The following is a 57,671-nucleotide window of genomic DNA, read 5'->3' as shown; positions in this document are numbered from 1 at the left end:
TGGGCCTGGCTGCGGTGCAGATACAGGGTGACCGAGAAGATGGTCAGCTGGGTGCACACCAGCAGCACCAGGGCCAGCTCCCACCAGGTGAACTGGGTCAGGCCGCCGGTCAGGAAGTCGATCAGGGACGGATGCATGGGTTCCCCCTCCAGGGAGTCCAAAGCGCAGGCAACACGCCCACCGCTGGCGTCCATAATGCAGGCTGCCCCCGCAAACTTCACCCGTCGCCCGCGTATGGCGTTCAGCCCCGCCGGCGCAGCGCCCGCCTTATGTCAGCATCGTCAGATTCAACGCCCTTGTCCGAGCCCTTGATCGAACTGGACCGCGCCACCGTGGTGCGCGGCGGCACGCCCGTGCTGGAGGCGTTGGACCTGCGCATCCAGCTCGGCCAGCACGTCGCGCTGCTGGGCCCCAACGGCTGCGGCAAGTCGACCTTCATCAAGCTGATCAACCGCGAGCTGTATCCGCTGGCGCGCGAGGGCGAGGCGCCGGTACGCGTGTTCGGCCAGAGCCGCTGGAACGTGGCCCAGCTGCGCACGCGCCTGGGCGTGGTCACTTCCGATGCCACCGCGCTGCTGCAGGAGATGCCGCAGCTGGGCGTGGACGATGCGGTGGTGACCGGGTTCTTCTCCAGCTTCGTGCTGCCGATCGACCAGGAGGTCACCGCGCAGATGCGCGCCCGGGCGGCCGAGGCGCTGGAGCGGGTCGGCGCCCAGGCGCTGTCCGGCCGGCCGGTGGCCGAGCTGTCCACCGGCCAGATGCGCCGGGTGCTGATCGCCCGGGCGCTGGTCCATCGGCCGCAGGCGCTGCTGCTGGATGAGCCCACCGCCGGCCTGGACGTGGTGGCCCAGCAGCAGTTCTGCGCGCTGATGGGCGAGCTGGCCCGGCAGGGCGTGACCCTGGTGCTGGTGACCCACCACCTGGAGGAGATCGTGCCGGAGATCGACCGCGTGGTGCTGATGCGCGAAGGCCGGATCCTGGCCGACGGCCCGCGCGCCGAGGTGCTGACCGCGGAGCGGCTGTCGCAGGCCTACGGCGCGCCGGTACGCGTGCAGCGCGACGGCGCCGTGTACCGGGCCATCGCCGGCTGAGCGGCAGGCTTGCCGCGGGCGGGTTGCAGACCCATCTTGCCTAGTCCGCCCCGCCCCTCGCGCGCCCCGCCATGCCCGAACTGCCCGAAGTCGAAACCACGCGCCGCGGCCTGGCCCCGCACCTGGAGGGCGCGGTGGTGCGCGCGGTGCTGCAGCGGCGCGACGACCTGCGCTGGCCGATCCCGCCACAGGTCCGCGCCCACCTGCCGGGCGCGCGCATCGACGCGGTGCGCCGCCGCGCCAAGTACCTGCTGCTGGACACCCAGGCCGGCAGCGCGCTGCTGCACTTAGGCATGAGCGGCAGCCTGCGCGTGCTGCCGGCGGCCACGCCGGTGAAGGCGCACGACCATGTCGACCTGGCCCTGGACGGGGGCCGGGTGCTGCGCTTCAACGACCCGCGCCGCTTCGGCAGCCTGCTGTGGCAGGAGCCGGGCAGCGTGCATCCGCTGCTGCAGGGTCTGGGGCCCGAGCCGCTGTCGGAGGACTTCGACGGCGCCTACCTGTTCGCGCGCAGCCGCGGCCGCAGCGCCTCGGTGAAGACCTTCCTGATGGACCAGCGCATCGTGGTCGGGGTGGGCAACATCTACGCGGCCGAGAGCCTGTTCAGCGCCGGCGTCCACCCCCTGCGCGCGGCCGGCAAGGTCTCGCGCGAGCGCTACGAGGCCCTGGCCGCGGCGATCAAGGCCATCCTGGCCTATGCCATCACCCGCGGCGGCACCACGCTGCGCGACTTCATCAGCCCCGACGGCGCGCCGGGCTACTTCGAGCAGGAGCTGTGGGTCTACGGGCGCCAGGGCCAGCCCTGCAAGCGCTGCGGCACCGCGCTGAAGGTCGAACAGATCGGCCAGCGCACCACGGTGTGGTGTCCGCGCTGCCAGCGGTAGCGGAAAAGTAACGAAAATTCTGTGCTGGTGATTCCGGTTCCACCAGCTATAGTCGGACCTCGTGGGGATCGACTCAGGATGTCGACGCATGGAAGTCGGTACCGATATCACCTTGCTGCTGGACTCGGCGCGCGGCGGCGACCGCGCCGCGCTGGACCGCGTGCTGGCCACGCTCTACCAGGAGCTGCACGGCATGGCGCGGCGCCAGCTGGCCGGCCAGCAGGGCCACACCCTGGACGCGACCGCGCTGGTGCACGAGTCCTATCTGAAGCTGCTCGGCGCCCAGGGCGCGGCGCATTTCGACGACCGCGCGCACTTCTTCGCCTACGCCGCTTCGGCGATGCGCTCGGTGGTGGTGGACTACGCCCGTAGCCGGCTGGCGCGCAAGCGCGGCGGCGACCTCAAGCGCGTGGCCGAGATCCCGGAGGACGTGGAGAGCAACCTGCTGCGCCTGGACGAGACCACCCTGGCGCTCAACACCGCGCTGGACCGGCTGGCCGATGCCGACCCGCGCCTGGCCAAGGTGGTGGAGATGCGCTACTTCGGCGGTCTGTCCGAGCTGGAGATCGCCGAGCTGATGCAGCGCTCGGAACGCAGCGTGCGCCGCGACTGGCAGAAGGCGCGGCTGTTCCTGCTGGCGGCGATGCAGGACGAGTAGCGCGCGAGCCCAAGACCCATGGATCCCGCGCGCTGGCAGCGCCTGTCGCCCCTGCTGGACCTGCTGCTGGACATGAGTCCGGCCCAGCGCGAGCAGGAGCTGTCCCGTCACCGGCAGCAGGACCCGGCGCTGGCCGACGAGCTGGCCGCGCTGCTGGCGCTGGAAGAGGACGCCGACGACAACTTCCCGCCGCCACTGCACGAACCGCAGCCCACCCCTGCGCCCGGGCACGCGCATCGGCCCCTACGTGCTCGAGCACGTGCTGGGCGAAGGCGGCATGGGCATGGTCTGGCGCGCCAAGCGTGCCGAGGGCGGCTACCAGCGGCGGGTGGCGCTGAAGCTGCTGCGCCCGGGCTTCGCCGACCACCGCCTGCGCCTGCGCTTCTCGCGCGAACGCGACATCCTGGCGCGGCTGGAACATCCGCACATCGGCCGCCTGCTGGACGCCGGCGTCGGCGACCAGGGCCAGCCCTACCTGGCGCTGGAATACGTCGAAGGCCTGCCCATCACCGACTACTGCCGCCAGCACGGGCTGGCGCTGGAGGCGCGGCTGGCGCTGTTCCGCCAGGTCTGCCAGGCGGTGAGCCACGCGCACGCCAACCTGATCGTGCACCGCGACCTGAAGCCCTCCAACATCATGGTCACCGTCCACGGCCAGACCCGGCTGCTGGACTTCGGCATCGCCAAGCTGCTCGACACGCCCGATGGCGCGGTGGCCAGGACCGAGCTGCGCGCCTTCACCCTGCACTACGCCGCGCCCGAGCAGGTCCGCGGCGAACCGGTCACCACCCGCACCGACGTCTACGCGCTGGGCGTGGTGCTGTACGAGATGCTGACCGGCCACAAGCCCTATCGGCTGCGCGGCGAGAACCCGCTGCAGTGGGAGCAGGCCATCATCGCGGTGGACCCGCAGCGCCCCTCGCAGATGGTGCTGAGCGCTAGCGAGACTGGCGAGGTGGGCCTGGACGCGCACCGCCAGGCGCGGCGCCTGCGCGGCGACCTGGACCGCATCGTGCTCAAGGCGCTGGCCAAGCGCCCGGAGGATCGCTATCCGTCGGTCGAGGCCCTGTCGGCCGACCTGGGCCGGCATATGGAAGGCCTGCCGGTGCAGGCGCAGCGGCAGAGCCTGGCCTATCGCCTGGGCAAGTACGCCACCCGCCAGCGCTGGTGGCTGCTGGCCGCCTCGCTGACGATCTTCGTGCTGGTCGGCGCGGCGGCGGTCAGCCTGCGCCAGGCGCGCGAGGCCATGCGCGAGGCGCAGCGCGCGCAGGCGATGCAGAACTTCGTGATCGGCCTGTTCGACAACACCGGCGCGGCCCCGCGCGGCGATGCGCTGGACACGCGCAAGCTGCTGGAGGACGGCGTGGCGCGCGGCGAGCGCGAGCTGGCCGGCCAGCCGCTGGCGCATGCCGAGCTGCTGGCCGTGGTCGGCCGCCTGCGCCTGGGCCTGGGCGACTACGAACAGGCCCTCGCCCTGCTCAGGCGCGGCCAGGCGCTGCTGGACGCCACCCCGGACCCGCCCGCGCAGCTGCGCCTGCAGCTGGCGACCCAGCGCGGCCGCGCCCTGGCCCAGCTGGACCGCGGCGCCGAGTGCGTGGCGGTGCTGGGCCCGCTGGAACCGCTGGCCCAGTCGCGCCGGGGCACCGAACAGAGCGTCGCCAACGAGTTCCTGTCCCAGTACGCGCGCTGCCTGCGCCAGATCGGCAGGCGCGATGAGGCCCGGACGCTGTTCGAGCAGGTGCTGGCGCGCCAGCAGTTGGCCGGGCTGCCGACCAACCAGGCCCAGAGCCTGCTCGACCTGGCGCAGACGGCGACCGACCGCGGCGACGAGCCGGCGGCCTTCGAGCTGTACCGCCAGGCGCTGGCCCAGCTGCACGGCCAAAGCGACACGGCGCTGGAGATCGACGTGCTGCGCGGCTTCGGCGCGGCCCAGCGCCTGCGCGGCGAGACCGACGCGGCGCAGGCCAGCTTCAACCGCGCGCTGACCCTGGCCGAGGCGTTCTACAGCCCGCAGCACCCGACCGTGGGCAACCTGCGCGCCTATCTGATGGCGCTGGACGTGGATCGCGGACGCTACGCCCAGGCCGAGCGCCAGGCGCGCACCCTGCTGGCCAACGTGCAGCGGCGGCTGGGCCCACAGCATCGCAACACCGGCCTGGCCTGGAACAGCCTGGGCATCATCGCCATGGAGCGCGGCGACAGCGCCCAGGCGCTGACCAACATCGAACAGGCGGTGGCCATCTGGCGCGCGCCAGGCAACGAAGGGCTGCTGCACGGCGGGCTGTTCAACATCGGCCTGGCGCAGCTGGCCGCCGGCCACCCCGCGCAGGCGCTGGGCGCGTTCCAGGCCTGCCGGCAGCTGCGCGTCGAGCGCTATGGCGCGCAGTCCGAGATCGTCGGCGAGGCCGACCGCATGATCGGCCAGGCGCTGGCCGATGCCGGCACGCCGGACCAGGCCGCGCCGTGGTTCGACAGCGCCGTGCGGCTGACCGCGGCCAAGACCGCGATGCCGCTGCGCCAGCGCAGCGCCGTGCTGGCCCAGGCCCGCAACCGGGCGCGGCTGGGCCAGACCGCGCCGGCGCAGGCGGCGCTGGCGGCCATGACCCAGCTGCCCATCGACACCAGCGAGACCCAGCGCCTGGTCTGGCGCGCCCGCGCCTACCTGGCCGAATCGCGCTGCGACGGCGCCGCGCCGTCCTCGGCCGTCGAGCTGAAGGCCCTGCAGGACGAACTGCACGACGCCCAGCCCGAAGGCGGCACGCTGGTCCGCGAGATCGACGACATCGCCCGGGCCTGCAACGCGCGCCTGCTGGCAGGCAACCGCTAGGGCCTGTCCCGGCGGCTTACTCGGGCAGCGGCAGCGGCGCCTGCAGCGGCTGCATGGACGACTCGCCGCGGGTGATCCGCTTGTATTCGGCGCGGCTGACCGAGACGTAGGACTCGTTGCCGCCGATCTCCACCTGCGGCCCGTCCTGGACCACGCGCCCCTGATCGTCCACGCGCACGGTCATGGTGGCCTTGGCGCCGGTGTGGCAGATGGTCTTGATCTCGCTGAGCTCGTCGGCCCAGGCCAGCAGCGCCTGGCTGCCTTCGAACAGCTCGCCGCGGAAATCGGTGCGCAGGCCGTAGCACAGCACCGGGATGCGGCGCTGGTCGACCACCTCGCTCAGCTGCCACACCTGCGCGCGGCTGAGGAACTGCGCCTCGTCCACCAGCACGCAGTGCAGCGCGCCGTGCGCGGCGATGTCGGCATCGACCACGGCCAGCAGGTCGTCCTCGGCCGTGAACGCTCTGCCCTCCGCGCGCAGGCCGATGCGCGAGGCCACCACGCCCGTGCCGGCGCGATCGTCCAGCCGCGGCGTCAGGATCAGCACCCGCATCCCGCGCTCGCGGTAGTTGTGCGCCGACTGCAGCAGCGTGGTGGTCTTGCCGGCGTTCATTGCCGAGTAATAGAAGTAGAGCTTGGCCATGAGGCGAGGAACGAGGAGGAAGGGCCGAGGAACGCGCGACAGCGGTCGCGCCTCAAGGGATGAGAGAATACCCGCAGCGGGAACGCTCCTGCCCTTCCTCGTTTCTCGTAGCTCTTTGGACCCATGGATTTCCTCAACCCCCCGCAGCGCGCCGCGGTGCTGCACGTCCATGGCCCGCTGCTGGTGCTGGCCGGCGCGGGCAGCGGCAAGACGCGCGTGATCATCGAGAAGATCGCGCACCTGATCGCATCAAAGCGCATGCCGGCCAAGCGCATCGCGGCGATCACCTTCACCAACAAGTCGGCCAAGGAAATGCGCGAGCGCCTGGCCAAGCGGGTCAAGGGCGACGCGGCCGAAGGCCTGACCATCTGTACCTTCCACGCGTTGGGGCTGAAGTTCCTGCAGATCGAGCACGCCGCGGCCGGGCTGAAGCGCAACTTCTCCATCTTCGACGCCGACGATTCGGCCGCGCAGATCAAGGACCTGATGCCGGGCGCCAAGCCGGACGCGATCGAGCTGATGAAGTCGCTGGTCTCGCGCGCCAAGAACATGGGCCTCTCGCCCGAGGCGGCCGCAGAGCTGGCCAAGAGCCCGCGCGAGGTCGAGGCCGCCGCCCTGTACGCGCGCTACCAGGCGCGGCTGGCGAGCTTCAACGCGGTGGATTTCGACGACCTGATCCGGCTGCCGGTGCAGATCCTGGAAGGCAACGCCGAGATCACCGCCGGCTGGCGCGAGCGCATCGGCTACCTGCTGGTGGACGAGTGCCAGGACACCAACGACGCGCAGTACCGTCTGCTCAAGGCCATCGCCGGGCCGCGCGGGGACTTCACCTGCGTGGGCGACGACGACCAGAGCATCTACGCCTGGCGCGGCGCCAACCCGGAAAACCTGCTGCAGATGGGCCGCGACTATCCGCAGCTGGAGATCATCAAGCTGGAGCAGAACTACCGCTGCTCCAACCGTGTGCTACGCGCGGCCAATGCGCTGATCGCGCACAACCCGCACGAGCACCTCAAGCAGCTGTGGTCCGACCAGGCCGATGGCGAGCGCATCCGCGTGTGGGAATGCCGCGACAACGACCACGAGGCGGAGAAGGTCGCCGCGGAGATCGCCTTTCTGCAGGCGGCCAAGCAGGTGCCGTGGAATGAGTTCTGCATCCTGTTCCGCGGCAACTTCCAGTCGCGGGTGATCGAGAAGGCGCTGCAGCTGCTGCGCATCCCCTACCACCTCACCGGCGGCACCGCGTTCCTGGACCGGCAGGAGGTGAAGGACGCGCTGAGCTGGCTGCGGCTGGTGGCCAATCCCGACGACGATGCGGCCTTCCTGCGCGCGGTGCAGAACCCCAAGCGCGAGGTCGGCGCAACCTCGCTGGCGCGCCTGGCCGAGATGGCCCAGCAGCGCCACCTGCCGATGGCGCGCGTGGCCGAGATCACCGGCGCGCTGCAGGCGCTGCCACCGCGCGCGGCCAACGGCCTGGCCAGCTTCAACGACGCGCTGCGCAGCCTGCGCGAGCAGGCGCCGCGCACCTCGGCGGCCGATCTGGTGCGGCTGCTGGCCGAGCGCTCGGGCCTGCTGGCCGACCTGCGCGTGCAGTCCAAGGACGAGGCTTCGTTCCAGCGGCGGAAGGCCAATCTGGATGAACTGGCGGACTGGTTCGGCGGCGGCCCGCGCGGCGCCAGCGCAGGCGACCTGGCCGCGCAGCTGGCGCTGCTGTCGCGCAACGACAAGGACGACGGCGGCAACCAGGTGCGGATGATGACCCTGCACGCTGCCAAGGGGCTGGAGTTCCGCTACGTGTTCATCGTCGGCTGCGAGGACGGCGTGCTGCCGCACGAGACCGCGCTGGAGGAAGGCTCGCTGGAGGAGGAGCGCCGGCTGATGTACGTGGGCATCACCCGCGCCAAGGAAGGCCTGTACCTGAGCCACAGCCGCACCACGCGCAAGTTCCGCGAGCTGATGCGCCTGCAGCCCAGCCGCTTCCTCGACGAATTGCCCGCGGCCGAACTGCAGCGCGACGGCGCCGATCCGGTGGCCGACGCGGCGCACAAGCAGGAGCGCGCCAAGGCAGGGCTGGCTGCGATCCAGGCGTTGTTTGATGATTAGTGGGTTGGGGTTGGGAGTGGCTTGAGGTGTTGAGAAGCGCTAAGACTCGGCGCTGACAGCACAAACCATTTCGCTGCTGCGAAGGTGGAACCCCGGTGTCTTCAACGTCCCCGTGGACTCCCGCTCTCGCGGGAACGCCGACGCAGTCGTTGCTGATGCTCAATCGGGAAAGCCCCTAACCCCTCCCCAACCCTCCCCTGCGCTACGCGCAAGGGAGGGGGCGCATCGCTGGGGGCTTCTTCCAATTGAGAAAGGCCCGGCTCCGCCTTAGTCGTTGGCCGCGACTTCGAGCTCCGCTGCGCTGCGCGCAATGGAAGAACGCTGAGCTGTGAGTGCCCAGCAGCTACAGCGAGAACACGACGATGGCCAGCCGCAGCGTCTGGCCGCGAAGCCTGCTACTAACCTCCGTCCTGTCTGGCCTGCCGGCGCTTTGCCCCCTCCCTTTCGCCGAAGGCGAAGGGGAGGGCCGGGGTGGGGTGCTTTTGCTTTTCGCTTCCCAGGCTTTCGAACGACGACACCGGCGCTGTCGGCGGCTTCAAGGCTCGGCCTGCACGGGCGTCGGCGTCGGCGCGGCAGACGACACCGCGGCCGCACCCGGCACAGCGGCAGGTGCAGACCTGGCGCGCGCGGCTTCGGCCGAGCCCGGCCTGCACTTCGGCCAGCACCTGCTGGATCAACGCGGCCGTAGCCGCAGCCGCCGCAGCGTTGATAGCTGCCCTGGACGGTTTGGGGGGTGCCATCGGCGCGGCAGTTGCGCCACCCGCACGGTCTTCCATCGGCGAGACGGCCGAGGCAATCGGTGCGGCGACAGGCAGCGGGGGCGCAGGCTTCGGCAATGCACCGGCATTGACTGCGGGCGTTGCGGCCACCGGCGCCTTCACTGCGGATGGCACGGATGGCGCGGATGCTGACGGTGATGCTGTTGATGGTGATGCAGAGGTGCGCGCCGCCGGGGGTTGTGCGAGCGCCGTCGGGACTACGCTCGGGACGGGTGTCGTTGGGCGTGCCGATGCTGGGACTGACGCTTGCGCAGCGGCGTGGCGCGGCGTGGTTTGTGAAATGGCGGTCGGCGCCATGCCCGCGACAGGCGAAGCGGCTGAAACTGGTAGCGACCACGCGGGTGCGGAGAACGAGGCGGCCGGCGGCCGGCCTGGAGGCCAGTGCGAGCAACGGCGCCTGGGGTTGGCCGGAGATCGGTCTTGTCGGCGGTACGCGGACCGGCGCGGGGGCACTCGCCGCACCGGCAGCGGCTGGCACGGACTTGGGCGCAGGCCCGGATGGCGCAGCGGTGGCGATCGCGGTGGTGGGTGGCTTGGTAGCCGCAGGTCTGGGTGTCGAAGTCGAGGTCGAAGCAGGCGTCGACGGGCGCGGCGCTATGAGCTGTGGCGGTGCCGCGCGCAGTCCCTGCACGGTCGCGACCGCAGAAGCCGGAGCCGCCACAGCGGCCGGCGTCACCACAGGGACAGTCGGCGCGGTGAGCGCCGGTGCGGGAGGCCTCGCTGGGGCGGGCCTGGCGGACGCAGCGGCCGGGGTGGGCACGACAGGCGCGGCTTCGGCCGACGCCATCCCAGTCGCAGGCGCGGCCTTGGCCGATGCGGTTCCAGCCCCAGGCGTCGCTTTGGCCAATGCCGCGCCAGCCACCGGCGCCGCTGGGATGGGCGCTGCTCCAATCGCAGGCGTCGCCTGGAAGGAGGCTGCTCCAGTCGCGGGCCTCGCCTGGACGGCAGCTGCTCCGCCCGCAGGCGCCGCTTCGGCGCGTACGGCTCCCGCCACCGGCGCCGCTTCGGTTCGCTCGGTCCCAGCCCCAGCCGCCGCAGCCACCGCCGGCGCCGGGGCCCGCAACCACGGCGAGGACGGCAACACGCAGGCCAGCGTGCGGCCGTACAGCTCGGCCTCGACCCGGCCCTGGTGGACGAACAGGTTGGCACCGCTGCGCTCGTACTTGAGGCCGGCGTTGGTCGGCCGCAGGAACACCACCGCCTGCTGCTTGCCGAAGCCCAGCACGGCGAAGGGCGGGTCGAAGCGGCTGTAGAACGCCGCCGTCAGCGGCGTGCCGGTGCCTTCGCAGACGAACGCCACGCGCGTGCCGGCCACGGTCTGCGGGTCCTGCAGCGCCAGTTCGACCAGCCGCGTGCGCAGCGCCTCGTCCACGCACGCGCTCGGGTCGGCCGCCTTCAGGCAGGTGTCGCGGTCGGCCTGCCACTGCGTCTGCCGCTTGGACAGGTTGCCGCGGTCCACGCCGCTGCGCAGGCGGGTGGCCAGATAGGCCTCGTGCACGCGCCGGTCCAGCAGGGCCAGGTCGGGCTGGGCGCAGATCAGCCGCTGCAGCGCGCTCAGCGGCGCGTCCAGCGGCAGGGCCGGCTCGCCCTCGATCGCCGGCCTGGGGCACTGGAACGAGGCCCGCACCGTCACCGGCGGGGCCGGCGTGTCCGGCAGCGCCTCCTCGGCCGCGGCATCGCCCGCCGCGGCGGCCGGCCGAGGGCGGTCGCAGCCGGCCAGCGCCAGCAGCAGCACGACGCCGGCGGTCAGAGGGGTGCGCATTGGATCGATTCCGAGGGCAGCGCGCGGGGCGCGTCCTGGAATGTCACGCCGAAGGCGGCGCGCTCAGGACAGCTGGGGCACCGCAGGCCCGGCCGGCTGCAGCTGCGCCAGGCGCGCCTCGAGGTCGGCCACGCGCGCCTCCAGCTCGGCGATGCGGTGCTCCAGCGCGCTGGGCGCGCCCTCGCCGGCCGCGCCGCTGGCGACGCGCGCGCTGATCGCCGCCACGTCCACCGGGCCTGCCAGCAGGTGCATCCAGCGGTCTTCGCGCTGGCCGGGGCCGCGCGGGATCTGCACCACCAGCGCCGGCTCGCGATGGGCCAGGCGCTCGAGGTGATGGCGCACATCCTCGGCATCGGCGAACGAGCCCAGGCGCTCGGCGCGGGCCAGCAGTTCGCCCGCGGTCTGCGGGCCGCGCAGCAGCAGCAGGCCGAGCAGCGCGACCTGCTGGTTGGGCAGGCTGAAGGCCTTGCCGGTGAGGTGTTCGTAGCGTTCGGCGCGCGAGGAGAACTGCTGGCGCGCCAGGCCGAGCGCCTCCAGCGCGCGCAGCGCGTGCTGCACGGCGCCGGCCTGCAGGTTCATGACCGGATCGCGCGCGGTCTTCTGGTTGGCGGCCGAGACCGCGGCATTGACCGTCAGCGGGTAGACATCCGGCGTGGTGGCTTCCTTCTCGATCAGGCAGCCCAGCAGGCGGGCCTGGGCGGTGTCGAGCTCGGGCAGGTCGGCGGCATCGGTCACAAGGCACCTGGGAACGGTTCAAGGGGCCGGCAAGGATAGCCGCCGCGCGCGGCCGGCGCCGAAGTGAGGCTGTCACCGCCAGCCGGTAAACTTGCCGGTCTCCTTCGCGTCGATCCCTCCCACGTGACCGCAACCCGACCGCTGCTCCTGAGCCTCTGCACCGTGCTGGCCCTGGCCGCCTGCAAGCGCACCGACCCGGCCGCCGCGCCGGCCGCCTCCACGCCGGCCCCGGCCACCGCCGCGGCGACCCAGCCCGTGCCGACCACGCCCACCGCGCCGGCCGACGACAACCTCAACGCGGTGCTGTGGGTGCAGCGTTCGGTCGAATACCAGGCCTTGTCGATCCAGACCTACCGCGCCGCCGCCGATCATCTGGACGCGGCGCTGAAGGAGAAGCACTGGGATGCGCTGGTGCCGGAGGAGCGCGGCAACGCCGCCACCGGCCTGAAGCCGGCGGTGATCCTGGACGTGGACGAGACCGTGCTGGACAACTCGCCCTACCAGGCGCGCCTGATCCGCGACAACGCCGAGTACGACGAGGTCAGCTGGGACCGCTGGGTGGCCGAGAAGAAGGCCAAGGCCGTGCCGGGCGTGGTCGACTTCGCCAAGGCCGCCAACGCCAAGGGCGTGACGCTGCTGTACGTCTCCAACCGCGCCGTGCACCTCAAGGACGCCACCATCGCCAACCTCAAGGCGGTCGGCCTGCCGGTGGCCGACGACAGCGTGTTCCTGGGCCTGGGCACCAACGTGCCGGGCTGCGAGCAGAACGGCACCGAGAAGAACTGCCGGCGCAAGCTGGCCGGGCAGCAGTACCGGGTGCTGATGCAGTTCGGCGACCAGCTGGGCGACTTCGTGCAGGTGGTGGCCAACACGCAGGCCGACCGCGAGAAGCTGCTGATGCAGTACCGCGACTGGTTCGGCGAGCGCTGGTGGATGCTGGCCGGCCCGACCTACGGCTCGTGGGAGCCGGCGCTGTTCAACAACGACTGGCAGCAGCCGCGCGAGGCGCGCCGGGCCGCCAAGCGCGCGCAGCTGGACGTGGCGCCATGAGCGCGCTGCAGCTGGCGCCGCGCGAGCGCCTGATCGTCGCCCTGGACGAACCCACCGGCGCCCAGGCGCTGGAGTGGATCGATCGCCTGGGCGATGCGGTGGGCTTCTACAAGATCGGCATGGAACTGCTGGCCTCGGGCGACTACTTCAGCGTGCTCGACGCGCTGGCCAGGCGCGACAAGAAGATCTTCGTCGACCTGAAGTTCTTCGACATCCCGGCCACGGTGGCCGGGGTGATCGCCGGGCTGTCGCGCTGGCCGGTGACCTTCGCCACGATCCACGGCTGGCACGCGCCGATGATGCAGGCCGCCGCGCAGGCGCGCCGCGGCGAGCTGCGCCTGCTGGCGGTGACGGTACTGACCTCGATGGACCGCGGCGACCTGGCCGCGATGGGCATCGACGCCGATCCGCAGGCCGTGGTGGTGCAGCGCGCGCTAGCCGCGCAGGCGGCCGGCATCGATGGAGTGATCTGCTCGGGTCTTGAGGCCGCGCCGGTGCGCGCGGCGGCCGGCGCCGGCTTCGACATCGTCTGCCCGGGCATCCGCCCGGCCGGCAGCGCGGTGGGCGACCAGAAGCGCGTGCTGGACGTGGCGCAGGCCTTCGCCGCCGGCGCCGATGCCATCGTGGTGGGCCGGCCGATCCGCCAGGCCAGCGATCCGCGCGCGGCGGCCGAGGCGATCCAGCAGCAGATCCTCGCTGCGCAGCAGACCGCGTAAGCGTCGCCCGGTGCGGGCGCGCCGCAGCGGCGCCCTGCACCGCGATCACGCCACCTGGAATCGCGCCGCCGCAGCGGCGCGCGGCCTTCAGACCACCTGGACCTGGTTGAGATTGTTCCGGGGGTCGAGCCAGAACGACTCGTTGGCGAAGCGCGCGAAGATCTCGCGCGGCAGCACCGGCGTGCGCTCGATCGCCTGGATCTTCGGCTTGACCGCATGCAGTCCGGGCATGCCGACGCGGGCGTCGAATTCGTCGGCGCTGTAGTGCACGTGGTCGAAGTCGTGCTCGAACCACGGCTCGCCCAGGAACGCATACACCGCGCGCATCGCCGTGCCCGGGTCGCGCGCCAGCGTGTCGTAATTGAGCAGCATCAGGCGCTGGGCGGCATGCGGCCCGTAGAAGGCCTCCTTGGTGGCCTGGAAGGCGAAGCCGACCATGCCGCGCGGGTCGGTCAGCGCCTCCGCGCGCGAGTACACCGTGGTGTTGGTGTCGTAGCGGAAGACCTTGCTGACGCTCAGCGGCTGGGCGCGCACCAGGCGCTCCATGCTGTCCAGCACCCAGGCCAGCGGCCGCACGCAGGCGATGACCCGCGCGCCGGGGAACAGCGTGGCCAGCAGCCCCATGCGGCTGCACCACAGCCGGCTGGTGTCGAACACCACCTGCGGCGCCGCGTTGACGCTGTAGAAGTTCTCGACCAGGCCGCGCAGCAGCGCGGCGCGCTGCGCATCGCTGACGTCGAAGGCGAAGTCGTTGCGGCTGCTGGCCTCGGCCATCACCAGGCCCATGATGTCGGCCAGCGGGCTGGTCATGCCGGCGCTGAAGCGCGGGTTCTGGTTGAGGATGGCGGCCAGCAGCGTGCTGCCCGAACGCGGCAGGCCGGAGATGAAGTGGAAGGCGCGGGGCGATGCGGGCTGGTCGGACATGGCGGCGGTCACTGGCGGGAGCGTGGGTCGGAGCCGGGCGCGTCCGGCGGCGGCGCGGTCGAGGCGCGCAGGCGCATCTGGTAGCCCACCTCGACCATGCTGGCGCCTTCGCGGCCCTGGATGTGCAGCAGCAGCTGGTCGGTGGCGCACTGGCCCATCTCGCGCACCGGCTGGTGGATGGTGGTCAGCGGCGGCCAGATCTGGGTGGCGATGTTGGTGTCGTCGAAGCCGCAGATCGACAGCTCGCGCGGCACCGACACGCCGGCCTCGGCGGCGGCCCAGATGGCGCCGGTGGCCATGTCGTCGTCGGCGGCGAAGATCGCGCTGGGCCGGTCGGCCAGCGCCAGCAGGCGACGCGCGGCGGCCACGCCGGATTCGAAGGAGAAGCGGCCCTGCACCATGTAGTCCGCGCGCTCCTCCAGGCCAGCGCGCTGCATGCCATCGCGGAAGCCGGCCAGGCGCCAGACCCCGGCGCCGTGGCGCGGGTCGCCGATGATGTGGGCGATGCGCCGGTGGCCCAGCGCCACCAGGTGATCGACCATCTCCGCGGCCGCCTCGCGCTCGCGCAGCATGACGCCGATGCAGCCCTGCGGGTCGCCCGGCGCGATCGAGGCGAACGGCAGCCCGGTGGCGCGCAGATGCGCCAGCAGCTGCGGATGGTCGGTCAGCGGCGGAGTGAGGATCAGGCCGTCGGGCCGATGGCGCGAGAGCAGGTGCTGCACGCGCTCGACCAGCTCCGGCGCGGGGTAGGCCAGCGGCTGCACCATCATGCTGTAGTCCTGCGCCTGGCAGGCCTGCAGCACGCCGGCCTGCACTTCCATGATGTAGCTGGGCGAGAGGTTGTCGTACAGCAGCATCACCGTGAAGGAGCGGTTGGTGGCCAGGCTGCGCGCCGAGGCGAGCGGGTGATAGCCGAGCTCGGCGATCGCCGCCAGCACGCGCGCGCGCACCACCTCGCGCACGTTGGGCTCGTCGTTGAGCACGCGCGAGACGGTCTTCTTCGACGTGCCCGAGGCGCGGGCGACGTCGTTGATGGTGACCCGTGCCGCCGGTCCGCCCATGTTCAATGCGTGGCGGCCCGTGCGGCCTGGGGCAGGCGGGCGAGCGGGCTGTTCCAGCCTTCGATCTCGACGACCGCCGCGGCCGCGGCGCGCGGATGGCGCGCGTGCAGGACGAGCGATTCGCCCGGCCACAGGGTGACGTCGTTGTCGTCCCACAGCACCGGCACGAGCGGCTGGCCGGCGGCGTCGCGCAGGGTGAGGTGCTGGAACACCGCCGGACCGGCCGCCCCGGCGGGCAGCGACAGCGTCACGGTGGTGAGCTCCTGATCGCCCTCGCGCCGGCTTGCCGCCTCGACCTGGCAGGACACCTGGGGCAGCGTCGACAGGCCGCGCAGGTCGGCGTCCTGGCTGGACGGGGTGGCGTACCAGTTGGAATGCTCCCAGTCGAGCACATCGGCGCGGGTGGACAGCCAGTACACGTTGCGCCCGAGCGCGGCGCCATCGGCGGCGGCCAGGTCCAGTTCGACGAAGTAGGTCGTGGACAGGCCAGTAGGCGGCGGCAGCGTGGCGATGCGGCGCGTGCGGTTGCCCGCGAGCGCGATGTCGTCCACCTGGCGCTGGTAACGCACCGCGCCGGACAGATCGCGCACCCGGAGCGTGGCGCGCAGGCCCTCGACCTGGCGCAGCGTGTGGTTCACCAACACCACCTCGCGCGAGTCGTAGGCGTACTGGATGTGCAAGGGCTCGTTGGCCTTCTTGGCGCCGAAGTAGGCGCCGGCGGGATGCAGATCATAGTCGTACAGATGCCAGTGCAAGGACGGCCAGGCGTTGTTGAGCATCCAGTAGATGACGCCGGTGGCCGGGTGGTCGGCGTCCATCCTCGCATTGAACGCCTCGAACTGCGCGCGGGTGTTGTCGTAGTTGTCCAGCTGCGCCTTGGCCACGTAGTCGGCCAGCCCGCTCGGCGCGCCGTAGCGACGCGCCAGCGCCTGGTCGAACAGCGTCAGCACCGCGAACGGCGACCAGGCGGCCGAGGCGTGGTACTGGCGCTGCAGGGGCAGCTTCCACAGCGCCTCCTGCTCCTGTTCCGACAGCATGCGCTGCAGGTCCTCCATGCGCGGGATGTCCGCGCCTGCGCTGACCTCCGAATCGAAGCCGAACGCCCCACCCAGCTTGTCGGCGTACCAGTACGCCGGCGGCACCCAGTCGTAGGGCCCGGCCATCTTCATGCCGGACGGGCCGAGGCCCTCGGCGGGCTTGTCGGCGGCGGCCGAGATCACCGGCAGCGACCAGTGCGCCGCATGCAGTGCATCCAGGTAGAGCCTGGCCAGCGCCGGCGGCGGGGCGTTGTCGCTGCCGATCAGGAAGCCGATCACCGACGGATGGTTGCGCAGCAGCCGCGCCTCGGTGGCCATCGAGGCCTGCGCCACGTCGAAGTCGTGCGCCTCCCAGGGCACGCCGCCGGTCTGCGCGGCGGATTCCCACATGTCGCAGCATTCCCAGCCGGCCAGGATCAGCAGGCCGTCGCGGTCGGCCAGTTCGTAGAAGCGCTGGTCCTCCAGCTTGCCCTCGGTGCGCAGCGTGTTGAGGCCCAGGTTGCGCACGTAGGCGAACTCGGTCTCCAGCCGCGCCGGGTCGTCGCGCAGGAACATGTCCGGCGCCCAGCCTGCGCCGCGGATCAGCAGCGGCTGGCCGTTGATCGTGAAGCGCCGGTATCCCTCGGCGGTCAGGTCGGACACCACGCTGCGGATGCCGAAGGCGGCCGCCGCCCGATCCGAATCCTTCCCACCCACCGCCGCGCGCAGTGCCAGCGCGTACAGCGGCTGCTCGCCCATGCCGGCCGGCCACCACAGGCGCGGATGCGCCAGCACCAGGCTTGGCGTGTCCTCGGGCGCGAAGGTGACCTCCTGCACCTGGCCGGGCGCCAGCGTGACGGTGCGCGTCAGAGGCACGTCGGCCACGCGCCCGCTGACAACGACTTCATGAGCGACCGTATCCAGGTTGCGCGCCTCCACCCGCACGGTCAGCGCGGCGCGGGCGTGGTCGTCGGACAGGGCGGTCTCGACCTGCGGGTCGCCCAGCGCCACCGGCCCGCTCTGCACGATGTCCACGCCGCGCCACGGCCCCATGTTGTTGTCCGGCGGCGTGGGGTTCCAGTCCACCCAGCCGATGCTCAGGCTCTGGCGCGGATCGGCCGGATGCACGCGCAGGGCGATCACGTTGCGCCCGGCGCGCACCCACGGCGTGACATCGAATTCGTTGACCGGATAGGCGCCGGCGATGGCGCTGCGATCGGCGACCAGATGGCCGTTGACCCACAGGTCGGCCGCGGCGATCACGCCGTTGGTGCGCACCCGCGTGCGCTGCCCGGGCATACGTGCTCCCAGGACGAATTCGCTGCGATACCACCACGGCGTCACCACCAGACTGCCCGAGCCGTCCGGCACCTGCACCGCGGTCAGGTTGTCGCTATGGAAGACATCGGGATAGAGGCCGTTCTCCAGCAACGCGGCCATCACCGTGGCGCGTGCGCTGGCCGCGTACCAGCCCTGCGTGGAGAAATCGGCGGCCGAGATCTCCTCGCCGCGCTGCTGCGCCTTGGTGCTGTCCTGGATCTGCCAGTGGGCGATGCGGGTGACGGTCCCGGCGTCCGCTCCAACGGTCGTGGGGGAATACGGCGTGATCGCGCCGGCCGTCGAGGCCGCGGCGAGCATCCACCACAGCAGGTGCCTGCAGGTCTGTCGCATGGCTCAGTGCTCCTCCAGATAGCGTTCTTCGATGCGCAGCGGCGCGAACGGCCAAGACGCCGTCTTCCTGGCCCAGATCAGGAAGGCGACGATGCCGGCCAGGATCCACGCGCTGGACAGCAGCAGCGACAGCGTCGAGGCCGACACGTAGACGAAGATCCAGCCCGCCGCCGCGACCACGCACGGCAGCGGATACAGCCACTGCCGGTAAGGACGCTTCAGCCCCAGCTGGCGCCGGCGCAGGATCACCAGCGCGGCGATCTGCGCCAGCGACTGCACCAGGATGGTCGCGGTCAGCAGCATGTTGATCACCTCGCTGAGGTCGAAGAAGGTGCCGACCGCGGTCACCGCGCCCATCACCAGCAAGGCCACGTGCGGGAACCCATGGCGGGCATGCAGGCGCCCGAACACCGCCAGGAACACCTTGTCCTGCGCCGCCTGGAACGGCACGCGCGAACCGCCGAGCAGCCCGGTGAACACCGAGGCGAAGGCCGTCACCACGATCAGCACCGTCATCACCGCGGCCGCCAGATGGCCCCAGCTGCGCTCCACCACCAGCGAGGCCACCGAGGTGGACCGCGCGATCTCCTGCCAGGGCGCGGCGCCGAGCACGCTGATGTTGAGCACCAGATAGATCAGCATCATCGCCACCACCGAGATGATGATCGAGCCAGGCATGGTGCGGCCCGGATCGCGCAGCTCATCGCCCAGATAGGCCGTGGTGTTGTAGCCCAGGTAGTCGTAGATGCCGATCACCAGCCCCGCGCCCAGCCCCAGGAAGAAGCGCCGGCCGAAGGCATCGGGCGGAAAGCCGAACGCATGGGCCGGATCGAACTCGGAGAACCCCGCCGCCGCCACGCCGGCCACCGCGACCAGCATGATCACCCACAGCCCGATGGTGATCGCCCGCACCGACTCGATGCGCCGGTACAGCAGCCAGACCACCAGCGCCGTGGCCGCCAGCCCGATCAGATGCGCCGGCCACCAGCCCAGCCCGGGCAGGAAGTAGCCCAGGTACTGCACCAGCCCGATGATGCCGGTGGACATCAGCAGCGGGATCGCCAGCAGCATCGTCCAGATGAACAGGAACGGCATCAGCTTGCCACTGCGGTACTGGAACGCCTCACGCAGATAGACATAGGTGCCGCCCGAGCCGGGCATGGCTGCGCCGAGCTCGGCCCAGACCAGGCCGTCGGCCACCGCCAGCAGCGCACCGGCGATCCAGCCGACCACCGCCTGCGGGCCGCCCAGCGTGGCCACCATCAGCGGGATGGTGATGAACGGCCCGACGCCGCACATCTGGGTCATGTTGAGCGCGGTGCCCGAAAACAGGCCGATGGAGCGGTGGAAACCGCCGTCCTGCCCCGCCTGGGGCGCGTTGTGGTCCTGCATGTATCACCTCTTCCAGGCCTTGGGCCTTCCCGTTTCCCGCTGCCGGCCCGCGAGCCGGCAGCGCCTCGCGCCACGCGCACGGCGTGCGCTCACCACTGGCCGCGCACGCCGAAGGTGAACATCCGCTCGGAGAAGTTGGAATGCGCCGGCTGGTCGGGCCAGACCAGGTAGTACTTCTGGTATTCGTTGGTGAGGTTGGTGGCGTTGATCACCAGCTCGGCGTACTTGCTCAGCTTGTAGGACGCCGAGGCGTCCAGGTACTTCTGCGGCGCCTCGTAGAGCTCCATGCCGGTGATGCCGCCGATGCTGTCGCCGACCGCGCGCCGCGAGCGGTAGTTGTAGGCCAGGCGCGTCTGGAAGGCGCCGTCCTGGTACCACAGGATCAGGTTGCCGGACTTGGTCGAGTTGTCCTGGAACGGGATCTTCTTGCCGGCCAGGTCGCGCTCACCCGAATCGCTGGGCGCATAGGTCGCATTGACCTCCACGCCGGTGTTGGCCAGCAGGCCCGGCAGGAAGGTGAAGCCCTGGCGGTAGTCGAACTCGGCGCCCTGGATGCTGTTGCCCGAGCCCTGCACCGGCTCGGTGATCACGATGCAGTGGTTGCGCACCACACCATCCTCGTCGGGCAGGGTGCAGTTGGTCACCGAGCCGTTCTTGATGAAGCTCTCCATGTTGATGCGGAACAGCGCCAGGCTGAGCATGCTGCTGGCGTTGATGTAGTACTCCAGCGAGGCGCCGTAGTTGCTCGAGCGCCACGGCTTGAGGTCGGGGTTGCCGCTGGACTGGCCGCTGGAGACGCGGAAGATCGCCCCGTCCGGCGTCTCCATCAGCGAGTAGTCCAGCTGCAGGCCGCCGCCCCAGGTGCTCAGGTCCAGCGGCATCATGTTCTTGGAGTAGGCCAGGCGCAGCTTCAGCCCTTCGGTGATGTCCAGCGAGAAGTTGGCCGCCGGCAGCACGTCGGTGTAGCTGCGATGGGTGGTCTCGGTGCCGGCGAAGACCGGCTCGTCGCCATAGGCGCCCGGCGCGCCGCCGAGGTACTGGGTGACGTTCAATCCGGTGCGCACCACGCGCACGCCGACGTTGCCGCTATACGGCATCTGGCCCAGGTCGCCACCGAAGTCCAGCTGCAGATAGCTGGACAGTTCGTGCAGGCCCACGTCCCAGGTGGTGCCGGGCTCGCCCACCTTGACGGTGCCCGGATACAGCGACTGCCAGTAGTCGAGCGGGTTGATCATCGAATCCGGGTTGATCGCCCAGAAGTTCAGGCCCGAACCGAGCAGGTTGTCGTACTTCTTCCACGCCCGCGACAGCGGCGCGGCGGTCAGCGGCATCTGCAGCGCCGACAGCGAACCGGCGCGGAAGTAACCCTGGTCGTTGCCGGCGGTACACGCGCCGCTGTCCAGCACCACGTCGGCGCCGACGTAGCGCACCAGGCAGCCTTTGGGATCGCTGGCGCCCATGCCGGCGTAGACCGGCGCCTCCAGCGTCCAGCCGCGGTTGCCGGCGTTGCGGATGCTGTTGCGCACGCCGAACTGCAGCACCAGGCCATCGTTGAAGTGCAGCTTGCCGTCGAAGCGCAGCGCGTTGAGCGCCACCTGGCGGTCGTAGTCGCCCGAGGATTCGAGCGTCTTGAGCGACCAGCCGTACGGGTTGGCGAACTGGTCGGCCAGCCCCTGCGGCAGGCCCATCTTCAGGTAGCGCCCGCGGAAGTCGGCCAGCACCGGCACCGTGTTCTGCGGCATGCCGTTGCTGTTGAACACGCGGTTGCCGCCCAGCTGCGCCGGGTAGACCATCGTGCCCGGCGGCACCGCATCGTCGGGCACGCCGTCCATCAGATGGTTGGGCCACAGCGCGCCGTCGGAGTTGGAGATGTTGACGTCGGTCTCGATGCTGGACTGCGTGGCGCTGGCGTGCAGGCCGCGCAGACTGCCGGTGAACAGCCCGCCGTTGTCGTAGTCCAGCTGCAGGTTGAAATTGCGCGCGATCGAGTCCTTCTGCGCGATCTCCGAGAACGACTCAACATCGCCCGGCCACTTCTGATACACCTGCGTGGTGTACATCTGCGAACCGGCCCAGTCCGGATCCGGCGTGCCGTAGGCGCCGGCGACCGCGCGCCCGGTGTCGCGCGAGACATTGGGCACGTAGGTGGCGCCCTGCCAGTTGGTCGAGTTGAACTGGATGCCGGCGATGGTGTTCCACTCGTGTTGCTGGGAGTAGAAGAAGTCGCTGGTCAGGTTGAAGCCGCCGCCCAGGTCGGCCTGGAAGGACAGGTTGCCGGACTTGCGCTTGCGCCGCGTGGACTGCTGCCACAGGTTGATGTCCTGGCTGCCCATGAACACGCCGTTGGACTTGCCGTCGCCGTTGACGTCCACGGTGCCGTCGGCGTTCTGCACGATCTGCGAGGGAATCGGCGCGCCGTTCCACGGCGTCAGGAACCCGTTGTAGCCGCCGGCGCTGGCTGCGTTCTCGCCGTTGAGCACCACACCGTACTGGTCCAGGCCCTCGCGCGAGTTCGAGCGCGTGGTGTCCGAGTAGTCGACCGACGCCAGCACGCCCCAGTGGTGGTCGTCGTTGTAGGAGATCAGCCCGTTGGCCTCCGGCCCCCAGCGCCGGCTGCTGGTGCCGCGCTCGCCATTGGCCGAATAGCTGTAGGTGAAGCCGCTGGGCAGGTCCCAGGGCCGGTAGGTGTGCAGATCGATGGCGCCGCTGATGCCCGAGGCGGTTTCGTTGGCGGTGGCCGACTTGACCACGTCCACGCCCTGGAACAGCGTCGAGGGCAGCATCGTGAAGTCCGGCTGCTGCGAATCGATCTGGTCGGCGGTGATGAACACCTCGCCGTTGAGCATGGTGCCCACCTGCGGCAGGCCGCGCACGTCCACCGAGGTGCCCACGCCGGCGTCGCGGTTGATCTGCACGCCGGTGATGCGCTGCAGGGAGTCGGTGATGGTGGTGTCCGGCAGCGCGCCGATGTTCTCGGCGGTGATGCTGTCCTGGATGTTGGCCGCATCGCGCTTGACGTCGATGGCATGGGCCTGCGACTCGCGCACGCCGGTGACGGTGACGGCCGTGAAGTTGGTGACGTCGGGATTCTTGCCGTCCTGGTCCTGGCTGGATTTCGGCGTAGACGCCGCGGCGGGCGTTGTGGCCTGCGTGGCGTCGCTGCGCGTGTCCTGTTCGCCTGAGGCGGGATCGGTCGGTGACGTAACGGCCGCGGCCGGCAGCGCGGCGAACAGGGACAGGGTGACGGCGATGGCCAGCGGATGGATGCGGTGAGCGGTGGACATGAGCATTGACCTCGTGATGGTGGCTTGGCAGGCGCCAGGAAGCCGAGGTACTGCAGGGATGGGAGGGACCGGGTCGCGCAGTCCTGCGCGGGAGACGATGAAAGTCCTGGCTTGCCTCTGGCCGCGCGCGAACGGCGCAACGGCGGCGCGGCGTGCGCCGCGCGTGTCGCCGTTATCCGGAGAACAGGATCTTGGCCAGCGCCCACTGGCCCAGGCGCGGATCGCCGGTGGCGAAGATGCACAGGTCCTGGCGACCGGCATCGGGGAGGACCAGATCGGCCTCCAGCAGCGCCAGTCCGGAGGACTGCGCCTTGTGGTCCAGCGGCAGACGCGCCAGCAGCGGGCCATCGCAGCCGCCGGTATGCAGCTCGAATTCGCCGTCGGGGCTATGCCGGCGCCGCACCACCGCGCCCTTGGCCTCGTCGCCGAAGCGCCAGGTCACGCGCCCGGCCGCCAGCGCCACGCGGCGCGCGTCGTCCAGCGGCGCCTGCGGCCAGCGCCAGCAGGCATTGCCGATGTCCACCGAATAGACCGTCCCCGGCGGCGATGCGCCGGCCTGCACGGCCCCGCTCAGGCGCGAGGGCGGCTCGCCCGAACACGTCGCCAGCGCACTGCCCGCACGCGTGCGCAGCGCCTGTCGGTCGACCTGCTGACGGCGCACGCCGGCGAGCGGCTGGCCGTTGGCATCGAAGGTCGCCACGCGCAGCGTCGTGCCCTGGGCGAGCAGCAGCGGCTCCGTATACAGCGGCGCCTGCGCGTCGGGCGTGCTGCCGTCGGTGGTGTAGTGGATGGCGCCGGCCTGGACCTGGTTGGACACGACCGCACGCACGCGTCCATCGGCCTGCGCCTCGAGCGCGATGACGGGCGCGAAGGCGCTGTCCGCATCGGCGATGCCCAGCGCGCGCTCGCGCGCCAGCGTCGCTGGCAGGCGCGCCAGGAAGCCAACCCAGTCGTGGCTGCTCGCCGGCGACCAGGCCAGTTCGGCCAGCGCCGCCAGGCGCGGGAACAGCGCGTGCTGGACGTGGGCGAAGCTCGGCATCTGTTCGGTCCACAGCGCGGCCTGCACGCCGAGCACGCGCTGCGCCTCGGCCTGGCTGGCCCCTTCGGGAATGACCGCGGTGTCGTAGGCCTGGCGCAGGCTCACCACGGGCGGCGGGCCGGGCCATTCGTCGGCCAGTGCGGACTGCACGTGATCGAAGTACAGCGACTCCTGCGGCGCGATCACGACCTGGTGGCCCTGCCGCAGCGCGGCCAGGGCCACGCGCTCGTGATCCTGGCCGTGCCAGGACATCACCACCTGCGAGTCCGGCAGCGCGACGCCGGACTCCACCGCGTCGTCCCAGCCCACCGGCACGCGTCCGCGTCGGCGCAGCTGATCGGCGACCCGCGCCATGAACCAGCCCTGCAGCTGATCGCCGCTGGTCAGCCCCAGCGCGCGCCGCTGCGCCTGCACCGCGGGCGAGGCGTCCCACTGCGCATGGTCGGCCTCGTCGCCGCCGAAGGAGACGTAGCGCGAGGGGAACAGCTGGGTCGCATGCGCCAGCACGGCATCGACGAAGCGCAGCGTCCGCGCGCTGGGCGCCAGCAGCCAGGCGCTGACGCCCCAGTCGGTCCACACCGCCGGGCGGCGCCCGCTGACGCCCAGCCACGGATAGGCGGCGATGGCCGCCTGCGCATGGCCGGGCATGTCGATCTCCGGCACGACCTCGATGTAGCGCCGCGCGGCGTAGCGCACGATCTGCCGTATCTGCGCATCGCTGTAGCTGCCGCAGTAGGCGCCGGCGCGGTCGGCCGGCTCACTGCCGTCGGCGGCGGCCGGGCGGCAGGCGCCGATGCGCGTCAGTTCGGGATAACCGGGCACCTGCAGGCGCCAGCCCTGGTCGTCGGTGAGGTGCCACAGCAGCACGTCGAGCTTGGCCAGCGCCATGGCATCGATCAGGCGCTCGATGTCGGCCACGCGCTGATAGTGCCGGGCCGAATCGAGCAGCAGCGCGCGCCAGGCGAAGCGCGGCGCATCGTCGATCGCGCCCTGCGCCACCGCCACCGCCGCACCGCGCGCGTGGCCGGGCGGGGTGAGCAGCTGCCACAGCGTGGTTTCGCCGTAGAACGCGCCACGCGGCGTGCGCGCCTGGACCAGGATGCCCTGCGCCTCGATGCGCAGGCGATAGCCGGCCTCGTCCAGCGCGGCGCGCGGGTCGATGACGATGCGGATGGCTGGCGCCGCGCCGTGCGCGCCGGCCACGCGCAGGCGCGGGCCACCGGTCGCGTCGAGCAGCTGCAGCAGATGGTCGGCGAGGAAGCGCGCGTCGCCGGCGTCGGCCCCCTCCACCGCCAGCGCGGCGCCGTCGGCGACCTCGAACGTCCCGGTGCCGGCCGGCACCACCTGCGCCGGCGCCGGCAGCAGCGGCCAGGGCGTCGCGACGTGCGCGGCGGCGGCATGCCCGGCCGCGCACCCGCCGAAGGCGATGCACAGCCGCAGCAGCGCCGCACGCAGGCCGTTCATGCGGCCTGGCCGCCGGAAGGAAACGCGGGCAGCCCCTTGTCCAGATACCAGCGGGCCGCGCCGAGCACACCGTTGCGCCCGTGTTCGACCACCCACACCGGCACCGGCGCCAGCAGGGTGCGCGCGCTGCGGCCATGCAGGAAGCGCAGGTGGAAGGCGCTGCGCGCCAGTTCGGCCTGCATCGAGGACAGGAAGCCGCCCGCCAGATACACCCCGCCGGTCGCCATGAACGCCAGGGCCAGGTCGCCGGCCAGGCCACCGAGCGCGGCGCAGAACATCGACACGGCCTCGGCCGCCTGCGCATCGTCCTGCGCGGCGGCGGTCACCGCCTCGGGCGCCTGCAGGCGCGGCGCGACGCCATCCAGCGCGCACAGGGCCGCGTAGAGCGTCAGCAGGCCGCGCCCGGACACGATCCGTTCGACCTCGACATAGCCGCCCTGCGGCGCCAGTTCGCTGAGCACGGCGCGCTCGCGCAGCGAATGCGCCGCGAACGCCATCTGCCCCGCCTCGGTGGTCAGCACCACGCCGCCGGCCGCACCCGGCAGATGGACGACCGCCCCCAGGCCGGTGCCCGGGCCGATCACCAGAACCGGCCCACCACTGGCGACGGTCGGCCCACACAGATGGCGGCGCTGCTGCGCGAAGCCTTCCAGCGCGTAGCCCAGCGCCTCGAAGTCGTTGAGCACCGCCACATGCTCCAGCCCCAGCGCCTGGCGCAGCGCACCGGTGCCGATCGGCCAGGGCAGGTTGTCGTTGACGACCTCCTCGCCGACCAGCTGGCCCGCACAGGCGAGCACGCAGTGGCGCACCGGCTGCTGGGTGTCGGTGTCGAGGAAGGCGCGCAGCAGCGCGGCCAGCGAGGGGAACTGCGCGCAGGGGTAGCTGCGGTAGGCCAGGGTCTCGAGCCGGTGGCCCTCGCCGGGCAACGCGCGCATCAGCGCGACCCGCGCATGGGTCCCGCCAATGTCGGCGGCCAGGAACACCGAGCTCCCCCGATCCACCGACCGCATCGATGCCGTGACCACCATGCCGTGTTCCCCAACAGGCCCCGGCGGGAGATTAAGCACCACATGACACCGGTGTCAACGAGGGATGACGCGGCTGTGACCAGGGGTGAGCGCGGCCCGTGCCGACGACGGCACGGCGGCACTCATCGAGCAGTGGCAAGTCGCTGGGGGAGATGTCCCCAAAGGCCTTCGACATCACGTGGGTGTGCGTGGCCCGCTCCGGATCAGGCCAGCTTCGCGGACCCGGCAGCGCCTTCGGTCCGAGGAAAGACGTTCCCACTACCGATCGGGTCGTGACATCGACCACGGCACGCGCTCTAGCTCGGATATTTCAATTTAAAAACAATGGCTTAAGTAAATATACTTAAAGTATTGCATTGCCTCTATTCAGCGGTTAGGCTGTGCGCCGTCCGGCCCCTGGGCTGGAGTGTTGCCACAACCGATGTCCTCCGGGCCCGACCCGGATTTTCCAGGCCCGTGCGTCGTCATTCGACCGGGCCTGTTTTTTTGTCCTTCTGCCGATCGAAAGATCGGACGCCGCGCGGTTTCCGGGATAGGCAGCGGGCGACACACCGCCTGTAGAGCGGAGCTTGCTCCGCTGGGGCTTTCCCCGCGAGCCGAACGAAGAGCAGCGGAGCAAGCTCCGCTCTACAAGGGGGATGCGGCGCATCGGAAGAGAAAGTCGCCCGGAGGTGACCAGAGCCGAAGCGCAGCGCCCGGCCGGGTCGAGGCGTGTGGCCGGCTTCGCGCGACGGCAAGGTTTTGAGCGTGCCCCATCCCCGCGTGTTGCCCGCAGACACATGCAGCGGCCAAGATGCCCCCCACCTGGAGAGAACCCCCATGCCTCGGGCCCTGCGCATTCCCGCCGCTGTCCTTGCCTGTGCCCTGGCCGTCCTGGCCGCGTGCCAGCGCTCGCCCAAACCGGTGGTCGACGACCGGCCGGACGGCCCGGCCGCCACCGTGCGTCACCTGGCCGCACAGCTGCGCCAGTACGACCTGGCCGGCTTCGCCCGCGATGCCGTGCCCGCCCAGGACTACCAGACCTTCGCCGCCGGCTGGGCCGCCGGCGCCAGCCGCTGGCCACTGAGCGAACTGCCCCTGCCCGAACGTCTGGTGCCCATGCTGGCCGCGCTGTCGGCCAACGACGCCGAACGCCAGTTGGGCATCGACTACGACCGCAATCTGGCCGGCCAGGTCACCGACCTGCGCAACGCCGCGCAGACCCTGGGCCTGTTCATCGGCCAGTACGTGCGCAGCCAGGGCGAGTTCACCCCCGACCAGCGCGCGCACTTCAGCCAGGTCGTGCCGGCGCTGACCGCCTGGGCGCAGTCCGCCCCCCTGGCCGACGCCCCCCGCGCCCACACCGCCCTGCGCACCCTGGTGCCGGCCGCGCGCGCGACCGGCATCGACTCGGAGGCCGACCTGACCCAGGCCGGGATGGCCGGCGCGCTGGCCCGGCTGGATCCCTTCTTCGCCGCGCTCGGCGGCGTGCTGGCCGACTACGGCCTGTCGCTGGACGACAGCCTGGCCAAGCTGGAAGTCGGCGAGGTCACCCAGGAGGGCGACCTGGCCAAGGTCGCGGTGACCTATCCGCTGGCCGGCAAGCCGATCCAGCTGACCGTGACCCTGCGCCGCCAGGACGGCCACTGGTACGTGGCCCACTACATGGACCAGGCCGCGGCCCTGCGCAAACGCCTCGAAGAGCCTGCGCCCACCGCGCCTGACGCGCCGAATACGCCGGCGCCCGAGGCGCCGTCGCCCTCCGCGCCGCCGGCGTCCTCGCCACCGCCGCCGGACGGCAAGGTGGCCGGAACGGTCACCGGGGCCGGCAACGGCCATTGGGCATAATGACCGCGATGCCTGACCAGAACCCCCTGCCCTTCCCCGAAGACCCGCGTCCCGAGCGCGAGGACGCACCGCCGGCGGAGGCGGCCGACGCCGCGGCGCCCGCACCCGCGCAGCTGCCGGTGGCGGTGTCCGCCCCGATCGGCCGCAGCGGCAAGACCCCGCTGTGGGCACGCCTGCTGCACAAGGTGGTCGACCCCTGGGTCGAGCTGGACATCGAACCCGAGGCGCCGTCCACGCTGCTGGACAGCCGGCCGGTGTGCTACGTGCTGGAAGACTACGGCCTGTCCAACGCCCTGATCCTGGACCGTGCCTGCCAGGCCGCCGGCCTGCCCTCGCCGCTGCTTCCCCTGCCGGTGCCGGGCGACCCGCTGCGGCGCAAGCGCGCCTACCTGGCCCTGTCGCGGCGCATCGCCAGCTCGCTGATCCCCGAGGCCGGCAGCACCAAGACCCACTCCGATTCGCTGGCGCGCCTGCTGCAGGCGCACCGCACCAACCCGGCGCTGGACGTGCAGCTGGTGCCGGTGTCGATCTTCGTCGGCCGCGCGCCGGACAAGCAGAGCGGCTGGTTCGCGGTGCTGTTCTCGGAGAACTGGGCGCTGGTGGGCCGGTTCCGCCGCCTGCTGGCGATCCTGCTCAACGGCCGCAGCACCATCGTTCGCTTCTCCGCGCCGGTGTCGGTGCGCGATGCGGTGGCCGAGCAGCTGCCGCCCGAGCGCACGGTGCGCAAGCTCTCGCGCGTGCTGCGCAAGCACTTCCACCGCATCCGCGAATCGGTGATCGGCCCGGACCTGTCCACCCGCCGCCTGCTGGTGGACCAGGTGCTGGCGGCCGAGCCGGTCAAGGAAGCCATCGCCGACCAGGCGCGCCGCGACAACTCCAAGCCCGAAGAGGCGTGGAAGAAGGCCCACGCCTACGCCTGGGAGATCGCCGCCGACTACTCCAACCCGGTGGTGCGCTCGGCCAGCTTCCTGCTCAGCCATGTGTGGAACCGCATCTACGCCGGCGTGCTGGTGCATCACCTGGACAAGTTCAAGGACGCCGCGCCCGGGCACGAGATCGTCTACGTGCCCAGCCACCGCAGCCACATGGACTACCTGCTGCTGAGCTACCTGCTGTACGAACGCGGCATCGTGCCGCCGCACATCTTCGCCGGCATCAACCTCAACCTGCCGGTGGTCGGCACGCTGCTGCGCAAGGGTGGCGCGTTCTTCGCCCGGCGCTCGTTCCGCGGCAACCCGCTGTATTCGGCGGTGTTCACCGAATACATGGCCCAGCTGGTGGCCGGCGGCTATTCGATCGAGTACTTCGTCGAGGGCGGGCGCTCGCGCACCGGCCGGCTGCTGCCGCCCAAGGGCGGGGTGATCTCGATGACCGTGCGCGCCTACCTGCGCCAGCCGCGCAAGCCGGTGCTGTTCCAGCCGGTGTACATCGGCTACGAGAAGCTGATGGAGGGCAAGAGCTACCTGGACGAGCTGTCCGGCCGGCCCAAGCAGAAGGAATCCATCTGGGGCCTGCTGTGGTCCATCCCCAAGGTGCTGCGCTCCAACTTCGGCCAGGTGGTGGTGAACTTCGGCGAGCCGATCGAGCTGACCGACATGCTGGCCCGGCACGCGCCGGAATGGGACGGCAAGCCGCTGCCCGAGGACGACAAGCCGCGCTGGCTGTCGGACACCGTCGATGCGCTGGCCACCACCATCAACACCCGCGTCAACGCCGCCGCCGACGTCAATCCGATCAACCTGCTGGCGCTGGCGCTGCTGTCCACGCCCAAGCACGCCATGGCCGAGGCCGACCTGATCGCGCAGATCGAGCTGAGCAAGACCCTGCTGGCGCGCCTGCCGTATTCGGACCGCGTCACCGTCACCCCGCACAGCCCCGAGCGGATCATCGCCCACGGCCTGGACATCAACGTGCTGCGCCGCATCTCCCATCCGCTGGGCGATGTGCTGGACGTGGTCGACGAAGACACCGCGGTGCTGCTGAGCTACTACCGCAACAACGTGCTGCATCTGTTCACCGCCGCGTCGTGGATCGCCTGCTGCTTCCAGAACAACCGGCGCATGGCGCGGTCGCGGCTGATCGCGCTGGGCCAGCAGCTGTATCCGTTCCTGCAGGCCGAGCTGTTCCTGCCGTGGACGGCCGAGGAGTTCGCCTCGCGCATCGAGCACACCATCGACGTGTTCATCGAGGCGCACCTGCTCGAGCAGAACCTGCCCCCGACCGGATCGGGGGTCAACGACGACGATGGCGGCGTCCTGCAGCGCAATGCCGGGCAGACCGACGAGGTGTTCCGCCTGCGCGCGATCGGCCACTCGCTGCAGCAGGCCTTCGAGCGCTATTACATCGCCATCTCGGTGCTGGTGAAGAACGGCCCCGGCACGCTGGGCGCGGCCGAGCTGGAGAGCCTGTGCCAGCAGGCCGCCCAGCGCCTGAGCCTGCTCTACGCGCCGGCCGCGCCGGAGTTCTTCGACAGGACGCTGTTCCGCGGCTTCATCCAGAAGCTGCGCGAGCTCAAGCTGGTGTGGCCGGACGAGCACAGCAAGCTGCTGTTCGACGCGCGCCTGGATGCGTGGGCGCGCGACGCCAAGGTGATCCTGGGCCGCGAGCTGCGCCACACCATCGAACGCGTCAGCCCCGAGGCCGCGCGTCCGGAACCGACGCCGGCGCCCTCCGAATAAGGCCAGCCGCATGATGTCCCAGCCCGCCGCAAGCTCCGAGATCGCCGGCGACCGCGGGCCGGCCTGGCTGGAGGTGCCGCGCCTGGCCGGGCGCCTGCTGGTACAACACTGGCCGGCGCTGCTGTTCTGGTTCTTCGCCATGCGCGTGTGCTACGACGCGCTGATGCAGCTGGCGGTGCGGCTGGGCGGCTATAGCGCGCTGCTGTCCTTCGCCGCGCTGTCGCTGCTGATCGTCACCCAGCTGGCCGGCACGATCATGATGTTCCAGTCGCTGCGGCCCTCGCTGCCGATGCTGGCCGGCGGCGCGACCACGCCGCAGCTGGACCCGGCGCGCGCGCACTGGAGCGGCGCGCTGGCGGTGGCGCTGCTGCCGTTCTTCGCCTACTACGCCGGCTGGGGCCTGCTGGAGAACCTGCGCCGCGACTTCCGTACCGGCTATGTGGTCAGCGTGTGGGACAAGGAAGACCTGGCCAACGTCCTGCATCTGAAGGGCATCTGGATCGCGCTGGCCATCGCCTGGCTGCTGCGCTGGGCGGCCAAGCGCCGCGCCGCCGCCGGCGAGGGCTGGGGCTGGAAACTGCTGGTGACCGTGTGCGAGGCGTACTGGGTGTTCGTCGGCGTGGCGGCCATCGGCAAGCTGCACGGGCTGGCCATGGACTGGTGGCACGAACGGGCGGTCTATGTGGCGGCCACGCGCTGGTGGGAGAGCCCGGCCTCGCTGTTCGCGCTGCTGCCGCCGGCCCGGCGCGTGCTGGACCCGGTGTGGGACGTGGCGACCACGGCCGCCGGGGCGGTGGTGCTGCCGCTGATCTGGCTGGCGATCACCGCGCTGATCTACGGCATCGACCTGAAGAAGGCCCAGCGCCTGGACCAGGCCGACACCCGGCTGGAACAGCTGGTGCAGCGCTACCGCGGGCTGCACTTCGGCCTGCGCATGCTGGTGGACAAGGTCAGCGAGGGCTGGACCAGCAAGGGCGTGCCGGTGGTCAACAGCCTGCGCCTGGTGCTGCGCGCGGGCCTGCCGGCGCTGCTGACCCTGTGCGTGGGCTGGCAGCTGCTGGCCTGGGTCGACTCCTGGGCCTGGCACTGGATGCGGCAGCTGATCGGGCCGCAGTCGCCGGACGTGCAGCAGGTGCAGGGCCAGCTGTACGCGGTGTTCCTGACCACGCCGCTGTCGTTCCGCACCTCGCTGCTGACCGACGTGCTGCGCACCGTGCTGCTGGCGGCCACCTTCGACCGCGCCATCGCACGGCTGCCCGCCGCGCGCTAGAGCGGCACGTCCAGATAGTGGCCTGACACGCCGGCCCGCGGACTCAGTTCGATCCGCGCGTGCAGGCCGTGCACCTCCTGCCCGCGCGGCAGCACGAAGGCGTGCTGGAACAGCAGGGGCTGGCCGGGCACGATGGTCACCCGGTTGCCGTTCGCGTCCAGGCCGCTCCCGCAGCCGCTCGGCAGGCGTGGCCCGGCCAGCCGCGGCAGGGCGTTCGGGCCGCCTTCCCAGCGCCGCCCGGCCGCATCGGTGACCGCGCCACGGCAGGTCTCGAACAGCGTCACATCCGCGCCGGGCGCGCGCACGACCTCGTAGCGCAGCAGCAGGACCACCGCATCCTGGCGCAGCCAGCCGCGCAGGCGGCGATCGCCCGGTTCCACCAACTCGGCCGCCAGCAGCCGCCAGCGCGCCCCGCCGAAGCTCGCCCATTGGCCGGGCGCCGCGCGCACCGGGATGTCCGGATGCAGGGTCAGCGCCTCCTGGCGCGCCTGCCGGTAGGGCAGCCAGAGCGCCAAGGCGCCCAGCACCAGCGCGCCGGCCAGCCAGCCGGCGTTGCGCCGCCACCATCCGGTCGCGACCGTTGTCTTCATTGGCGCAGATCCAGGACGGGCTTGGCCTCTTCGAGCATGCTCCGCGCGCGCGCCGCGTCCAGGCCGAGGTCGACATCGACCAGGCTGTCGCCGCCGACGGGCAGGCTGGTGCCCCAGAACAGCTGCAGGTGCGCGCCCTGCAGCTGATCCGGCGGCAGTTCGAAGAACCAGGCGCCGACCTCCTGCAGTCCCGGGGCCAGCTCGCGCCCGGAGAGGTTGAACGCCGGCAGACGGGGGCGCTCGGCGCCGGAGGCGACATAGACCCGACCGCTGCGGGTGCGCAGCTGGGCGTTGAGCATGCCCTGGGTCTGGGTGGCCTCGACCTTGGCCAGGACCGACAGCCAGATGCCCGGCGTGCGCAGGGTCAGCGCCTCATCGCCTGGATAGGGGCCGTTGAGCAGGTAGGCATGGACGACCTTGAGCGCGCCGACCTCGACCCGGAAGTTGCGCCCCACCGCATCGCTCGCCGGCGCCGGCTGCAGCAGCGGCGCATCGCGCTGCTCGTAGCTGGACTGGTGCTTGCGCAGGACCACGATCGCCACCAGCGCCAGCGCGATCCACAGCAGCGGGCGCCAGCGCAGGCGCGGCAGCGACCACGGCCCGGCGTTCATGGCGCCACCACCCGATCGCGCAGGTCGCGCACGGGCAGCTGCATCAAGGCCTTTGGCGCACCCTGCATCCAGCCACCCTGGTCGTTGAGATAGGCCTTGGCCACGTAGTCGCGGGCGAACAGGCCGAACAGCGGCTGCGCGGGCACGGTCGCGCCGGCCGGCAGCGGCCACACCAGCTCCACCCGCTGGGGCAGGCGCGGCTGCAGGGCGGTCAGGATGCTGTGGTCGTCGGCGCGCTTGAGCAGCTCGGGCCGGGTCGGCTCACCGCGTGCATCGACCAGCACCACGTCCTCGCGCAGGAAACCGTAGCCGTTGAAGCTGCGCTCGGTGAGGTTCTCGACGTCGGCCTCCAGCACCAGGTACAGCGCCTGGGGATCGGCCGGATCGACCCGGCCGCCCGGCGGGTAGTGCGCGAGCCAGGCCTGGCGGGGGGTCACCGCCATCGCCCCGCTGCGCAGCGTCTTGTCCGCGCCGCTGCGCGGCAGCGGATGCGCCTTGCCCGAGGCGTCGCGGAAGCCCCCGAGGACGAAGGTGAGCACCAGGGCCAGCAAGGCCACCGCGGCAGCGGCCTGCCACCAGGGATTGCGTGCCTTGTCGATGAGTTCCTGCTTTCCAACCACATCCAGCGCTCCGTCGGCGCCGGCACCTTAGCATCGTGCCCGCGCGGCGGCGACGCTCAGACCAGTACGGGGAAGGTCTGCTCCAGCCAGGCGCGCGCGGACAGGCCCAGCTGCGGATGCTGGACCAGATCCACCAGCGGCGAGCCGCAGGTGATGAGGGTGCTGGCGTCCTCGCAGACCAGCGCCATGCGCAGCACGCCGGTATCGCCGGGCAGGATCGCCGGCGGCAGGTATTCGCGGAAGCCGTAGAAGGCGAACAGCGCATGCAGCGCCGGCTCGCAGGCGATCAGGCCGAAGCGCACGTCCGAATCGCGCACCAGCCGATAGCTCTCGCGCAGCAGCGCATCGATGACCTGACGGGTGCGGAAGTCGGCCAGCACCTGCAGGCGCGAGCCGACCACGATGTGCTCCGGCGCCCAGATGCCGCTGAAGCGGTCCAGCTGCAGCAGGGTGCCCAACTCGCGCCGCAGCTGCGGGGTATCGGTCGCATGCACGCGCACCGCCGCCACCATGGCCTCGCCGGCGAACACCGCCACGACGGTGGCGCTGGCCTCCAGGGCGTCGTCGGGCTCGGGCTCACGGCCCTGTTCGGCCGCCAGGCGCCGGCGCATCGCCCGCAGCGGCGCCCCGGCCTGGCCCGGCCCGAGCCGCACCACGCGCAGCCCGGCCCCGGTCGGGGGGAGGGCGATGGCGGAAGCGGCGGAGCCGATCGGAGACATGGGCGGACACACAACACCAAGCGCCCGGACGAGACAGGGCCGTAACCCACTGTGAAGCAAGCATCGGGCCAATTCCCGCCAAAACCCGGTGAGCACACGCAACTGCGCGCCGATGCGGGGTTTTCCCGCCGGCCTGCGTGGAACGCGCGGGACCGCGCCAGTGACGGTGGCGGTCACAAGCCGCCGCTGCGGCTCAGGCCGGTTCGTCGGGGATCAGCGCGCTTTCCAGGCGGGTGATGCAATCCTTGAGCCACAGCTTGCGCTTCTTCAGGCGCTTGATGGTCAGCTCGTCGGCGTGCAGCTCGGCGATGCTGCGGCTGATCTGGTCGTCCAGATCGCGGTGCTCCCGCCGCAGCGCGGCAAGCCGGATGACCGTATCGCTGGTGAGCTCCTGGTGCACGGCCCAAGCATACGCGGAAGACCGCAACGGGCGGTGCGCACGGGCCCGCCCGGCACCGCCCGGCGCGCGCCGGCCCGGGCAGGGACGCCGGCGGCCGGCTAGAATGCCCGGCCCCCATGTCCACGCCCCTGCCCCTGCAGCTGATCGACAGCGCGCCGCCGGCCACGCCGGCCAGCGCCGATGCGCGCGCGCGCCGCGAGCAGACCAAGCTGGCCAAGCGCCTGCGCCGCCAGGTCGGCCAGGCCATCGCCGACTACGCGATGATCGAGGCCGGCGACAAGGTGATGGTGTGCCTGTCCGGCGGCAAGGACAGCTACACCCTGCTGGACATCCTGCTGCAGCTGCAGCGCAAGGCGCCGGTGCCCTTCGAGCTGGTCGCGGTCAACCTGGACCAGAAGCAGCCGGGCTTCCCGGAGCACGTGCTTCCGGCCTACCTGAAAGACCTGGGTGTGCCCTTCCACATCATCGAGCAGGACACCTACTCGGTGGTCACGCGCGTGGTGCCCGAGGGCAAGACCCTGTGCTCGCTGTGCTCGCGCATGCGCCGCGGCGCGCTCTACGCCTACGCGGCCGAGCACGGCTTCACCAAGATCGCCCTGGGCCACCACCGCGACGACATGGTGGCCACGTTCTTCATGAACCTGTTCCACCACGCCAAGCTCTCCGGCATGCCGCCCAAGCTGCTGTCCGACGATGGCCGCCACGTGGTGATCCGCCCGCTGGCCTATGTGCGCGAGGCCGACATCGTCGACTACGCGCAACGCAGGGCGTTTCCGATCATTCCCTGCAACCTGTGCGGCAGCCAGGAGAACCTGCAGCGCCGCCAGGTCGGCAACATGCTCAAGGCCTGGGAGAAGGAACACCCCGGCCGGATCGAGCAGATCGCCCGCGCGATGGGCGATATCCGGCCCTCGCAGCTGGCCGATGCCAAGCTGTTCGACTTCGCCGCCCTGGGCCATGCCGAGGGCGCCGTGCAGCCCGATGCCCACGCCTGGCTGCGCGGCGAGACGCCCGGGCTGGACTGATGGCGGTGCGTGGGCTGAACAACGCATCGCGGCCGCTGGTCGCGCTGTCGGCGTTGGCCGTGCTGGCCGGCTGCGCGCGCGCCGGCGCCGATGCGCCCGTGGCCGCGCCCGAAACCTCCACGCCGACCCCGACCCTGGCCGCGCCGGCGGCGAGCGCGCGCCAGGCGGCCCAGCGCCAGGCCAAGATCGAGCAGGCCCTGGCCGGCCAGCAGTATCTGGACGATCCGGCCGGGCAATGGGCGATCAGCGCCACGGCCAGCTCGACCTATGCCACCGCCCTGGCCGGCCACGACGGGCGCTGGACGCCCGAGGCGGCCACCGGCGCGCCCGACGCCGAAAGCGTGCGCTACCCCGAGAAGGGCTGGGCGCCCGAGCAGGCCTCGGGCAAGCGCCGCGCGCCGGAATGGCTGGAACTGCGCTACGACACCGCCGTGTCGGCCAGCGCGGTGCGCGTGCGCCAGGTCGGCCTGCCCGGCCGCCTGCGCCGGATCGAACTGATCGATCAGACCGGCGCGCGCCACGTGGTCTGGAACGGCCCGGACCGCAGCCCGCGCGACGCCCAGCAGATCACCTGGTTCCAGGCGCGCTTCGCGCCCACGCCCTACCAGACCCGCGCCGTGCGCCTGACCGTGACGCCGGGCGCGCCGACCGGCTCGATCGACGCGGTGCAGCTGGTCGGCGCCCATCCCTGAAGGATCTTTTCGGCACTGCCGCCGCGCCGACGTGTCAAGGCTGTCGGCGCGGTCCGCAGCGGTGATAATCCCCGATCCCTTTCGCCGCGCTGTCCGCCGCTTCCAGCGCGCCGCGCGCCTCATCCGGTCCCCCGCATGTTCTTTCGCAATCTCACCCTGTTCCGCTTCCCCACCTCGCTGGATTTCTCCGAACTCGACGCCCAGGTCGCCCAGGCCCCGCTCAAGCCGGTCGGCCCGCTGGAGATGAACTCGCGCGGCTTCATCAATCCCTTCGGCCGCTCCGAGGATGTCGCCACCCATCGCGCCGACGACGCGATCTGGGTCAGCGTCGGCGGCGAGGACAAGCTGCTGCCCGGCGCGGTGGTCAACGACCTGCTGGCGCGCAAGCTGGACGAGATCGAGGCCAAGGAGGGGCGCCGCCCCGGCGGCAAGACCCGCAAGCGGCTCAAGGACGACCTGCTGCACGAGCTGCTGCCGCGCGCCTTCGTCAAACCCTCGCGCACCGATGCGCTGATCGATGCGCGCTCGGGCTTCATCGCCGTGGACGCGTCCTCGCGCAAGAGCGCGGAGAACGTGGTGTCCGAGCTGCGCGGGGTGATGGGCAGCTTCCCGGCCATGCCGATCAATGCCGAGATCGCGCCGCGCTCGATCCTCACCGGCTGGATCGCCGGCGAGCCCCTGCCCGAAGGCCTGAGCCTGGGCGAGGAATGCGAGATGAAGGACCCCATCGACGGCGGCGCGGTGGTGAAGTGCCAGAAGCAGGAGCTGCGCAGCGAGGAGGTCGACAAGCACCTGGAGGCCGGCAAGCAGGTCACCAAGCTGGCGCTCAACCTCGACGACCACGTGTCCTTCGTCCTGGGCGAGGACCTGATCATCCGCAAGCTCAAGTTCCTCGATGGCGCGGTCGATCAGCTGGACGACAACATCGACGACCTGCGCGCCGAGCTGGACGCGCGTTTCGCGCTGATGAGCGCCGAGGTGCGGCGCCTGTTCTTCATCCTGGAAGGCGCGCTGAAGTTCAGCAAGGTGGAGTAGCGCCGCTGCGCGCGGGCGGTCCAATACCCGTCACGCGCGTCCGTACAATGCCCCCATGCTGCTGCGCCGGCTCATCGCCAAACCCACCCGCACCGTCGAGCGCGACACCGTGCTGTATCCGGCGGCCGACGGCGGCGCCCCGCTGCAGATCCAGCGCGTGCGCGATCCGCGCGCCCGCCGCATTCGCCTCAGCGTGGACGAGCGCGGCGCGCGCCTGACCCTGCCGCTGCGCGCCAGCCTCATCGCCGGCGATCGCTTCCTCGACCTGCATCGCGACTGGCTCTACGAGCAGCTGGCCCGCAGCGTGCAGGCCTGCGAGGTGCAGCCGCTGCAGCCGGGCCAGAGCACGCACCTGCCGCTGCGCGGCGCGCTGATCCCGCTGCACTGGCAGCCCGGCCGCTACGCGCGCCTGGAGCTGCGCGAGGACGGCCTGCATGTGCAATGGCCGGCGCGCGGTTCGCAGGCCACCCTGGCGCGCGCGCTGCGCGAGTTCTACGAGGCCCAGGCGCGCAGCGACGTGGCGCGCTGGATGCCGCGCCACCTGCCCGGCCTGCCGCGCGCGCCGACGCGGCTGCGGTTGAAGATCATGTCCTCGCAATGGGGCTCGCTGAGCCCGGACGGCACGATGGCGCTGGACCTGTCGCTGGTGCTGGCCCGGCCGAGCGCGTTCGAGTACGTGCTGGTCCACGAGCTGTGCCACCTGGCCCAGGCCAACCACTCGCCGGCGTTCTGGGACGAGGTCGAACGCCGCTTCCCCGACTGGCGCGCCGAGCGCGCCTACTTCCACCAGGAAGGCCGCGCCCTCAAGGCGCAGCTGCGCGCCTTGCTGCAGCCCTGAAGCAACAGGCACCCGTGGGTGGAGCCGGCTGTGGCTGGGTGGAAGCAACTGTCTCCTCGAATCTCGCAGCGGTCTGCCTGTAGAGCGGAGCTTGTGGCAATCCCCTCTTGGGGACTCCGCTGAGGCCTTCCCCACGAACCGAACGAAGCGCAGCGGAGCAAGCTCCGCTCTACAGGTGGGAGGCAATCGCAGGCCGGGCGTGGCCCCGGCCGACCGCAAGAACGATCAAACCGGCCCCGAGCCGCCTCGCTAAGCTGCCCGCACTCGCAAGGGACGGGGACCGATGGTCGCGGCGGAAAAAGCACTCTGGTACATCGAAAGCCACTACACCGAAGCGCTCTCGCTGGAAACCATCGCCTCGGTCGCCGGCGTGTCGCCCTTCCACCTGGCGCGACTGTTCCAGGCGATGACCGGCTGCTCGGTGGTGCGCTACCTGCGCGCGCGGCGACTCAGCGAAGCCGCGCGCCAGCTCGCCGATGGCGCGCCGGACATCCTGGCCATCGCGTTGGCGTCGGGCTATGGCTCGCACGAGGCCTTCACCCGGGCCTTCAGCGAGCAGTTCGGCCTGGCGCCGGCCGCGCTGCGCGCACGCGGCACGCTCGAAGGCCTCGACCTGGTCGAGCCCTGGCGCACCGCGGAAGGCCCCGCCGAACTGCCCGAGACGCCGCGCGTCGTCCACGCCCCCGACTGGCGCATCGTCGGCATCGCCCGGCGCTACGTCGGTGGCACCACGCAGGGCATCCCCTCGCAGTGGCAGGCGCTGTATACCCATCCGTTTGCCCAGCCGCCGTCGGGCACCGCCTTCGGCGTGTTCTGCAACGGCGCGTCCGACGGCAGCTTCGACTATCTGGCCGGGTTCGAGCGCCGCGATGCCCGCGATCCGAGCGCCGGGCTCACGCGCCTGACGCTGCCCGCGCGCCGCTACGCGGTCGCGCTGCATCGTGGGCACATCTCGGCGATCCGGCGGACCTGGCGGGTGTTCGTCGGCGACTGGCTCCCGCGCTCCGGCCTGCCCGTGGCCGAGGCCCCGGATTTCGAGAAGTACAGCGACGACTTCGACACCCGCACCGGCATCGGCGATGTCGAGCTGTGGATGCCCCTGACCGATTGATCCCCAGGACACCCCGATGACCCTGCTTCGTTTGACCTCCCTGATCGTGCTGACGGCGGGCCTGGCCCTCGGCGCGCGCGCCACGGCCGGCACCGCCGGCCAGGCTCATCGCCTGGCCCACGTGCCCAGCGCGGCCCTGCGCAATGCCGACCACCGCGATGACGTCCGGGTCACCGTGTGGTATCCGGCAGCGGCCGATGCGGCGGAAACACCGGTGCAGATCGGATCGCCGGGCGCGCCGCTGTTCGAATCCGGGCGTGCGGCCAGTGATGCGCCTGTGGTGCCGGGACGCTTTCCCGTCGTCCTGTTCTCGCATGGCAATGGCGGCTCGGCACGCATGATGGCGTGGTTCGGCACGGCGTTGGCCCGCGCAGGCTATGTCGTGATCGCGGTGGATCATCCCGGCAACAACGGCGTGGATGCGATGACGGTGGCCGGCAGCACCCTGGTCTGGGAGCGCGCCGACGACCTGCGTGCCGCGCTGGCGCTGGTGCGGCAGGATCCCGTGCTCGGCCCGCACCTGGACACGCGCCACATGGGCGTGGCCGGCTTCTCGCTGGGCGGCTTCACCGCCCTGCTCGCCCTGGGCGCGCGCGCTGATCTGGGTCGGCTCATCGCGCGCTGCCATGCCGATCCGCAGGAGGCCGCCTGCCTGCCGCAGGCCGAAGCGCCCGAGCTGACCCTGGCCGCGCGGGAGGCGGCGCTGAAGCGCGCGCCCCTGGCCGCGGAAGCGGCGCGCTCGGGCGATGACCACGCGATCCGCGGTCTGCAGGCCGCCTTCCTGATGGCACCGGGCGCCGCGCTGCTGCTGGCGCCGGACAGCCTGACGTCGCTGGATCGCCCCGTGGCGATCGTGGGCGGCGAGGCCGATACCGTCGCACCGCTCGCCAGCGATGGCCGCTGGCTGGCGGAGCAGCTGCCGCAGGCCACGCTGACCACGCTTCCGCGGGTGGGGCACTACGACTTCCTCGGGCGCTGCACGCGTGCGGGCGTGACGCGCATTGCCCTGTGCCAGCACCTGGCCGCACCGCAGGAGGCCACGCATGCCAGCGCGATCCGGCAGGCCATCGCCTTCTTCGATGCCCGTTTGAAAGTCGAGCGCCCTTAGTCGCGCCGAGGGTCAGGTGGCGCCTGCCGGGGCCTGGCCGAGGAGTCTGCGTGTGGCTGGGTGGGAGCAACTGTCTCCTCAGATCTCGCCACGGTCCGCTGTAGAGCGGAGCTTGTGGCAATCCCCTCTTGGGGACTCCGCTGCTCTTCGTTCAGTTCGTGGGAAAGGCCCCAGCGGAGCAAGCTCCGCTCTACAGGTGGGAGCCGCGTTCGTGGCCTGTTGGGCCAATGCGGCGATGAAGCTTTACCGGGAGAGCCTCATCGCCGCCATGGCGGCTCCCACGGAGGGTTAGTCGTTGCTGCCGAGGGCGTTGCCGATCAGGGCGGCCACGGCGGCGGGGTCGTCCATGTGCACGTGGTGGTGGCCGGGCAGCACGAAGGTCTGGCCGTGGCGCAGGCGCGCGGCGCGCTGGCTGCGGATCGGCTCGGGGAAGTAGGGCTGGGCCGGCGTGGCCAGGATCACCTGTGCCGGGCAGTCGATCGATTCGACGATCGCATCGACCTGGGCATGCGTGGCGCGATACAGCGAGGGCAGCATCAGGCGCGGATCGCTGCTCCAGACCCAGCCGGCGTCGACCGCGCGCACGCCGCGCTCGACCAGCAGGGTCGCGCTGGCCTGGCTCAGTCCGTTGGCCTGCATGCGGGCGCGCACCGGCGCGTCCAGCGATGCGAACACGCGCAGCGGCCGTCGCGCGGGCTGGCGCGCCCGCTCGATGGCATCGCGCAGGCGGCTGCCGGCCTCGGTCGCATCCTCGGCCAGGCCGCCCAGCGCCTCGATGCAGACCAGCGCGCGCACGCGCCGCGGACAGGCTGCGGCGATCAGGCTGGAGATCCCCGCCCCCATCGAATGCCCGAGCAGCGCGAAGCGCGCCCAGCCCAGCGCATCGGCCGCGTCGAGCACGGCGTTGATCGCCACGAACGGCGAATACTCCACGCCCGGCGGCAGGTGCGGACTGTGGCCATGCCCGGGCAGGTCGAGCGCGAGCACGTCCAGCGGCTGCGGCAGGTGCGCGAACAACAGCAGCCAGCTGGCCGCGTTGTCCAGCCAGCCGTGCAGGGCGATGACCTTGGGCCCGTGCGGATCGCCGCCGCGCAGCGCGGCCAGCGCGCCGACCTGGGTCGGCACCGTGACCGGGCGCAGGCTCATGCCCGCATCGGCCCGAACTGGCGCTCCAGCATCGCCACCAGCGCGCGCGCATGGGCCGGCGCGTCGTTGAGGCAGGGGATGTAGCGCAGCGTGCCGCCGGCGTGGGCGAAGCCCTCGGCGAACTGCATGCCCACTTCCTCTAGCGTCTCCAGGCAGTCCACGGCGAAGCCCGGGCAGACCACATCGACCTGGGTCACTCCGCGCGCGGCCAGGGCGGCCAGTTCGGTATCGGTGGCCGGTTCCAGCCAGCGTTCGCGGCCGAAGCGCGACTGATAGGTCAGCGTCCACTCTCCCTCGCCCAGGCCCAGCGCCTGGGCGATCAGCGCGGCGCTGCGCTCGCAGCGCTGCGGATAGGGATCGCCGTTGTTGGCCACGCGCTGGGGCAGGCCGTGGAAGGAGAACAGCAGATGCGCGCCGGCACCATGGCGCGCGCGCCAGTGCGCGATCGACTCGGCCACCGCGGCGATCCAGTCCGGATCGTCCGAATAGTCCTCGACCCACTGCAGCCGTGCGTCCGGCGCGGCCGGATTCACCGCGCGCGCCACGTCCTGCATCGAGGCGGTGGTGGTGGTCGAGTACTGCGGATACAGCGGCAGCATCCGCACCAGCCCGCCTTCGTCCCGGGCCTGCTGCAGCAGCGCGCGCAGCGAGGGCTCGCCGTAGCGCATGGCCGGCACGACACGCCAGTGCGGCAGCAGGGCCTGCACCTGCGCGGCCAGGCCGGTGGTGTACACCGCCAGCGGCGAGCCGCCTTCCAGCCAGACCTTGGCGTACTTCTCGGCCGACTTGGGTCCGCGCAGCGGCAGGATCACCCCGCGCAGCAGCGGCTGCCACAGCAGGCGCGGAATGGCGACCACGCGCGGGTCGCTGAGGAACTCGGCCAGATAGCGGCGCACCGCCGGCGCGGTCGGCGCGGTCGGCGTGCCCAGATTGGCCAGCACCAGGGTGCCGGCGATGGCGGAGGACGAGGAGGAAGCGGCCTGGCCCATGGCCGTGGCGAGGGGGGCGTCGGACATGGGCGGCATGATGACAGATGCCGCGCGGGCTCATGGCCGATTCACTCGCCGCTCACTAGGCTCGCGGCGTTGCATGGCGGCCGATGGCATCGTCGGCGCGCGCTGCGTTGTCCTGCCACTTCCCCCGGAGCCTCCCGCATGCCCCTGTCCCGTTTCGCGCCGCGCCGCCTCGCCCGCCTGGGCGTGCTGCTGCTGGTTAGCCTCGCCGCCACGCAGGCCTTTGCCGGCACCGAACAGGACGACCGCGCCGTCAACGCCACGCGCGTGCTGACCGACATCCAGCGCATCCCCGAGGAGTCCATCCCCGACAAGCTGCTGGACGAGGGCAAGGCGATCATCGTCATCCCCGATTCGCTCAAGGTCGGCCTGCTGTTCGGCGGGCGCAGCGGCCACGGCCTGATGTCGGTGAAGAATCCCGACGGCACCTGGTCGCAGCCGGTGTTCGTCAAGCTCACCGGCGGCAGCGTCGGCTTCCAGGCCGGCGTGCAGTCCTCGGACATCGTGCTGGTGTTCCGCAACGACCGCTCGCTCAACAACATCGTCAACGGCAAGGTGACCCTGGGCGCCGACGCCGGCGTGGCCGCCGGACCCGTCGGGCGCAACGCCTCGGCCGCCACCGACGGCCAGCTCAAGGCCGAGATCTGGTCCTGGTCGCGCGCCCGCGGCCTGTTCGCCGGTATCGCGCTGGACGGGGCCGTGCTGTCCATCGACGACGATGCCAACGTGGCCGCCTACGGGCCGGGCGCCACGCCGCGCGCGATCTTCGAGGGGCGCACCGCTCATCCCTCCGCGCAGGTGGTGGGTTTCCGCGACGAGCTGGAGGAAGCCACCGCCGCCGCCCGCGCCGCGCGGGGCGGCGACGCGCGCCCGGTGGTGACCACCGGCACGCCCAGCGCGCCGCCGGCCGCGCCGGCCTATCCCGAGGCGCAGACCGCGCCGATCGGTGCCGGCCAGCCGGCCCAGCCGCAGCCCGCGCAGCCGCAGCCGGCCCCGCAGCAGGGCTTCCAGCCGGTGGGCGAAGGTGAAATCCGCACCGAACAGCTGAACTGAACGCACAGGACCGGCACGCGGCACCGCGCTTGCGGTCGCCGCGGTCAGCGCAAGCGCGCGCGGCGTAGGCTATCCTGACTGTCCACTTCTACCCGGCGGGTCCGACATGGGCGGTTTGAGCATCTGGCACTGGATCATCGTGTTGGCCATCGTGCTGCTGGTGTTCGGCACCAAGCGGCTGACCAGCGGCGCCAAGGACCTGGGCAGCGCGGTGAAGGAATTCAAGAAGGGCATGCGCGACGACGAGGACAAGCCGGTCGCGCGCCTGTCCGACGAGGCGCGTGGCGCCGACGAGGCCGCCGCCAAGGAGCGCGAGCGCGAACGCAGCGGCGACGCCCGCTGATCGCAGGCGTGGTCGTGCTGGCCCCCTGCCCGCGCCGGCCCGGCGGACGCTGAGGGCCGCGTCATGTTCGAGATCGGCTTTCCCGAACTCATCGTCATCGCCGTGGTCGCCCTGGTGGTGCTCGGTCCCGAGCGCCTGCCCAAGGCGGCGCGCTTCGCCGGGCTGTGGGTGCGCCGGGCGCGCAACCAATGGGACTCGGTCAAGCAGGAGCTGGAGCGCGAGCTGGCCGCCGAGGAGCTCAAGCGCAATCTGCACGAGGCCCAGGAGGCCCTGCGCCGCACCGAGCAACAGGCCCGCCGCGGCGGCGCCCAGGCGCAGCAGCAGTTCGACGAGCTGCGCACCGCGGTGAAGGACGCCGGCACCGAGCACGGCGCCGCGGCTAGCGCCGACACCGCCGCCGACGTGGCCGCCGCCTCCGCGCCGCATGCGTCCGTGGAATCCACCGCCGCCGAGCCGACCGCCGCCGAACCCGCCGCATCCGAGCCAGGCCATGAACGCCCCCGTGCCTGACCGTTCCGAGCACGAGGCCGAAAGCAGCCTGATGGAGCACCTGCTCGAGCTGCGCACGCGCCTGATCCGGGGCCTGGCAGGCGTGGCGCTGGTGCTGGTGATCGCCATGCCCTTCGCCAAGCGCATCTTCGAGCACCTTGCGCGCCCCCTGCTCTCGCAGCTGCCGGTCGATCAGGCCGCCAAGATGATCGCCGCCGACCCGACCTCGGGCTTCTTCGCGCCGATCAAGCTGGCCTTCTATCTGGCCCTGTTCGTGTCCTCGCCGTGGCTGATCTACCAGGCCTGGTGCTTCGTGGCGCCGGGCCTGTACCGGCACGAGAAGCGCCTGGCGGTGCCGCTGCTGGTGTCCTCGATCGCCCTGTTCTTCGCCGGCTGCGCCTTCGCCTACTTCGCCGTGCTGCCGGCGGTGTTCCATGCGCTGACGCTGTTCACCCCCGACGTGGTCACCCTGGCGCCGGACCCGGCCAAGTACCTGGACTTCGTGGTGGTGATCTTCCTGGCCTTCGGCCTGAGCTTCGAGCTGCCGGTGGCGATGGTGATCGTGGTGGCCGTGGGGCTGGTCACGCCGCAGCAGCTCAAGGAATCGCGCGGCTACGCCATCGTCGGCGTCTTCATCATCGCGGCGATCATCACCCCGCCCGACGTGGTCTCCCAGCTGATGCTGGCCCTGCCGATGTGCCTGCTCTACGAGCTCGGCATCCTGGCCTGCCGCTGGGTCCTCCCCCGCAAGGCCGCACAAGCCTGAAGCTCGCGCCCGAGCGGCTTCTGCCTCATGGCGCCTCCCACCTGTAGAGCGGAGCTTGCTCCGCTGGGGCCTTCCCCACAAACCGAACGAAGGGCAGCGGAGCGAGCTCCGCTCTACAGACGGACGGATGCTGGAGTTGAGGAGACGGTTGCTCCCACATGGGTCGCACCCGGCCGATGACCCCGCTGAGGATGGTTCAGGACTTCTTGCGCGCCGAAGCCGCTTAGCTCAACGCCTGCGGCAGCGGGCCGGCGGGCGGTGGCCGCGCCTAGCGAGGCAGGAGGCCGAGCGCCTTAAAGCAGGGCAGGATGCCCTGATTGAGGGACAAGCGGCCACCGCCCGCCGGACCGCTGCCCCTCCGAAGCCAAGAACCCCCACGCACCGCGGTCCCTCGATCGAGAGAAAACCGCTTCGACCAAATCAGGCCGCGAAGGTCGAAGGCGGCGGCAGCGGCTCGGTCGGTGCGACGGCGCCAGGCTGGCCCAGCAGCTGGCTCCAGGCGCTGGTCACGCAGCCGGCCAGCAGCGGCAGCATCACGCCCATCAGCAGCACATTGGTCAGCAGGATGCCCAGCAGCTGCCCGGCAACCATGGCCACGGCCAGGCCCAGCAGCTGCACCACGATCAGCAGCGGCACCAGCACGATCACCAGCAGCAGGTAGAACACCACCACCGCCGGCAGATTGTGCAGACAGGCGCGCAGGCTGTTGAACATCGCCTCCATGCCACGGCGCTGGCCGAACAGCACGTCCGGCACCGCCACGAACACCAGCAGGCTGGCCACCAGCCCGCCGGCGATCAGCAGCAGCAGCCACAGCAGCAGGCGCCCGGCCGGCAGCTGCGCCACCATGGCCGGATCGGGCTCGCCGCCGCTGGCGGCCTGCTGCTCGAGATGGCCGATGACCTCCTGCAGCTTCTGCACGCCCTCGGTGCCCAGCAGCGCCATCAGCAGCAGGCCGGCGGCGATGGCCAGCAGCACCTGCGGCAGCAGCGTGGCCACCAGGCTGGAGATGCGGCCGGAGCGGAACCCGCCGAACAGGTCGCCCGGCACCACCGGCTGCGCGCCGGCCACCTTGCGCGCCGCGCCGACCATGCCGGCGAACAGCACCGGCGAGGCCAGCCCCAGCAGCAGCTGCAGGAACAGACCCGGTACCGTGGCCAGCGCCATGACCTGGGCCACCAGCAGCGACAGCAGCGCCCACAGCGCGCCCAGCGCCCCCAGCTGCAGCGGCGCGCGCTTGAGCGCGGCCAGCCCGTCCAGCAGCCATTGCGCGCCGGCGCTCGCGGGCACCTTGTTGATCATCGACATCGAGACACTTCCGAATGAACGCAGGGGGGAGGACAGGAAAGGCCCGGCGCGCCTGGCCGGGGTCAGCGGGCGCGGGCCTGGCGCGCGTGGCGCACGAACCGCCGCAACAGTGTGCGCGCCTGCGGCGCGGCCGTCACCTCGCGGTGGATGCGCACCGGGCACTGGCCGGTGCTGCGCAGGTGCTCGGCGCGGGCGACCACGTAGCCGCGCATGTGGTGGGTGGCGAACTCGGGGTGGAACTGCACGCCCCAGGCGCGCTCGCCCCAGCGGAAGGCCTGGCAGCCGTCGCGCTGCGAACGCGCCAGCACCGTGGCCCCTTCCGGCGCGCGCAGCACCGTCTGCACATGGCTGGTGTGGGCCATGAAGCCCTCGGGCAGGTGCGCGAACAGCGGGTCCTGCGCGGCCGGCGGATGCAGGTCGATGCGCACCGTGCCCGATTCGCGCCCGGCCGGGTTGTAGGCCACTTCGCCGCCCAGCGCGTGGGCCAGCAGCTGGTGGCCGTAGCAGATGCCCAGCAGCGGCTGGCCCTCGTGCGCGGCCTGGCGCAGCCAGCCGGCCGCGCGCTCGCTCCACTCGGCGCGGTCGGTGACCATGGCCGAGGAGCCGGAGACGATGATCCCGGCGAAGTCGCCATGCGCGGGCAGCGCGTCGCCGCGCTCGACATTGGCCACCACCGCCTCGTCGGCCTCCAGGCCGGCGGCGACGCGGATCCAGTGGGAGAACCCGCCGTGGCGCTTGAGACTGCGCAGCGGCTGGCCGGTTTCGACGATCAGGAAGGGCGGGTTCATTCCCGAGGGGGCAGGACGGAGACGACTTCCTCGATTGTCGTCAGACCGCGCGCCACCATGTCAAGGCCCGCGTCGCGCAGCGTGCGCATGCCCTGGATGCGCGCGGCGCGGGTGAAGGCGGCCAGATCCATGTCGGCGCGGATCATCGCCCGCAGTTGCGGGGTCAGCGGCATCAGCTCGTACAGGCCCACGCGGCCCATGTAGCCGGTGCGGCGGCATTCCAGGCAGCCGACCGGGGCGTTGGGCGCGGCGTCCTCGGGCACCTGGCGGCCGGTCTCCAGCAGCGCGTCCCAGGCGTGGGCCGGCAGCGTGGTGGGCTGGCGGCAGTGCGGGCACAGGGTGCGCACCAGGCGCTGGGCCAGCACGCCGCTCAGGGTCGAGGCGACCAGGTAGTGCGCCACGCCCAGGTCCAGCAGGCGGGTGATGGCCGAGGGCGCGTCGTTGGTATGCAGGGTGGACAGCACCAGGTGGCCGGTCAGCGAGGCCTGCACCGCCATCTGCGCGGTCTCCAGGTCGCGGATCTCGCCGATCATGATGATGTCCGGGTCCTGGCGCAGCAGGGTGCGCACGCCGGAGGCGAAGTCCAGGTCGATGTTGTTCTGGACCTGCATCTGGTTGAACTCGGGCGAGATCATCTCGATGGGGTCTTCGACGGTGCACACGTTGACGTCGGCGGTGGCCAGCTTGCGCAGCGTCGAGTACAGCGTGGTGGTCTTGCCCGAGCCGGTCGGGCCGGTCACCAGCACGATGCCGTGCGGCGCCTCGACCAGCGCGTTCCAGCCGGCCGCCTCGGTCGGGCTGAAGCCCAGCTCGGCGATCGGCTTGAACGCGGTGTCCGGGTCGAAGATGCGCATCACGCACTTCTCGCCGAAGGCGGTGGGCATGGTCGACAGGCGCATCTCCACCTCGCGCCCGCCGGGCGAGCGGGTCTTGATGCGGCCGTCCTGCGGGCGGCGGCGCTCGGCCAGGTCCATGCGGCCGAGCACCTTGATGCGCGAGACCACCGCGGTCATCACCGGCGGCGGCAGCTCGAACACCTTGTGCAGCACCCCGTCGATGCGGAAGCGGATGCGGCCCAGCTCGCGGCGCGGCTCCAGATGGATGTCCGAGGCGCGCTGCTCGTAGGCGTACTGCAGCATCCAGTCGACGATCTGCACCACGTGGTGATCGTCGGCGCCGACCTCGCCGCTCTGGCCCAGGTCGACCAGCTGCTCGAAGCTGGGCATGGACGCGTTCTGCTCGCGATCGCGCTGGTCCTTGGCGCCGCGCACCGAGCGCGTCACGCCGAAGAACTCCATCGTGTAGCGGTGCAGGTCCAGCGGATTGACCAGCGCCAGCTCGATGTGGCGCCGGGTCAGGTGGGTCAGGTCGGGCTTCCAGCTCAGGTCCAGCGGCTCGCTGGTGGCCATCAGCACGCGGTCGTGCTCGACCGCCAGCGGCAGGATGCGGTGGCGGCGCGCGTAGGCCTGGCTGACCACGGCGGTGACGCTGGCCACGTCCACCCGGGTCGGGTCGATGCGCAGGTAGCGCACCTCCACGCGGCGGGCCAGCCACTCGGTCAGGCGCTCCAGGCTCAGCTCGCCCCCGGCGGCCGCGGCCAGCTTGAGGTTGGCCAGCAGCACCAGCGGGTGCACCTCGCTGGCGCTGCGCGCGCCGGCGGCGGACATCTGGATGCGGCCGCGGTCGGCCTCGGCGACCAGGCCGTCGGCCAGCACCGCGCGGGCGACCTGGGCGAAGTCCAGCCGGCCCGACCCGAGCAACGTGGACTCCGGCGAGAAATCGGCCCTGCGCTGGGTCTGTTCCATTGCGGCATCGGCCCCCTGGCCGTGTCCATGCGGCCAGAAGCGGTCGCATCACGCCCGTATACTAGCCCACCCCTTTTTCCGCCCTTCGCCGCATGACTGTCACGACGGCCACACCCATCACCTTCCAGGGCCTGATCCAGACCCTCAACCAGTTCTGGGCAGCCCAAGGCTGCGTGCTGATCCAGCCGCTGGACCTGGAAGTCGGCGCGGGCACCTTCCACCCGGCCACCTTCCTGCGCGCGCTCGGCCCCGAGCCGTGGAATGCGGCCTACGTGCAGCCCTCGCGCCGCCCCACCGACGGCCGCTACGGCGAGAACCCCAACCGCCTGCAGCGCTACTACCAGTACCAGGTGGCGATGAAGCCCAACCCGGACAACCTGCAGCAGCTGTATCTGGATTCGCTCAAGGCGCTGGGCATCGACCCGCTGGTGCACGACCTGCGCTTCGTCGAGGACAACTGGGAATCGCCCACGCTCGGCGCCTGGGGCCTGGGCTGGGAAGTGTGGTTGAACGGCATGGAAGTCACCCAGTTCACCTACTTCCAGCAGGCCGGCGGCCTGGAATGCCGGCCGGTGCTGGGCGAGATCACCTACGGGCTCGAGCGCCTGTGCATGTACCTGCAGGACTGCGACAACGTCTACGACCTGGTGTGGACCTACGGCCCGGACGGCACGCCGGTGACCTATGGCGATGTCTATCACCAGAACGAGGTCGAGCAGAGCGCGTACAACTTCGAGCATGCCGACGTGGCCGAGCTGTTCCACCGCTTCGACGCCTGCGAGCGCGAGGCCGTCAAGCTGGTCGAGGCCGGCCTGCCGCTGCCCGCCTACGAGCAGGTGACCAAGGCCAGCCACAGCTTCAACCTGCTCGACGCGCGCCGCGCCATCAGCGTGACCGAGCGCCAGCGCTACATCCTGCGCGTGCGCGCCCTGGCCCAGGCCGTGGCCAAGGCGTACTACGCGCAGCGCGAGAAGCTCGGCTTCCCGGGGCTCAAGCGCGCCGCGCACGAGGCGGCGGCATGATCCTGATCGGCATGTTCGACTCGCCGTTCGTGCGCCGCGTGGCGGTGAGCATGGACGTGCTGGGCATGCCGTTCGAGCACCGCGACTGGTCGGTGGGCCGCGACTTCGACCGCATCCGCGCCTACAGCCCGCTCGGCCGCGTCCCGGTGCTGGTGCTAGACGACGGCGAGGCGCTGACCGAATCGGCGGTGATCCTGGACTACCTCGACGAGGTCGCAGGGCCGCAGCGCGCCCTGCTGCCCGCGCACGGCCCGGCACGGCGCCAGGCCCAGCGCCTGATGGGCTTTGCCACCGGCGCGGTCGAGAAGGCGCTGCACCAGGTGATGGAGCGCGTGTTCCGCCCCGCGGACAAGCGCCACGCGCCGTGGGTCGAGCGCTGCAACGCGCAGATGCGCGGCGCCCTGGCGGTGCTGGAGCAGGCCTGCGTCGAGGCCGGCGAGCGCGAATGGCTCATCGGCGACGCGATGAGCCAGGCCGACATCACCCTGGCCTGCTGCACGACCTATGCGCGCGACGCGGTCCCGCACGATCTGGCCGACACGCCGGCGCTGGCCGCACGCGTGGCGCGCTACGAAGCGCTGCCGGTGTTCGCCAACCGCTACGTCCCGTTCTTCGCGCCGACCACCTGACGGCGCACGACGATCTTCCCGATGCACCTCGCTCGCCCAGCCGAGCGGACTCTTCTCCAAGGCTTGACCACATGAGCGAACAACTTCCCCTCCTGATCGAACTGGGCACCGAGGAACTGCCGGTCAAGGCGCTGCCGGGGCTGGCCGATGCGCTGTTCGAGGGCATCAAGGCCGGGCTGGAAAAGCGTGGCGTGGCGGTGGACGCGCACGAGGCGCGGCCGCTGTTCACCCCGCGCCGGCTTGCGGTGCTGCTGCCGGGCGTGGCGGTGGAGCAGCCCGAGCAGGCCAGCGAGGTGTTCGGCCCGTACGTGAACATCGCCCTGGATGCCGACGGTCAGCCGACCAAGGCGCTGAGCGGTTTCGCGGCCAAGGCCGGCGTGGACTGGACCCAGCTCGAGCGCACCACCGATGCCAAGGGCGAGCGCTTCGTGCTGCGCGCCACGCGCGCCGGCGCGCGCACCGCCGACCTGCTGCCCGAGGTGATCGCCGAGGCCGTGGCCGCCATGCCGATCCCCAAGCCGATGCGCTGGGGCGACCACGACTACGCCTTCGCCCGGCCGGTGCAGTGGCTGGTGGCGCTGCTGGGCGGGCAGGTCATCGACACCACGCTGATGGGCGTGGCCGCCGGCCGCGAGAGCCGCGGGCATCGCTTCGAGCACGACGCGCCGGTGTCGATCGCGGCACCGGGCGACTATGTTGCCGCGCTGGAAGCCGCGCGCGTGCTGGTCGACCCGCAGCAGCGCCGCGCCCGCATCATCGAACAGGTCCAGGCCGCCGCGCGCAGCGTCGATGGCGATGCGCGCGTCACCGACGACAACCTGGAACAGGTCGTGTGCCTGACCGAGTGGCCGAACGCGGTCGCCTGCAGTTTCGAACCCGCCTTCCTGGCCGTGCCGCAGGAAGCGCTGATCGAGACGATGGAGATCAACCAGAAGTTCTTCCCGGTGCTGCGCGACGGCGTGCTGACCGAGCACTTCATCGGCATCGCCAACATCGCCTCGCGCGATCCGGCGCAGGTGCGCGCCGGCTACGAGCGCGTGATCCGCCCGCGCTTCGCCGATGCCAAGTTCTTCTTCGACGAGGACCTCAAGCAGGGCCTGGTGGCGATGGGCGAGGGCCTTGCGACCGTCACCTACCAGGCCAAGCTGGGCACGGTGGCCGACAAGGTCGCGCGCGTGGCCGCGCTGGCGCAGGCCATCGCCCCGCAGGTCGGCGCCGACGCGGCGCTGGCCCGGCGCGCGGCCGAGCTGTCCAAGAACGATCTGCAGTCGCGCATGGTCGGCGAGTTCCCCGAGCTGCAGGGCATCGCCGGGCGCCATTACGCGCTGGCGGCCGGCGAACCGCAGGAGGTCGCACTGGCCATCGACGAGGGCTACCAGCCGCGCTTCGCGGGCGACGACATCGCGCTCTCGCCGCTGGGCAAGGTGCTGGCCATCGCCGAGCGCCTGGACACGCTGGCCGGCGGCTTCGCCGCGGGTCTCAAGCCGACCGGCAACAAGGATCCCTTCGCGCTGCGCCGCAATGCGCTGGGGCTTGCGCGGACGATCATCGAGAGTGGGTTTGATCTTGACTTGAAAAAGCTTCTGTCCGAAGGCGCGATAGCTGCGACAACCGCTATTCGCTTCGCTAGTTTGGATAAGGTCGTCGACGCTGCAGACGCCGCGAGCTCCAAGGGAGTTCGGGTCTCACCAATCCAAGGCTCGGTTGGTCGTGTAGTTGATAGTCATGAGGTGGCAGACGAGCTCTACGACTTCATCCTCGATCGCCTGAAGGGCTACTACGCCGACAAGGGCGTGCCGACCACGCAGTTCAACGCGGTGGCCGAGCTCAAGCCGGCCTCGCTGTACGACTTCGACCGCCGCGTCGAGGCCATCGGCACCTTCGCCGCGCTGCCCGAGGCCGCTGCGCTGGCCGCGGCCAACAAGCGCATCGGCAACATCCTCAAGAAGGCCCAGGCCGAGGGCGTGCAGATCCCCGATCACCTGGATCGCAGCCTGATCGAGCACCCGGCCGAGGCCGCGCTGGCCGAGGCCGTGCAGGCCGCGATCGGCGACACCGACACCGCCCTGCATCAGCACGACTACGTCGCGGTGCTGGCGCGCCTGGCGCTGCTGCGCGAGCAGGTGGACAGCTTCTTCGACATGGTGATGGTCAACGCCGAGAACCCGGCCGTGCGCGGCAACCGCCTGGCCCTGCTGCATCGGCTGCATGCGCGCTTCGGCAAGGTCGCCGATATCGCGCAGCTTTCGGTCTGAGGACGGCCCAGAAGGCCCGTTATCCCGCGCAGGCGGGCACGGCGGGCCTGGGCTTTAGAGGCGGTAGGCGCTGGGTTCCCGCGTTCGCGGGAACGACGTTGGGGCCTTTTGTGACACCTTCGGGACGCAACGCCATCATGGCGCCTTAACCCGGCGCAGGACGGGGGTTGGGTATGCTTTCCCCATGCGCGTCCTTTCTTCGCTTGCCCTCGCCGCCGCGTTGTCTCTGTCTCCGGCGCTGGCGTGGGCGGCGGCCATCGTCGACCAGGTCCAGATCAAGGGCCTGAACGAGGACGATGAGACCCAGGCCGCGATGGCCGAGAACATCCGCGTGGCCCTGACGCTGAACGACGCGCTGGGCAAGCGCCTGGGCGAGGCGCGGCTGGAATATCTGCTGGAGCAGACCAAGGACGAGGCCGCCCACGCGCTGGAACCCTTCGGCTACTACGGGCCGACCATCACCGTCACCACGACCCGCCTGGATGCCAGCCAGGCCGCGCGCGTAGAGCGGCAGAAGAAGACCGGTGGCAAGGACAAGGACGACGACGAGGATGACGACGACGATCGCGACACCGCGCCGCAGCCCAGCGCCCAGGTGCAGCGCGACGCCAGCGACGCCGACGGCAAGGTGACCACCTCGGTGGCCCCGGCCGACGTCAATCCCGATGCCAGCGAGGGCGCCACCGCGCAGCAGGCCACCGGCGAGGCCGCGCCGAGCGCCGCCAACGCGCCGCGCGTGCGCGCGCCGGCCGATCACCTCACCGTGGTGGTCACCGTGGACCCGGGCGAACCGGTGCGCGTGCGCGATGCCGATATCCGCATCGAGGGCGAAGGCGGCAGCGACCGCTACCTGGCCCAGGACCTGAAGGACTTCGCGCCGCGCCCGGGCCAGGTGTTCGACCACCAGACCTACGAGGCCAGCAAGCTCAAGATCGTGCGCCGCCTGGCCGAGCGCGGCTATCTGGACGCGGACTTCCAGGACCGCCGGGTCGAGATCACCCGCGCCCAGCATGCCGCCGACATCGACCTGTCCTGGGTCAGCGGCATCCGCTACGACATGGGCCCGACGATCTTCCACCAGGATTACTTCCGGCCCGGCCTGCTCGACCAGCTGGTCTACTGGGACGAGGGCAGCTACTACCACCAGGGCAAGCTGGACCGGCTGCGCCAGTCGCTGGTGGCGCTGGACTACTTCAGCAACATCGACATCCAGCCCGATCCCGATCACGCGGTGGACGGCCGCGTGCCGATCGACGTCAACCTCAAGCTGGCCAAGCGCAATATCTACACCGCCGGCCTGAGCTACGGCACCGAGTACGGCGCCGGTGTGCTGGCGGGCATCGAGCGCCGCTACGTCAACTCGCGCGGGCACAAGTTCAAGGCGCTGCTGGACTACGCGCAGAACCGCAAGTCGCTCACCGGCACCTACCGCATCCCGGCGTTCAAGTGGCTCGATGGCTGGTATGCGGCCACCGCGCAGCTGTACGACGAGCAGACCGACTACATCGACACCCGCCGCATCGAGCTGATCGGCAGCCGCAGCGGCCAGCTCAACGAGAACTGGACGCTCACCGCCTCGATCCACGCCCTGCGCGAGCGCTGGAAGCTGGAGCTGGAGGACGAGAACGGCGACGGCGCCGAGGCGGCCGCGCCGTATCGCTACGCGACCTACGTCTATCCGCAGTTGGAGGCGCAGTACGTCAACGTGGACGATCGCCTGTTCCCGCGCAGCGGCATCGTCGCGCGCTCGACCCTGCGCGGCGGCCTGGAAGGCGCCGGCTCGGACACCAACTTCGCCCAGCTGCAGGTCGGCGCGAGCTGGTTCAAGGGCATCGGCGCCAACGACCGCTTCATCCTGCGCGGCGAGATCGGCCAGACCAGCGCCGGCTCGCCCGACGCGCTGCCGCCGAGCCTGCGTTTCTACGCCGGCGGCGACAACAGCATCCGCGGCTACCAGTACCGCGAGGTCGGTCCGCGCGTGCGCACCGAGGGCGGCGAGTATTCGGTCGGCGGCAAGAAGCTGATCACCGCCAGCGCAGAATACGAGCACTACTACAAGGGCGGTCCCATCGGCGGCGCGATCTTCGTCGACACCGGCAGCGCCTACAACGACTCGCCCGATCTCAAGACCGGCGTCGGCGTCGGCGTGCGCTACCGCTCGCCGATCGGCCCGGTGCGGGTAGACATCGCCCACGGCCTGAACGATCCCGACTCGGTCGTGCAGCTGTACTTGAGCATCGGGACCAGCCTGTGAGCCGCACGCCGCAGGACGTCACCCCCGAGGAGCGCGAGGCGCGCATCGCGCAGCTGCGCGCCCGGCGCAAGGCGCGCATGCGCACGCTGGCCATCCGCAGCGCGATCGGCGTGGCCACGCTGGTGGTGGTGGCGCTGGTGGGGCTGTACTGGCTGCTGCAGACCGTGGCCGGCCGCGACGTGCTGCTGGCGCAGGTGATCGCGCGCCTGCCGGCCGGCAGTTCGCTGACCTACGCCAGCGCCGAAGGCCCGGTCGCCGGGCCGCTGACGCTGCGCGACGTGCACTTCCACATGGACGGCATCGACTTCACCGCCAAGCGTGTGCTGCTGGATCCGGACCTGCGCCCGCTGCTGGGCAAGCGCCTGCGCCTGGACCGGCTGGAAGTGGAGGACGCCACGCTGGAGGTCGCGCCCAGCCCGGACAAGCCGTTCGAGCTGCCGCGCTGGCCCGAGGTCATGCCGCAGATCGAGCTGCCGCTGAACCTGCAGGCCGACACGCTGCAGGTCGACCGGCTGCGCTACACCTCCGGCGGCGAGCCGGTGATCTTCCTCGGCAGCATCCGCGGCGGCGTGGACCTGGGCGATGGCTATGCCGAAGCCAGCGCGGTGAAGATCACCAGCGACCGCGGCAACTTCTCCATCGACGGCCACTACCGGCCGGGCGACGACTACGACACCGACCTGACCGTGTCGGCCGGCTTCCCCGCCCCGCGCGGCAAGACGCCGGCGCGGCTGGGGCTGGTCGCCCGCGGCGACGTCAAGCACATGCAGGTGGCGGTGGGCGGCAACGCGCCGGCGCCGGTGCGCGTGCATCTGGACGTGCGCGGCGCGACCAAGCCGGACTGGGCCATGCGCGCGGTCAGCAAGCAGTTGGACCTGTCGCTGCTGGGCGTGGGCGCGGCCGATGCGCCGCCGCTGGCCTTCGACCTGCAGGCCAGCGGCACCGACGGCGGCGCGGCCATCAGCGGCCACGCCCAGCAGGGCGAGAACGCGGTGGTGATCGAGCCCTCGCACGTGCGCATCGACGACACCACGCTGACCGTGCAGCCGCTGGCGGTGCAGTTGCTCGACGGCCGCGTCACGCTCAACGGCCATGCCGACTTCACCCAGACCGAGGACCCGAGCTTCAAGTTCGCGGTCAACGCGCGCGGCCTGAAGTGGGGCGAAGGCGATGCGCGCATCCGGGCCGATGCGGACCTGGGCGTGGCCGGGCGCAAGGCGGACTGGGCGGCGATCGGCACGGCCGATCTGGCGCGCGGACAGGACAAGGCGAAGGTGGACTTCGACGGCCGCGGCGACCTGGAGAAGGTGCTGCTCAAGACGCTCAAGGCGACCACTCCGGCCGGCGGGCTGCAGGTGACCGGCCAGGTCGGCTGGGCGCCGCAGCTGTCCTGGGACGTGGCGGCGACGCTGCAGAACTTCGACCCGGGCTACTTCGCCGCCGGCTGGAAGGGCGCGGTCACCGGCCAGCTGTCCAGCAAGGGCGCGCAGCGCGATCCGGCCACAGGCAAGGGCACGGGGTTCGATGCGACGCTGGACATCCCGCAGCTGGGCGGCCGCCTGCGCGACCGCAAGCTGGCCGGCAGCGGCAACTTCGTCCTGCAGGGCGACAGCGGCCAGGGCAAGCTGGATCTGAGCCTGGGCGCCAGCCGCGTGCAGGCGCAGGGCAAGGTGGCCGACACGCTGGATATCGATGCGACCCTGGACCCGCTGGAGCTGGCCGACCTGCTGCCCGGCGCCACCGGCGTGCTGGCCGGCACGCTGAAGCTCTCCGGCCCGCGCGCCGCGCCGACCCTCGAGGCCGACCTCACCGGCAACGCGCTCAAGTTCGACACCTATACCGCCCAGACCCTGAGCCTGAAGGGCCGGCTGCCGTGGAAGAGCGGCGATGGCCAGCTGGCGCTGACCGGCACCGGCGTGCAGGCCGGGCTGGCGCTGGACCGCCTCGACGTGCAGGCGCGCGGCGCGGTGCAGGACCTGCAGCTGCATGCGCAGGCCGACAGCCAGATGGCCTCGCTCACCCTCGCCGGCGCGGCGCGCCAGGCGCAGGACGGCGCCTGGTCCGGCACGCTGGAGACGCTGCGCATCGTCCCGTCCAAGGGCGATGCCTGGGCGCTGACCCAGGCCGCGCGCTTCAGCCAGAAGGGCCA

The 57,671-nt window shown here is 71.4% G+C and carries 45 protein-coding genes and 2 pseudogenes (2 of these 47 only partly in view); 26 read left to right on the top strand and 21 right to left on the bottom strand.

From position 1 onward, the window contains the following. Nucleotides 1-137, bottom strand: partial view of a fatty acid desaturase gene (locus QE438_RS16790; protein WP_306993999.1) — the 5' end (the start) only. The gene continues 1,066 nt to the left of window position 1, outside the view; the window shows 137 of its 1,203 coding nt (coding positions 1-137); its start codon is at nt 135-137; the stop codon falls past the left edge of the window. 132 nt (nt 138-269) lie between these two features. Here QE438_RS16790 and QE438_RS16785 point away from each other — a divergent pair, with 132 nt between their 5' ends. The 4 genes from QE438_RS16785 to QE438_RS16770 all read left to right on the top strand — a co-directional run bounded on the left by QE438_RS16785 (nt 270) and on the right by QE438_RS16770 (nt 5,460). Continuing rightward, on the top strand, nt 270-1,091 hold the full coding sequence (locus QE438_RS16785; protein WP_306994000.1) for an ATP-binding cassette domain-containing protein: 822 nt from the start codon (nt 270-272) through the stop codon (nt 1,089-1,091). 71 nt (nt 1,092-1,162) lie between these two features. Next, entirely contained in the window at nt 1,163-1,975 is an 813-nt protein-coding gene (mutM, locus tag QE438_RS16780) for a bifunctional DNA-formamidopyrimidine glycosylase/DNA-(apurinic or apyrimidinic site) lyase (RefSeq protein WP_130523885.1), read from the top strand. Between the two features lie 88 nt (nt 1,976-2,063). Continuing rightward, on the top strand, nt 2,064-2,633 hold the full coding sequence (locus tag QE438_RS16775) for an ECF-type sigma factor (protein WP_130514894.1): 570 nt from the start codon (nt 2,064-2,066) through the stop codon (nt 2,631-2,633). Nucleotides 2,634-2,880: 247 nt separating this feature from the next. Further along, nucleotides 2,881-5,460, top strand: a complete 2,580-nt coding sequence (locus QE438_RS16770) for a protein kinase (RefSeq protein ID WP_309735578.1) — start codon at nt 2,881-2,883, stop codon at nt 5,458-5,460. Nucleotides 5,461-5,476: 16 nt separating this feature from the next. On the opposite strand, the gene QE438_RS16765 is transcribed toward QE438_RS16770, so the two are convergent. After that, nucleotides 5,477-6,103: a thymidine kinase gene (locus QE438_RS16765; protein WP_130514888.1), complete on the bottom strand. Its 627-nt coding sequence runs from the start codon at nt 6,101-6,103 to the stop codon at nt 5,477-5,479. A 123-nt stretch (nt 6,104-6,226) separates the two neighbouring features. Between QE438_RS16765 and QE438_RS16760 the strand changes: the two genes are divergently transcribed. Then, nucleotides 6,227-8,206 carry a UvrD-helicase domain-containing protein gene (locus tag QE438_RS16760; RefSeq protein ID WP_130514886.1) on the top strand — a complete coding sequence of 660 codons (1,980 nt, stop codon included), beginning with the start codon at nt 6,227-6,229 and terminating at the stop codon, nt 8,204-8,206. A gap of 267 nt (nt 8,207-8,473) precedes the next feature. On the opposite strand, the gene QE438_RS16755 is transcribed toward QE438_RS16760, so the two are convergent. Both QE438_RS16755 and QE438_RS16750 read right to left on the bottom strand, forming a co-directional pair. Next, nucleotides 8,474-10,747 carry a hypothetical protein gene (locus QE438_RS16755; RefSeq protein WP_309735571.1) on the bottom strand — a complete coding sequence of 758 codons (2,274 nt, stop codon included), beginning with the start codon at nt 10,745-10,747 and terminating at the stop codon, nt 8,474-8,476. A 63-nt stretch (nt 10,748-10,810) separates the two neighbouring features. Then, nucleotides 10,811-11,482, bottom strand: coding sequence for a DUF480 domain-containing protein (locus tag QE438_RS16750; protein ID WP_306994005.1), 672 nt, complete (start codon nt 11,480-11,482; stop codon nt 10,811-10,813). Between the two features lie 123 nt (nt 11,483-11,605). On the opposite strand from QE438_RS16750, the gene QE438_RS16745 reads away from it, so the two are divergent. Both QE438_RS16745 and pyrF read left to right on the top strand, forming a co-directional pair. Then, entirely contained in the window at nt 11,606-12,532 is a 927-nt protein-coding gene (locus QE438_RS16745; RefSeq protein ID WP_307184068.1) for a 5'-nucleotidase, lipoprotein e(P4) family, read from the top strand. After that, nucleotides 12,529-13,248 carry an orotidine-5'-phosphate decarboxylase gene (pyrF, locus tag QE438_RS16740; protein WP_306994007.1) on the top strand — a complete coding sequence of 240 codons (720 nt, stop codon included), beginning with the start codon at nt 12,529-12,531 and terminating at the stop codon, nt 13,246-13,248. The genes QE438_RS16745 and pyrF overlap by 4 nt, the downstream gene beginning before the upstream one ends. An 87-nt stretch (nt 13,249-13,335) precedes the next feature. On the opposite strand, the gene QE438_RS16735 is transcribed toward pyrF, so the two are convergent. The 7 genes from QE438_RS16735 to QE438_RS16705 form a co-directional block, all read right to left on the bottom strand. Further along, nucleotides 13,336-14,172: a sulfotransferase gene (locus QE438_RS16735; RefSeq protein WP_130534944.1), complete on the bottom strand. Its 837-nt coding sequence runs from the start codon at nt 14,170-14,172 to the stop codon at nt 13,336-13,338. A gap of 8 nt (nt 14,173-14,180) precedes the next feature. Continuing rightward, on the bottom strand, nt 14,181-15,233 hold the full coding sequence (locus QE438_RS16730) for a LacI family DNA-binding transcriptional regulator (RefSeq protein ID WP_306994010.1): 1,053 nt from the start codon (nt 15,231-15,233) through the stop codon (nt 14,181-14,183). Nucleotides 15,234-15,235: 2 nt separating this feature from the next. After that, entirely contained in the window at nt 15,236-17,920 is a 2,685-nt protein-coding gene (locus tag QE438_RS16725) for a sugar-binding domain-containing protein (RefSeq protein WP_306994012.1), read from the bottom strand. Nucleotides 17,921-17,923: 3 nt separating this feature from the next. Then, nucleotides 17,924-19,312, bottom strand: coding sequence for an APC family permease (locus QE438_RS16720; protein ID WP_306994014.1), 1,389 nt, complete (start codon nt 19,310-19,312; stop codon nt 17,924-17,926). 89 nt (nt 19,313-19,401) lie between these two features. Next, entirely contained in the window at nt 19,402-22,596 is a 3,195-nt protein-coding gene (locus QE438_RS16715; protein WP_306994016.1) for a TonB-dependent receptor, read from the bottom strand. 172 nt (nt 22,597-22,768) lie between these two features. Then, on the bottom strand, nt 22,769-25,099 hold the full coding sequence (locus QE438_RS16710; RefSeq protein WP_306996233.1) for a family 20 glycosylhydrolase: 2,331 nt from the start codon (nt 25,097-25,099) through the stop codon (nt 22,769-22,771). Then, entirely contained in the window at nt 25,096-26,100 is a 1,005-nt protein-coding gene (locus QE438_RS16705) for a glucokinase (protein WP_309735560.1), read from the bottom strand. The genes QE438_RS16710 and QE438_RS16705 overlap by 4 nt, the downstream gene beginning before the upstream one ends. An 846-nt stretch (nt 26,101-26,946) precedes the next feature. Here QE438_RS16705 and QE438_RS16700 point away from each other — a divergent pair. The 3 genes from QE438_RS16700 to QE438_RS16690 are packed head-to-tail and all read left to right on the top strand — an operon-like array spanning nt 26,947 to nt 31,902. Further along, nucleotides 26,947-27,954: a hypothetical protein gene (locus QE438_RS16700; RefSeq protein WP_306994018.1), complete on the top strand. Its 1,008-nt coding sequence runs from the start codon at nt 26,947-26,949 to the stop codon at nt 27,952-27,954. Beyond that, nucleotides 27,954-30,632 (top strand): glycerol-3-phosphate 1-O-acyltransferase PlsB, encoded by a 2,679-nt coding sequence (plsB, locus tag QE438_RS16695; protein WP_130514866.1) that lies wholly within the window; start codon nt 27,954-27,956, stop codon nt 30,630-30,632. The genes QE438_RS16700 and plsB overlap by 1 nt, the downstream gene beginning before the upstream one ends. Nucleotides 30,633-30,642: 10 nt before the next feature. After that, the gene (locus QE438_RS16690; RefSeq protein WP_306994020.1) at nt 30,643-31,902 is read left to right on the top strand and encodes a hypothetical protein; all 1,260 of its coding nucleotides are present in this window, start codon (nt 30,643-30,645) and stop codon (nt 31,900-31,902) included. Here QE438_RS16690 and QE438_RS16685 read toward each other — a convergent pair. From QE438_RS16685 to QE438_RS16665, 5 genes are all read right to left on the bottom strand, one after another. Beyond that, the gene (locus tag QE438_RS16685) at nt 31,899-32,492 is read right to left on the bottom strand and encodes a hypothetical protein (RefSeq protein WP_306994021.1); all 594 of its coding nucleotides are present in this window, start codon (nt 32,490-32,492) and stop codon (nt 31,899-31,901) included. The genes QE438_RS16690 and QE438_RS16685 overlap by 4 nt on opposite strands. Then, a complete protein-coding gene (locus QE438_RS16680; protein WP_130514860.1) occupies nt 32,489-33,103 on the bottom strand; it encodes a hypothetical protein in 615 nt (204 codons plus the stop codon). The genes QE438_RS16685 and QE438_RS16680 overlap by 4 nt, the downstream gene beginning before the upstream one ends. Continuing rightward, complete coding sequence (locus tag QE438_RS16675; RefSeq protein ID WP_130523901.1) at nt 33,100-33,723, bottom strand: hypothetical protein; 624 nt, start codon at nt 33,721-33,723, stop codon at nt 33,100-33,102. The genes QE438_RS16680 and QE438_RS16675 overlap by 4 nt, the downstream gene beginning before the upstream one ends. A 56-nt stretch (nt 33,724-33,779) precedes the next feature. Then, nucleotides 33,780-34,442: a hypothetical protein gene (locus tag QE438_RS16670; protein ID WP_306994023.1), complete on the bottom strand. Its 663-nt coding sequence runs from the start codon at nt 34,440-34,442 to the stop codon at nt 33,780-33,782. Nucleotides 34,443-34,635: 193 nt separating this feature from the next. Next, a complete protein-coding gene (locus QE438_RS16665) occupies nt 34,636-34,842 on the bottom strand; it encodes a YdcH family protein (protein WP_130523903.1) in 207 nt (68 codons plus the stop codon). 116 nt (nt 34,843-34,958) lie between these two features. Here QE438_RS16665 and ttcA point away from each other — a divergent pair, with 116 nt between their 5' ends. The 6 genes from ttcA (at nt 34,959) to QE438_RS16635 (ending at nt 40,651) form a co-directional block, all read left to right on the top strand. Further along, nucleotides 34,959-35,867, top strand: a complete 909-nt coding sequence (gene ttcA / locus QE438_RS16660) for a tRNA 2-thiocytidine(32) synthetase TtcA (protein ID WP_306994026.1) — start codon at nt 34,959-34,961, stop codon at nt 35,865-35,867. Continuing rightward, nucleotides 35,867-36,559 (top strand): hypothetical protein, encoded by a 693-nt coding sequence (locus QE438_RS16655; RefSeq protein ID WP_307184070.1) that lies wholly within the window; start codon nt 35,867-35,869, stop codon nt 36,557-36,559. The genes ttcA and QE438_RS16655 overlap by 1 nt, the downstream gene beginning before the upstream one ends. Nucleotides 36,560-36,694: 135 nt before the next feature. Then, complete coding sequence (locus tag QE438_RS16650) at nt 36,695-37,594, top strand: recombination-associated protein RdgC (RefSeq protein ID WP_130514848.1); 900 nt, start codon at nt 36,695-36,697, stop codon at nt 37,592-37,594. Between the two features lie 55 nt (nt 37,595-37,649). Next, a complete protein-coding gene (locus QE438_RS16645) occupies nt 37,650-38,432 on the top strand; it encodes a SprT family zinc-dependent metalloprotease (protein WP_130530274.1) in 783 nt (260 codons plus the stop codon). Between the two features lie 283 nt (nt 38,433-38,715). Next, entirely contained in the window at nt 38,716-39,543 is an 828-nt protein-coding gene (locus QE438_RS16640) for an AraC family transcriptional regulator (protein ID WP_306994029.1), read from the top strand. Between the two features lie 16 nt (nt 39,544-39,559). Further along, complete coding sequence (locus QE438_RS16635; RefSeq protein WP_306994031.1) at nt 39,560-40,651, top strand: alpha/beta hydrolase; 1,092 nt, start codon at nt 39,560-39,562, stop codon at nt 40,649-40,651. Between the two features lie 288 nt (nt 40,652-40,939). Here QE438_RS16635 and QE438_RS16630 read toward each other — a convergent pair whose 3' ends face one another. After that, nucleotides 40,940-41,797 carry an alpha/beta hydrolase gene (locus QE438_RS16630; protein WP_306994032.1) on the bottom strand — a complete coding sequence of 286 codons (858 nt, stop codon included), beginning with the start codon at nt 41,795-41,797 and terminating at the stop codon, nt 40,940-40,942. Next, complete coding sequence (hemH, locus tag QE438_RS16625; RefSeq protein WP_130534996.1) at nt 41,794-42,786, bottom strand: ferrochelatase; 993 nt, start codon at nt 42,784-42,786, stop codon at nt 41,794-41,796. The genes QE438_RS16630 and hemH overlap by 4 nt, the downstream gene beginning before the upstream one ends. 165 nt (nt 42,787-42,951) lie before the next feature. Here hemH and QE438_RS16620 point away from each other — a divergent pair, with 165 nt between their 5' ends. The 4 genes from QE438_RS16620 (at nt 42,952) to tatC (ending at nt 45,461) form a co-directional block, all read left to right on the top strand. Further along, complete coding sequence (locus QE438_RS16620) at nt 42,952-43,863, top strand: lipid-binding SYLF domain-containing protein (RefSeq protein WP_130534926.1); 912 nt, start codon at nt 42,952-42,954, stop codon at nt 43,861-43,863. 106 nt (nt 43,864-43,969) lie between these two features. Continuing rightward, nucleotides 43,970-44,206 carry a Sec-independent protein translocase subunit TatA gene (gene tatA / locus QE438_RS16615; RefSeq protein ID WP_130514837.1) on the top strand — a complete coding sequence of 79 codons (237 nt, stop codon included), beginning with the start codon at nt 43,970-43,972 and terminating at the stop codon, nt 44,204-44,206. 63 nt (nt 44,207-44,269) lie between these two features. Next, entirely contained in the window at nt 44,270-44,716 is a 447-nt protein-coding gene (tatB, locus tag QE438_RS16610; protein WP_306994037.1) for a Sec-independent protein translocase protein TatB, read from the top strand. After that, nucleotides 44,697-45,461, top strand: coding sequence for a twin-arginine translocase subunit TatC (tatC, locus tag QE438_RS16605; RefSeq protein WP_130523913.1), 765 nt, complete (start codon nt 44,697-44,699; stop codon nt 45,459-45,461). Before tatB ends, tatC begins: the two co-directional genes overlap by 20 nt. Nucleotides 45,462-45,881: 420 nt before the next feature. Here the strand turns inward: tatC and QE438_RS16600 are convergent, their stop codons facing one another. The 3 genes from QE438_RS16600 to QE438_RS16590 all read right to left on the bottom strand — a co-directional run bounded on the left by QE438_RS16600 (nt 45,882) and on the right by QE438_RS16590 (nt 49,362). Then, entirely contained in the window at nt 45,882-46,769 is an 888-nt protein-coding gene (locus tag QE438_RS16600) for a BPSS1780 family membrane protein (RefSeq protein ID WP_130514829.1), read from the bottom strand. A 62-nt stretch (nt 46,770-46,831) separates the two neighbouring features. After that, entirely contained in the window at nt 46,832-47,557 is a 726-nt protein-coding gene (locus QE438_RS16595) for a glutamine amidotransferase (protein WP_131658715.1), read from the bottom strand. Continuing rightward, the gene (locus QE438_RS16590; protein ID WP_306994040.1) at nt 47,554-49,362 is read right to left on the bottom strand and encodes a GspE/PulE family protein; all 1,809 of its coding nucleotides are present in this window, start codon (nt 49,360-49,362) and stop codon (nt 47,554-47,556) included. The genes QE438_RS16595 and QE438_RS16590 overlap by 4 nt, the downstream gene beginning before the upstream one ends. A gap of 92 nt (nt 49,363-49,454) precedes the next feature. Here QE438_RS16590 and glyQ point away from each other — a divergent pair, with 92 nt between their 5' ends. The 6 genes and pseudogenes from glyQ to QE438_RS16560 all read left to right on the top strand — a co-directional run. Then, nucleotides 49,455-50,384 carry a glycine--tRNA ligase subunit alpha gene (gene glyQ / locus QE438_RS16585; RefSeq protein ID WP_130530262.1) on the top strand — a complete coding sequence of 310 codons (930 nt, stop codon included), beginning with the start codon at nt 49,455-49,457 and terminating at the stop codon, nt 50,382-50,384. Beyond that, nucleotides 50,381-51,013, top strand: a complete 633-nt coding sequence (locus QE438_RS16580; protein ID WP_306994043.1) for a glutathione S-transferase family protein — start codon at nt 50,381-50,383, stop codon at nt 51,011-51,013. Before glyQ ends, QE438_RS16580 begins: the two co-directional genes overlap by 4 nt. 71 nt (nt 51,014-51,084) lie before the next feature. Further along, nucleotides 51,085-53,268 carry a glycine--tRNA ligase subunit beta gene (glyS, locus tag QE438_RS16575; protein ID WP_306994045.1) on the top strand — a complete coding sequence of 728 codons (2,184 nt, stop codon included), beginning with the start codon at nt 51,085-51,087 and terminating at the stop codon, nt 53,266-53,268. Between the two features lie 184 nt (nt 53,269-53,452). Beyond that, nucleotides 53,453-53,740, top strand: a pseudogene (locus QE438_RS16570) (POTRA domain-containing protein); the annotation flags it as partial. A 279-nt stretch (nt 53,741-54,019) separates the two neighbouring features. Further along, a pseudogene (locus QE438_RS16565) lies at nt 54,020-55,522 on the top strand (autotransporter assembly complex family protein); the annotation flags it as partial. Then, nucleotides 55,519-57,671 carry the 5' portion of a translocation/assembly module TamB domain-containing protein gene (locus QE438_RS16560; RefSeq protein ID WP_307184071.1) on the top strand. 1,696 nt of this gene lie beyond the right edge of the window, so the window shows 2,153 of its 3,849 coding nt (coding positions 1-2,153); its start codon is at nt 55,519-55,521; the stop codon falls past the right edge of the window. The pseudogene QE438_RS16565 and the gene QE438_RS16560, both read left to right, overlap by 4 nt.

The organism is Pseudoxanthomonas sp. SORGH_AS_0997 (assembly GCF_031453535.1).
Classification (GTDB): Bacteria; Pseudomonadota; Gammaproteobacteria; order Xanthomonadales; family Xanthomonadaceae; genus Pseudoxanthomonas_A; species Pseudoxanthomonas_A winnipegensis.
The sequence above is the reverse complement of the archived record's forward strand: the minus strand, read 5'-3'. Positions and strand labels throughout refer to the sequence as shown.

Excerpts from the sequence above, each read along its gene's own strand:
- QE438_RS16710 (WP_306996233.1), bottom strand. The coding sequence starts at position 25,099 with ATGAACGGCCTGCGTGCGGCGCTGCTGCGGCTGTGCATCGCCTTCGGC.
- QE438_RS16720 (WP_306994014.1), bottom strand. The coding sequence starts at position 19,312 with ATGCAGGACCACAACGCGCCCCAGGCGGGGCAGGACGGCGGTTTCCAC.
- QE438_RS16715 (WP_306994016.1), bottom strand. The coding sequence starts at position 22,596 with ATGTCCACCGCTCACCGCATCCATCCGCTGGCCATCGCCGTCACCCTG.
- QE438_RS16760 (WP_130514886.1), top strand. The coding sequence starts at position 6,227 with ATGGATTTCCTCAACCCCCCGCAGCGCGCCGCGGTGCTGCACGTCCAT.
- ttcA (WP_306994026.1), top strand. The coding sequence starts at position 34,959 with ATGTCCACGCCCCTGCCCCTGCAGCTGATCGACAGCGCGCCGCCGGCC.
- QE438_RS16685 (WP_306994021.1), bottom strand. The coding sequence starts at position 32,492 with ATGAAGACAACGGTCGCGACCGGATGGTGGCGGCGCAACGCCGGCTGG.
- QE438_RS16775 (WP_130514894.1), top strand. The coding sequence starts at position 2,064 with ATGGAAGTCGGTACCGATATCACCTTGCTGCTGGACTCGGCGCGCGGC.
- tatC (WP_130523913.1), top strand. The coding sequence starts at position 44,697 with ATGAACGCCCCCGTGCCTGACCGTTCCGAGCACGAGGCCGAAAGCAGC.
- QE438_RS16580 (WP_306994043.1), top strand. The coding sequence starts at position 50,381 with ATGATCCTGATCGGCATGTTCGACTCGCCGTTCGTGCGCCGCGTGGCG.
- glyQ (WP_130530262.1), top strand. The coding sequence starts at position 49,455 with ATGACTGTCACGACGGCCACACCCATCACCTTCCAGGGCCTGATCCAG.
- mutM (WP_130523885.1), top strand. The coding sequence starts at position 1,163 with ATGCCCGAACTGCCCGAAGTCGAAACCACGCGCCGCGGCCTGGCCCCG.
- QE438_RS16700 (WP_306994018.1), top strand. The coding sequence starts at position 26,947 with ATGCCTCGGGCCCTGCGCATTCCCGCCGCTGTCCTTGCCTGTGCCCTG.
- QE438_RS16590 (WP_306994040.1), bottom strand. The coding sequence starts at position 49,362 with ATGGAACAGACCCAGCGCAGGGCCGATTTCTCGCCGGAGTCCACGTTG.
- QE438_RS16645 (WP_130530274.1), top strand. The coding sequence starts at position 37,650 with ATGCTGCTGCGCCGGCTCATCGCCAAACCCACCCGCACCGTCGAGCGC.
- tatB (WP_306994037.1), top strand. The coding sequence starts at position 44,270 with ATGTTCGAGATCGGCTTTCCCGAACTCATCGTCATCGCCGTGGTCGCC.
- QE438_RS16600 (WP_130514829.1), bottom strand. The coding sequence starts at position 46,769 with ATGTCGATGATCAACAAGGTGCCCGCGAGCGCCGGCGCGCAATGGCTG.
- pyrF (WP_306994007.1), top strand. The coding sequence starts at position 12,529 with ATGAGCGCGCTGCAGCTGGCGCCGCGCGAGCGCCTGATCGTCGCCCTG.
- plsB (WP_130514866.1), top strand. The coding sequence starts at position 27,954 with ATGACCGCGATGCCTGACCAGAACCCCCTGCCCTTCCCCGAAGACCCG.
- QE438_RS16735 (WP_130534944.1), bottom strand. The coding sequence starts at position 14,172 with ATGTCCGACCAGCCCGCATCGCCCCGCGCCTTCCACTTCATCTCCGGC.
- QE438_RS16670 (WP_306994023.1), bottom strand. The coding sequence starts at position 34,442 with ATGTCTCCGATCGGCTCCGCCGCTTCCGCCATCGCCCTCCCCCCGACC.
- hemH (WP_130534996.1), bottom strand. The coding sequence starts at position 42,786 with ATGGGCCAGGCCGCTTCCTCCTCGTCCTCCGCCATCGCCGGCACCCTG.
- QE438_RS16655 (WP_307184070.1), top strand. The coding sequence starts at position 35,867 with ATGGCGGTGCGTGGGCTGAACAACGCATCGCGGCCGCTGGTCGCGCTG.
- tatA (WP_130514837.1), top strand. The coding sequence starts at position 43,970 with ATGGGCGGTTTGAGCATCTGGCACTGGATCATCGTGTTGGCCATCGTG.
- QE438_RS16630 (WP_306994032.1), bottom strand. The coding sequence starts at position 41,797 with ATGAGCCTGCGCCCGGTCACGGTGCCGACCCAGGTCGGCGCGCTGGCC.
- QE438_RS16595 (WP_131658715.1), bottom strand. The coding sequence starts at position 47,557 with ATGAACCCGCCCTTCCTGATCGTCGAAACCGGCCAGCCGCTGCGCAGT.
- QE438_RS16755 (WP_309735571.1), bottom strand. The coding sequence starts at position 10,747 with ATGCGCACCCCTCTGACCGCCGGCGTCGTGCTGCTGCTGGCGCTGGCC.
- glyS (WP_306994045.1), top strand. The coding sequence starts at position 51,085 with ATGAGCGAACAACTTCCCCTCCTGATCGAACTGGGCACCGAGGAACTG.
- QE438_RS16640 (WP_306994029.1), top strand. The coding sequence starts at position 38,716 with ATGGTCGCGGCGGAAAAAGCACTCTGGTACATCGAAAGCCACTACACC.
- QE438_RS16725 (WP_306994012.1), bottom strand. The coding sequence starts at position 17,920 with ATGCGACAGACCTGCAGGCACCTGCTGTGGTGGATGCTCGCCGCGGCC.
- QE438_RS16730 (WP_306994010.1), bottom strand. The coding sequence starts at position 15,233 with ATGGGCGGACCGGCGGCACGGGTCACCATCAACGACGTCGCCCGCGCC.
- QE438_RS16650 (WP_130514848.1), top strand. The coding sequence starts at position 36,695 with ATGTTCTTTCGCAATCTCACCCTGTTCCGCTTCCCCACCTCGCTGGAT.
- QE438_RS16765 (WP_130514888.1), bottom strand. The coding sequence starts at position 6,103 with ATGGCCAAGCTCTACTTCTATTACTCGGCAATGAACGCCGGCAAGACC.
- QE438_RS16635 (WP_306994031.1), top strand. The coding sequence starts at position 39,560 with ATGACCCTGCTTCGTTTGACCTCCCTGATCGTGCTGACGGCGGGCCTG.
- QE438_RS16690 (WP_306994020.1), top strand. The coding sequence starts at position 30,643 with ATGATGTCCCAGCCCGCCGCAAGCTCCGAGATCGCCGGCGACCGCGGG.
- QE438_RS16680 (WP_130514860.1), bottom strand. The coding sequence starts at position 33,103 with ATGAACGCCGGGCCGTGGTCGCTGCCGCGCCTGCGCTGGCGCCCGCTG.
- QE438_RS16785 (WP_306994000.1), top strand. The coding sequence starts at position 270 with ATGTCAGCATCGTCAGATTCAACGCCCTTGTCCGAGCCCTTGATCGAA.
- QE438_RS16620 (WP_130534926.1), top strand. The coding sequence starts at position 42,952 with ATGCCCCTGTCCCGTTTCGCGCCGCGCCGCCTCGCCCGCCTGGGCGTG.